This window comes from Emticicia fontis (assembly GCF_054779675.1).
In genome coordinates this window covers 292,476-350,146 of sequence record NZ_BAAGXU010000064.1, presented here as the reverse complement: position 1 = coordinate 350,146, position 57,671 = coordinate 292,476, and the positions used below count along the sequence as shown (strand labels likewise).

Annotated in this window: 57 protein-coding genes (2 of these 57 cut by a window edge); 30 read left to right on the top strand and 27 right to left on the bottom strand. The window is 37.8% G+C overall.

What is annotated here, in order from left to right; genetic code table 11:
- On the bottom strand, positions 1-137 hold the start of the coding sequence (locus ACYVFA_RS25300) for a LytR/AlgR family response regulator transcription factor (RefSeq protein WP_460474649.1). It extends 205 nt beyond the left edge of the window; 137 of the gene's 342 nt are visible here — the first part of the coding sequence; it begins with the start codon at positions 135-137; its stop codon lies off the left edge, out of view.
- A gap of 366 nt (positions 138-503) precedes the next feature.
- Here ACYVFA_RS25300 and ACYVFA_RS25295 point away from each other — a divergent pair, with 366 nt between their 5' ends.
- Both ACYVFA_RS25295 and ACYVFA_RS25290 read left to right on the top strand, forming a co-directional pair.
- Positions 504-803, top strand: a complete 300-nt coding sequence (locus ACYVFA_RS25295) for a GNAT family N-acetyltransferase (protein ID WP_460474648.1) — start codon at positions 504-506, stop codon at positions 801-803.
- 4 nt (positions 804-807) lie between these two features.
- Positions 808-1,374 (top strand): DinB family protein, encoded by a 567-nt coding sequence (locus ACYVFA_RS25290; RefSeq protein ID WP_460474647.1) that lies wholly within the window; start codon positions 808-810, stop codon positions 1,372-1,374.
- A gap of 92 nt (positions 1,375-1,466) precedes the next feature.
- Here the strand turns inward: ACYVFA_RS25290 and ACYVFA_RS25285 are convergent, their stop codons facing one another.
- Positions 1,467-2,930 (bottom strand): hypothetical protein, encoded by a 1,464-nt coding sequence (locus ACYVFA_RS25285; RefSeq protein WP_460474646.1) that lies wholly within the window; start codon positions 2,928-2,930, stop codon positions 1,467-1,469.
- Positions 2,931-3,241: 311 nt separating this feature from the next.
- Positions 3,242-4,321 (bottom strand): aldose epimerase family protein, encoded by a 1,080-nt coding sequence (locus ACYVFA_RS25280; protein WP_460474645.1) that lies wholly within the window; start codon positions 4,319-4,321, stop codon positions 3,242-3,244.
- Positions 4,322-4,592: 271 nt separating this feature from the next.
- Between ACYVFA_RS25280 and ACYVFA_RS25275 the strand changes: the two genes are divergently transcribed.
- A complete protein-coding gene (locus ACYVFA_RS25275; RefSeq protein ID WP_460474644.1) occupies positions 4,593-6,584 on the top strand; it encodes a M1 family metallopeptidase in 1,992 nt (663 codons plus the stop codon).
- A 14-nt stretch (positions 6,585-6,598) separates the two neighbouring features.
- Here ACYVFA_RS25275 and folB read toward each other — a convergent pair whose 3' ends face one another.
- The 3 genes from folB to ACYVFA_RS25260 all read right to left on the bottom strand — a co-directional run bounded on the left by folB (position 6,599) and on the right by ACYVFA_RS25260 (position 9,735).
- The gene (gene folB / locus ACYVFA_RS25270) at positions 6,599-6,979 is read right to left on the bottom strand and encodes a dihydroneopterin aldolase (protein WP_460474643.1); all 381 of its coding nucleotides are present in this window, start codon (positions 6,977-6,979) and stop codon (positions 6,599-6,601) included.
- Positions 6,980-7,032: 53 nt separating this feature from the next.
- The gene (locus tag ACYVFA_RS25265; RefSeq protein ID WP_460474642.1) at positions 7,033-8,640 is read right to left on the bottom strand and encodes a DivIVA domain-containing protein; all 1,608 of its coding nucleotides are present in this window, start codon (positions 8,638-8,640) and stop codon (positions 7,033-7,035) included.
- 189 nt (positions 8,641-8,829) lie between these two features.
- On the bottom strand, positions 8,830-9,735 hold the full coding sequence (locus tag ACYVFA_RS25260) for a WD40 repeat domain-containing protein (RefSeq protein ID WP_460474641.1): 906 nt from the start codon (positions 9,733-9,735) through the stop codon (positions 8,830-8,832).
- Between the two features lie 103 nt (positions 9,736-9,838).
- On the opposite strand from ACYVFA_RS25260, the gene ACYVFA_RS25255 reads away from it, so the two are divergent.
- The gene (locus tag ACYVFA_RS25255; RefSeq protein ID WP_460474640.1) at positions 9,839-10,348 is read left to right on the top strand and encodes a cupin domain-containing protein; all 510 of its coding nucleotides are present in this window, start codon (positions 9,839-9,841) and stop codon (positions 10,346-10,348) included.
- 100 nt (positions 10,349-10,448) lie between these two features.
- Here ACYVFA_RS25255 and ACYVFA_RS25250 read toward each other — a convergent pair whose 3' ends face one another.
- Entirely contained in the window at positions 10,449-11,639 is a 1,191-nt protein-coding gene (locus ACYVFA_RS25250; RefSeq protein WP_460474639.1) for a class I SAM-dependent rRNA methyltransferase, read from the bottom strand.
- A 145-nt stretch (positions 11,640-11,784) separates the two neighbouring features.
- Between ACYVFA_RS25250 and ACYVFA_RS25245 the strand changes: the two genes are divergently transcribed.
- On the top strand, positions 11,785-12,768 hold the full coding sequence (locus tag ACYVFA_RS25245; protein ID WP_460474638.1) for a sugar phosphate isomerase/epimerase family protein: 984 nt from the start codon (positions 11,785-11,787) through the stop codon (positions 12,766-12,768).
- Between the two features lie 70 nt (positions 12,769-12,838).
- Here the strand turns inward: ACYVFA_RS25245 and ACYVFA_RS25240 are convergent, their stop codons facing one another.
- The 3 genes from ACYVFA_RS25240 to ACYVFA_RS25230 form a co-directional block, all read right to left on the bottom strand.
- The gene (locus ACYVFA_RS25240; RefSeq protein WP_460474637.1) at positions 12,839-13,654 is read right to left on the bottom strand and encodes a purine-nucleoside phosphorylase; all 816 of its coding nucleotides are present in this window, start codon (positions 13,652-13,654) and stop codon (positions 12,839-12,841) included.
- A 202-nt stretch (positions 13,655-13,856) separates the two neighbouring features.
- A complete protein-coding gene (gene rpmB, locus ACYVFA_RS25235) occupies positions 13,857-14,096 on the bottom strand; it encodes a 50S ribosomal protein L28 (RefSeq protein WP_116985525.1) in 240 nt (79 codons plus the stop codon).
- Positions 14,097-14,186: 90 nt separating this feature from the next.
- A complete protein-coding gene (locus ACYVFA_RS25230; RefSeq protein ID WP_460474689.1) occupies positions 14,187-14,312 on the bottom strand; it encodes a DUF5522 domain-containing protein in 126 nt (41 codons plus the stop codon).
- A gap of 105 nt (positions 14,313-14,417) precedes the next feature.
- Between ACYVFA_RS25230 and ACYVFA_RS25225 the strand changes: the two genes are divergently transcribed.
- On the top strand, positions 14,418-14,858 hold the full coding sequence (locus tag ACYVFA_RS25225) for a GNAT family N-acetyltransferase (RefSeq protein WP_460474636.1): 441 nt from the start codon (positions 14,418-14,420) through the stop codon (positions 14,856-14,858).
- Here the strand turns inward: ACYVFA_RS25225 and ACYVFA_RS25220 are convergent.
- Both ACYVFA_RS25220 and ACYVFA_RS25215 read right to left on the bottom strand, forming a co-directional pair.
- A complete protein-coding gene (locus ACYVFA_RS25220; RefSeq protein WP_460474635.1) occupies positions 14,850-15,353 on the bottom strand; it encodes a hypothetical protein in 504 nt (167 codons plus the stop codon). The genes ACYVFA_RS25225 and ACYVFA_RS25220 overlap by 9 nt on opposite strands.
- A 32-nt stretch (positions 15,354-15,385) precedes the next feature.
- Complete coding sequence (locus ACYVFA_RS25215) at positions 15,386-15,961, bottom strand: RNA polymerase sigma factor (protein ID WP_460474634.1); 576 nt, start codon at positions 15,959-15,961, stop codon at positions 15,386-15,388.
- Between the two features lie 136 nt (positions 15,962-16,097).
- On the opposite strand from ACYVFA_RS25215, the gene ACYVFA_RS25210 reads away from it, so the two are divergent.
- Positions 16,098-16,448, top strand: coding sequence for a DUF6249 domain-containing protein (locus ACYVFA_RS25210; RefSeq protein ID WP_460474633.1), 351 nt, complete (start codon positions 16,098-16,100; stop codon positions 16,446-16,448).
- 13 nt (positions 16,449-16,461) lie between these two features.
- On the opposite strand, the gene ACYVFA_RS25205 is transcribed toward ACYVFA_RS25210, so the two are convergent.
- Positions 16,462-17,490: a WD40/YVTN/BNR-like repeat-containing protein gene (locus ACYVFA_RS25205; protein ID WP_460474632.1), complete on the bottom strand. Its 1,029-nt coding sequence runs from the start codon at positions 17,488-17,490 to the stop codon at positions 16,462-16,464.
- A 37-nt stretch (positions 17,491-17,527) separates the two neighbouring features.
- Here ACYVFA_RS25205 and ACYVFA_RS25200 point away from each other — a divergent pair, with 37 nt between their 5' ends.
- On the top strand, positions 17,528-18,880 hold the full coding sequence (locus ACYVFA_RS25200) for a BatD family protein (protein WP_460474631.1): 1,353 nt from the start codon (positions 17,528-17,530) through the stop codon (positions 18,878-18,880).
- Between the two features lie 2 nt (positions 18,881-18,882).
- Here ACYVFA_RS25200 and ACYVFA_RS25195 read toward each other — a convergent pair whose 3' ends face one another.
- From ACYVFA_RS25195 to ACYVFA_RS25155, 9 genes are all read right to left on the bottom strand, one after another.
- On the bottom strand, positions 18,883-20,535 hold the full coding sequence (locus ACYVFA_RS25195) for an amidase (protein WP_460474630.1): 1,653 nt from the start codon (positions 20,533-20,535) through the stop codon (positions 18,883-18,885).
- A gap of 196 nt (positions 20,536-20,731) precedes the next feature.
- A complete protein-coding gene (locus tag ACYVFA_RS25190) occupies positions 20,732-23,056 on the bottom strand; it encodes a ChbG/HpnK family deacetylase (RefSeq protein ID WP_460474629.1) in 2,325 nt (774 codons plus the stop codon).
- Between the two features lie 176 nt (positions 23,057-23,232).
- Positions 23,233-24,042, bottom strand: coding sequence for an alpha/beta fold hydrolase (locus tag ACYVFA_RS25185; protein WP_460474628.1), 810 nt, complete (start codon positions 24,040-24,042; stop codon positions 23,233-23,235).
- A gap of 91 nt (positions 24,043-24,133) precedes the next feature.
- Positions 24,134-24,715 (bottom strand): NAD(P)H-dependent oxidoreductase, encoded by a 582-nt coding sequence (locus ACYVFA_RS25180; RefSeq protein WP_460474627.1) that lies wholly within the window; start codon positions 24,713-24,715, stop codon positions 24,134-24,136.
- A 73-nt stretch (positions 24,716-24,788) separates the two neighbouring features.
- Positions 24,789-25,373, bottom strand: coding sequence for a Crp/Fnr family transcriptional regulator (locus ACYVFA_RS25175; protein ID WP_460474626.1), 585 nt, complete (start codon positions 25,371-25,373; stop codon positions 24,789-24,791).
- Between the two features lie 75 nt (positions 25,374-25,448).
- On the bottom strand, positions 25,449-26,090 hold the full coding sequence (locus tag ACYVFA_RS25170; RefSeq protein ID WP_460474625.1) for an alpha/beta fold hydrolase: 642 nt from the start codon (positions 26,088-26,090) through the stop codon (positions 25,449-25,451).
- Between the two features lie 57 nt (positions 26,091-26,147).
- Positions 26,148-27,437 (bottom strand): NAD(P)/FAD-dependent oxidoreductase, encoded by a 1,290-nt coding sequence (locus ACYVFA_RS25165; protein WP_460474624.1) that lies wholly within the window; start codon positions 27,435-27,437, stop codon positions 26,148-26,150.
- Positions 27,438-27,585: 148 nt separating this feature from the next.
- On the bottom strand, positions 27,586-28,113 hold the full coding sequence (locus tag ACYVFA_RS25160) for a DinB family protein (RefSeq protein ID WP_460474623.1): 528 nt from the start codon (positions 28,111-28,113) through the stop codon (positions 27,586-27,588).
- Positions 28,114-28,212: 99 nt separating this feature from the next.
- On the bottom strand, positions 28,213-28,776 hold the full coding sequence (locus ACYVFA_RS25155) for a YceI family protein (RefSeq protein WP_460474622.1): 564 nt from the start codon (positions 28,774-28,776) through the stop codon (positions 28,213-28,215).
- Positions 28,777-29,271: 495 nt separating this feature from the next.
- Here ACYVFA_RS25155 and iolB point away from each other — a divergent pair, with 495 nt between their 5' ends.
- From iolB to ACYVFA_RS25110, 9 genes are all read left to right on the top strand, one after another.
- Positions 29,272-30,156 carry a 5-deoxy-glucuronate isomerase gene (iolB, locus tag ACYVFA_RS25150; RefSeq protein ID WP_460474621.1) on the top strand — a complete coding sequence of 295 codons (885 nt, stop codon included), beginning with the start codon at positions 29,272-29,274 and terminating at the stop codon, positions 30,154-30,156.
- Between the two features lie 9 nt (positions 30,157-30,165).
- Positions 30,166-31,185: a 5-dehydro-2-deoxygluconokinase gene (gene iolC / locus ACYVFA_RS25145; RefSeq protein ID WP_460474620.1), complete on the top strand. Its 1,020-nt coding sequence runs from the start codon at positions 30,166-30,168 to the stop codon at positions 31,183-31,185.
- A 31-nt stretch (positions 31,186-31,216) separates the two neighbouring features.
- Complete coding sequence (locus ACYVFA_RS25140; protein ID WP_460474619.1) at positions 31,217-32,683, top strand: CoA-acylating methylmalonate-semialdehyde dehydrogenase; 1,467 nt, start codon at positions 31,217-31,219, stop codon at positions 32,681-32,683.
- Between the two features lie 56 nt (positions 32,684-32,739).
- Positions 32,740-33,771 (top strand): inositol 2-dehydrogenase, encoded by a 1,032-nt coding sequence (iolG, locus tag ACYVFA_RS25135; protein WP_460474618.1) that lies wholly within the window; start codon positions 32,740-32,742, stop codon positions 33,769-33,771.
- 54 nt (positions 33,772-33,825) lie between these two features.
- Positions 33,826-35,436, top strand: a complete 1,611-nt coding sequence (locus ACYVFA_RS25130) for a sodium/sugar symporter (RefSeq protein ID WP_460474617.1) — start codon at positions 33,826-33,828, stop codon at positions 35,434-35,436.
- A 77-nt stretch (positions 35,437-35,513) separates the two neighbouring features.
- On the top strand, positions 35,514-36,458 hold the full coding sequence (locus ACYVFA_RS25125; RefSeq protein WP_460474616.1) for a class II fructose-bisphosphate aldolase: 945 nt from the start codon (positions 35,514-35,516) through the stop codon (positions 36,456-36,458).
- A gap of 58 nt (positions 36,459-36,516) precedes the next feature.
- Positions 36,517-38,382, top strand: coding sequence for a 3D-(3,5/4)-trihydroxycyclohexane-1,2-dione acylhydrolase (decyclizing) (iolD, locus tag ACYVFA_RS25120; RefSeq protein WP_460474615.1), 1,866 nt, complete (start codon positions 36,517-36,519; stop codon positions 38,380-38,382).
- 48 nt (positions 38,383-38,430) lie between these two features.
- A complete protein-coding gene (gene iolE / locus ACYVFA_RS25115) occupies positions 38,431-39,330 on the top strand; it encodes an IolE/MocC family protein (protein ID WP_460474614.1) in 900 nt (299 codons plus the stop codon).
- Positions 39,327-40,370, top strand: coding sequence for a LacI family DNA-binding transcriptional regulator (locus tag ACYVFA_RS25110; protein WP_460474613.1), 1,044 nt, complete (start codon positions 39,327-39,329; stop codon positions 40,368-40,370). The genes iolE and ACYVFA_RS25110 overlap by 4 nt, the downstream gene beginning before the upstream one ends.
- An 8-nt stretch (positions 40,371-40,378) precedes the next feature.
- On the opposite strand, the gene ACYVFA_RS25105 is transcribed toward ACYVFA_RS25110, so the two are convergent.
- Complete coding sequence (locus ACYVFA_RS25105) at positions 40,379-41,239, bottom strand: dienelactone hydrolase family protein (protein WP_460474612.1); 861 nt, start codon at positions 41,237-41,239, stop codon at positions 40,379-40,381.
- An 864-nt stretch (positions 41,240-42,103) separates the two neighbouring features.
- On the opposite strand from ACYVFA_RS25105, the gene ACYVFA_RS25100 reads away from it, so the two are divergent.
- Both ACYVFA_RS25100 and ACYVFA_RS25095 read left to right on the top strand, forming a co-directional pair.
- A complete protein-coding gene (locus ACYVFA_RS25100) occupies positions 42,104-42,889 on the top strand; it encodes a sensor histidine kinase (RefSeq protein ID WP_460474611.1) in 786 nt (261 codons plus the stop codon).
- Entirely contained in the window at positions 42,889-43,632 is a 744-nt protein-coding gene (locus tag ACYVFA_RS25095; RefSeq protein WP_460474610.1) for a LytR/AlgR family response regulator transcription factor, read from the top strand. The genes ACYVFA_RS25100 and ACYVFA_RS25095 overlap by 1 nt, the downstream gene beginning before the upstream one ends.
- Here ACYVFA_RS25095 and ACYVFA_RS25090 read toward each other — a convergent pair.
- A complete protein-coding gene (locus ACYVFA_RS25090; RefSeq protein ID WP_460474609.1) occupies positions 43,629-44,567 on the bottom strand; it encodes a glycerophosphodiester phosphodiesterase in 939 nt (312 codons plus the stop codon). The genes ACYVFA_RS25095 and ACYVFA_RS25090 overlap by 4 nt on opposite strands.
- Before the next feature lie 11 nt (positions 44,568-44,578).
- Positions 44,579-45,094 carry a hypothetical protein gene (locus ACYVFA_RS25085; RefSeq protein WP_460474608.1) on the bottom strand — a complete coding sequence of 172 codons (516 nt, stop codon included), beginning with the start codon at positions 45,092-45,094 and terminating at the stop codon, positions 44,579-44,581.
- A gap of 211 nt (positions 45,095-45,305) precedes the next feature.
- Between ACYVFA_RS25085 and ACYVFA_RS25080 the strand changes: the two genes are divergently transcribed.
- From ACYVFA_RS25080 to ACYVFA_RS25060, 5 genes are all read left to right on the top strand, one after another.
- Positions 45,306-45,797, top strand: coding sequence for a hypothetical protein (locus tag ACYVFA_RS25080; protein ID WP_460474607.1), 492 nt, complete (start codon positions 45,306-45,308; stop codon positions 45,795-45,797).
- A gap of 170 nt (positions 45,798-45,967) precedes the next feature.
- Positions 45,968-46,615: a hypothetical protein gene (locus ACYVFA_RS25075; RefSeq protein ID WP_460474606.1), complete on the top strand. Its 648-nt coding sequence runs from the start codon at positions 45,968-45,970 to the stop codon at positions 46,613-46,615.
- A gap of 1,082 nt (positions 46,616-47,697) precedes the next feature.
- Positions 47,698-48,375 (top strand): response regulator transcription factor, encoded by a 678-nt coding sequence (locus ACYVFA_RS25070; protein ID WP_460474605.1) that lies wholly within the window; start codon positions 47,698-47,700, stop codon positions 48,373-48,375.
- Positions 48,376-48,383: 8 nt separating this feature from the next.
- Entirely contained in the window at positions 48,384-49,751 is a 1,368-nt protein-coding gene (locus tag ACYVFA_RS25065) for a sensor histidine kinase (protein WP_460474604.1), read from the top strand.
- A gap of 14 nt (positions 49,752-49,765) precedes the next feature.
- Positions 49,766-50,620, top strand: coding sequence for a sugar phosphate nucleotidyltransferase (locus tag ACYVFA_RS25060; protein ID WP_460474603.1), 855 nt, complete (start codon positions 49,766-49,768; stop codon positions 50,618-50,620).
- Here ACYVFA_RS25060 and ACYVFA_RS25055 read toward each other — a convergent pair.
- Positions 50,617-51,867, bottom strand: a complete 1,251-nt coding sequence (locus ACYVFA_RS25055; RefSeq protein ID WP_460474602.1) for an MFS transporter — start codon at positions 51,865-51,867, stop codon at positions 50,617-50,619. The two genes, ACYVFA_RS25060 and ACYVFA_RS25055, sit on opposite strands and share 4 nt — an antisense overlap.
- Positions 51,868-51,968: 101 nt before the next feature.
- Here ACYVFA_RS25055 and ACYVFA_RS25050 point away from each other — a divergent pair, with 101 nt between their 5' ends.
- The 6 genes from ACYVFA_RS25050 (at position 51,969) to ACYVFA_RS25025 (ending at position 57,534) form a co-directional block, all read left to right on the top strand.
- Positions 51,969-53,072: a cupredoxin domain-containing protein gene (locus ACYVFA_RS25050; protein WP_460474601.1), complete on the top strand. Its 1,104-nt coding sequence runs from the start codon at positions 51,969-51,971 to the stop codon at positions 53,070-53,072.
- Between the two features lies 1 nt (position 53,073).
- The gene (locus tag ACYVFA_RS25045; RefSeq protein WP_460474600.1) at positions 53,074-54,564 is read left to right on the top strand and encodes a DUF7133 domain-containing protein; all 1,491 of its coding nucleotides are present in this window, start codon (positions 53,074-53,076) and stop codon (positions 54,562-54,564) included.
- Between the two features lie 114 nt (positions 54,565-54,678).
- On the top strand, positions 54,679-55,977 hold the full coding sequence (locus ACYVFA_RS25040; RefSeq protein ID WP_460474599.1) for an acetyl-CoA hydrolase/transferase family protein: 1,299 nt from the start codon (positions 54,679-54,681) through the stop codon (positions 55,975-55,977).
- 78 nt (positions 55,978-56,055) lie between these two features.
- Positions 56,056-56,517 carry a RidA family protein gene (locus ACYVFA_RS25035; protein WP_460474598.1) on the top strand — a complete coding sequence of 154 codons (462 nt, stop codon included), beginning with the start codon at positions 56,056-56,058 and terminating at the stop codon, positions 56,515-56,517.
- A 163-nt stretch (positions 56,518-56,680) separates the two neighbouring features.
- Entirely contained in the window at positions 56,681-57,067 is a 387-nt protein-coding gene (locus ACYVFA_RS25030; protein WP_460474597.1) for a MoaF-related domain-containing protein, read from the top strand.
- 8 nt (positions 57,068-57,075) lie between these two features.
- Positions 57,076-57,534, top strand: coding sequence for a GNAT family N-acetyltransferase (locus ACYVFA_RS25025; protein WP_460474596.1), 459 nt, complete (start codon positions 57,076-57,078; stop codon positions 57,532-57,534).
- Between the two features lie 32 nt (positions 57,535-57,566).
- Here the strand turns inward: ACYVFA_RS25025 and ACYVFA_RS25020 are convergent, their stop codons facing one another.
- On the bottom strand, positions 57,567-57,671 hold the 3' end of the coding sequence (locus ACYVFA_RS25020) for an alkaline phosphatase family protein (RefSeq protein ID WP_460474595.1). The gene runs 1,131 nt beyond the window's last position; 105 of the gene's 1,236 nt are visible here — the last part of the coding sequence; the start codon falls outside the window, past its right edge; it ends in the stop codon at positions 57,567-57,569.

The following is a 57,671-nucleotide window of genomic DNA, read 5'->3' as shown; positions in this document are numbered from 1 at the left end:
GCGCTTAACAGGGTTCTTCCGTTAGTTAGATAAAGAATTGTATAGTTGATTTTGCTTTCGAGGAAGATAATTTCTTCGGGGCGAATAAACTTCGATTTGCCTCCACTCAAAAAACGTAAGGTAAATGTTGTATTCATTGGAAAGTGAGTTTTCATGGCGATCTTGAGAAATTCTACCTATTTCAAGTAAAATCTTTACCAAATTGATAAATAGTTATCCAATTTTTTTATTGAGTATAAAATTTTCATGCCATGATGAGTTATAGTTATTAATTTCAGTAAGATTAAAGTAGCGGAATTCTGACAGTAAACTTCACAAATGTTTTAAAAATTTCTAACCTCCCGTCAGTCAAATAATGATAAAAGTTTCGAAGACAGTTTAATGCTTGCCTATCTAAGGTTTCACCAAAATATATTCTTTGATTGCAAAAAACATTTTCTTTTCAGGAAAATCTGTAAATTTATAGCGTTTCAATTATTCAATTACTCTTATTAATTATATATATGGCAGATACCCCACAGGTTAAACATCAACCAGACGATAATCTATTTCTGATAAATATCGGTAATGATATGGCTTATCAGGAATACATTAAAAAGCAAGATGAGATAATTATTACTCATACTGAAGTACCCAGAGAATTAGAGGGAAAAGGTCTGGGAAGCCTACTAGCAAAAAATGCCTTACAATATGCAGAAGAAAATAACTTAAAGCTAAATCCGCTATGCCCGTTTATGGCAGCATATGTTCGTAAACATTACAACGATTACAAACATCTATTGTCATCTGATTTTAAAGTCTGAAACTATGAAAATATCACGTAAAAATGCTTTAAAATCATTGTTCGCCACATTGATAAGTTTGCCTGCTCTGGCAAAGGAAAAGAATAATGATAAAAAAGATTTATTAGGCTTTAAAGAAGAATTCAGCGCCGCCTGGAAAAGCTCTCAGGACTATACACTGAAAATCTTTAACCAGATGCCGGAAGAAAAATTCGAATATAAATATACGCCCGAGTCTTTTTCGTTCAGAACTCAGTTTGTGCATTGTATTACGTTCACCACAGCCCAAATCTGTGGAAGATTGAATCTCCCTAATCCTTATGATGAAAAAGAAAAACAAAAAGATTATTGGGCTAAATTATCCAAAACTGAATTAGAATCGGAATTGAAAGGTTTTTATAGCTGGGTTGAAAAAACAGTGTTAGAAGCCAAGCCTGATAGACTAGCACAGCTGGAAGGATATGCTGGAGATAAGATTCCAGTGTGGCGTTTACTTTATGCTTTGGAGAATCATATAATTCATCACCGTGGGCAAGCCATTTGCTATATACGCCTGAATGGTATTACGCCTATTGGCTATATCGGTTGGTAGGATTTATTCTATTAGTCACAAAATATAAGTTCAACAAAAAGCCTCTGCAAGTATCACTTACAGAGGCTTTATTATTTCTGGTAAACAAATTCTTATTTTTCTACGCAAGAACCTTCTTTGCCATCTTTGCAACAACGGTTATAAGATTTGCTAAGTTTTTTGTATTGGTTTTCATCAATGCTTACATATAGTTTGTTGTAATCACCAACCATTACATCTTGTTTAGTAAAGTTATAATTCAATGTTACAGGAATGTTTACGTTTTGATCAGGTAGTGGGTTGCCGTTAGCATCACACACTCTGAAGATTTTAGAAACATTGCTTAAACCTGACGTAACTACTTCGTAGCTTGATTTTACAGGTACTGCAAATGAACCTAAGCAAAGATATTTTTCTGGCATTTCACCTTTCGCCAATTTACCTGCTTTTTTGTAAACTCCAATTACGGTTACACTTGGGTTTGCACTTTTAATGCTACCATCCTGAATTTCAGTTTTACCTAAGAAGTTGATTTTCTGGTCAGCACATTTAGTACCACCTGCTGTTCCGATTGTTACATCAGAAGGGCTATCCGATAAAACTTTTTTCTCGATGGTCTGAGCAGCTGTGGTTGCGGCACTTGCAGTAACCGGGCAATCTTTGTATGCTTTACCTAGTGCTTTGAATTGTTTTTCGTCAACATTCAAATAGATTTTATCACCATCGCCAACCATCACCTCTGATTTTGTAATTTTGTAATCCAGGTTCAATGGCAGTGTTAAATTCATTGCTGAAGGAGCTGATGCACCTTTATCAACGCATACAGGAATTGTTTTTGAGTATGACATTTCACCTTTTACGTTGAAATCGTAAGTAGCACGAGAAGATACAGGGTATGAACCTAGGCAAAGACCTTTTGTGCCATTCACTGCAACGATTTCCATCGTTTTGCTTGCGTTCATTACATCACCACTTGAGATTTCTCCTTTAGCGCTGATACTGATTTGTTGTTCTGTACAAACTGTTTCAGGTAAAAGTGCAACTGGTTTAGAAACATAAGTAGGGATATAAAAGGCGTTACCGCATTTTTTCATTACATATATAAAACAATCGCCTGTTTTTGCTTTAATTCTGAAAGTCTCAAAATCACGACCTAAAATCGACCATACATATTTGTGACCTCTGGCATAAGCACCCATCCAACCAGTAGATCCTTTTGAAAGGATTTCAGGTGTGATGCTGGCTTGTGTAAAACCAGGGTCATTGAAGCCTGTATAACCTAGAGCTACCAATAGATCATCCATTTCTTTTTTGATACCTCTCTGGTTTTTTTGGTAAACTCTTTTCAAATACGTGTAAGCCGATTGAGCCGTATGTTTAGGAATTTCTCCAAATTGTGGGCTGGTGCCAAGTCTGTTCAAAACCACAGCTTTTTTGTCGCCATTACCTTGAAAAACTTTGTAAGGCAATGAATTACATGGCGAAGGCATCTGATCGGGCGTTGGGTTTTGTTGGGCATACCCCAGCAACGGTAATAATACCACAAGTGTGAGAATTCTAAATGAAGAAGCTTTCATTTTTTTAGATTTTTAAAGTGTCTGAATAAATTTCTAATCCAATCGGATACAAAAATAATTTATTTAAATTAAAGTGACAGAAACGGGTTCTTTATGAAAAAATTATTTCTATCTATTAGGTTTTGTGAGTTTTTAGGTCTCTTAAGGTGATTTAGAGAGTGATTGCGAGACTCTTTCCCGCAAAAATGGTAATTATTTAATTTAAAAACAAAAACTAATAGATAATGTTATGAGCTCTTGACGGTTTTCTTTAATTTTTTTCTGCATCGGACGATCTATACAGGCTTTTATTTAAAAAACAGGACAATATTTTATTTACCCGAAAATTTATATATCGTGGTAGTCTTATACGTTTCACCAGGACGCAACACTACGGTCGGGAATTTGGCTTGATTAGGAGAGTCAGGGAAGTGTTCTGTTTCGAAACAGAATCCATAACGCTTCTTATATACTACCCCATTTTTCCCGGTAATTGATCCGTCTAAAAAGTTTCCGGTATAAAACTGTACACCAGGCTCAGTAGTTTTTACTTCCATAAAACGACCTGTCGTTGGTTCATAAGCTGTTGCTGCCAGAATCAATGAATCTTTCTTTGGTTGATTCAATACCCAGCAGTGGTCATATCCACCACCTGCTTTTATCTGCGCATCAGTTGTATCGTTGATTCCTTTACCGATTGTTTTAGCTGTTGTAAAATCAAATACTGTACCTTTTACTGCTTTTAACTCGCCAGTAGGGATTAATGTTTTGTCAACTGGTAAAAAACGGTCTGCATTAATCATAATTTCATGTCCTAAGTGGTCAGTTTTACCACCGGTCAGGTTAAAATATGAGTGTTGAGTCAGGTTCAGTATAGTAGGTTTATCTGTTGTGGCCGTATAGTTTATTTCAAGGGCATTATCTTCTGTCAATACATAAGTAATCTCTACACTTAAGTTACCAGGATAACCTTCTTCCATATCTTTACTTACATAGTTCAGCTTCAGTCCGTTTCTACCATCTTTCAATTCTTCGGTTTTCCACATTACTTTATCGAAGCCGATTTTACCGCCATGTAGGTGATTAGGACCATTGTTTACAAGCAAATTATAGGTTTTGCCATCTAAAGTAAACTTCGCTTTAGCTATTCTGTTACCATATCTACCTACCAAAGCACCAAAGAATGGGCTGGCTTTTAAATAACCCGATAGTGAGTCATATCCCAATACAACATCTTCAAATTTACCATCTTTATCAGGTGCTGTTAAATGTGTAATCAACCCGCCGTAATCGCTTATTTTCACTTCCATACCCTTCGTATTTTTCAAGGTGTAAAGGCTGGCTTCCTGACCATCAGGTAATTTCCCCCAAGGTTGTTTGGTAATAGATGCTTCTGTTTTTGTTGTTTCCATTGTATTTTCGCTCTTTTTAGACTGGCAGGCGATACTTGTGTATACTAGTAAGGCTCCTGCCAAAAACAATTTGGACTGCGTTTTAAAATTATTCATAATTATTAAAGGGGGTTGATTTTGATTGCCAATATTACACAAAAACTGTTAAATAGAGACTTTGTTCGATAAACATTTCTGAATTTTAACCTCTCTGCTTAAACGAAAAGCCTATCTTTACCGTTAATTGAACATTATTTAACAATTTTAAACCAATATTATCTTCACTTATCACATGCAAATACGCAAGATAGTTATTGCTGGCCTATTAGCTGCAACACATATAACACAGGCACAAACACCTGCTGCGTCGAAATACGACCACAGAGATGCGTTTAATCCTTTGTTTAATTTTATGCCTGGTACTGCTTACCGCAGCGGTACAGGTGCACCAGGGCCGATGTATTGGCAGAACCGGGCAGATTATAAAATTAATGCTACGCTTGATGAAAATGCCAATACTTTGACAGGAGAAGTTGAAATTACCTATAAAAATAATAGTCCTGATAAACTGCCTTTTGTCTGGCTACAATTAGACCAGAATCAATTCAATGATAATTCTCGTGGAGGTAAAACTACTGCGATTGTAGGTGGTCGTTTTGGCAATACAGGATTTGATGGTGGTTATACAGTAAAATTTGTGAGTGCTGAGAAAAAAGTTACTGCCAATAAAAAGACTTCTACCCGCTCGGTATATGCAGAACATCTGATAGATGATACGCGTATGCAGATACGTTTATCTGAACCATTAACGACTGGCGAGGAGTTGAAGATAAAGGTGAGTTATTCGTTTAAAGTACCTCGTTATGGCTCTGATAGAATGGGTAAGCAGGATACACAAAACGGAACTATTTATGAAATGGCCCAATGGTATCCGCGTATGGCAGTATATGATGATGTTGAAGGCTGGAATACTTTACCCTATCTGGGTGCAGGAGAGTTTTACCTTGAGTATGGTGATTTTGAATATAATGTAACCGTTCCCTGGGATCATATTGTAGCAGGTTCTGGAGAATTAACCAATCCAGGTGAGGTAATGACTGCTGAGCAAATCAAGAGATTTAATGAGGCAAAAAATAGCGATAAGACAGTAATCATCAGAAGTGCTGATGAAGTAACAGATGCGAAATCAAGACCAAGAACCAGCGGTACATTGACCTGGAAATTTAAATGTAAACAAGCGCGTGACGTGGCGTGGGCTTCATCAAAAGGTTTTGTGTGGGATGCAGCAAAAATTAACCTGCCAAGTGGCAAAACTTCTATTGCACAATCGGTATATCCTGTTGAAAGTGCAACGAACGATAGCTGGAACCGCTCTACCGAATACGTAAAAGGTTGTATTGAATTTTACTCTAAATATATCTATGAGTATTCTTATCCATCAGCTACTAACGTTGCGGGAGTGGTAGCAGGTATGGAATATCCGGGCATTGTTTTTTGTAGTTACAGAGATAAAACCGAAAGCCTTTGGGGAGTTACCGATCATGAATTCGGTCATAACTGGTTTCCGATGATTGTGGGTAGTAATGAAAGAAAGTATGGATGGATGGATGAAGGTTTTAATACCTTTATTAATACACTTTCGACCAAAAACTTTAATAATGGAGAATATTATCAGCCTGAAAATGCCCGCCAGTATGCTCCCTATTTCTATGACCGTGACCCTATCATGAATATTCCTGATGTGGTTCAGGCAAACAACTTAGGACTAGCTGCTTACGTAAAACCAGGTTATGGACTTACTATGTTAAGAGAGTTGATTTTGGGTGAGAAACGTTTTGATTACGCTTTCAAGGAATATGTAAACCGCTGGGCTTTTAAACACCCAACACCGCTGGATTTCTTTAGAACGATGGAAGATGCCGCTGGTGAGGATTTGGGCTGGTTCTGGAAAGGTTGGTATGTGAATGACTGGAAAATAGACCAGAGTGTAAAAGATGTGAGTTATATTCAACAGGATGCTACTAAGGGTTCTGTAATTACTATAGAGAACCTGGAGAAGATGCCAATGCCTGTAGTTGTAGAAATAAAAGAAGCTAACGGTACTACCAAACGTGTTGATCTACCAGTTGAAATATGGCAACGAGGCAGTAGCTGGAGTTTCAAGTATCCATCTACTTCGGCTATTGAATCAGTGGTGATTGACCCGGATAATAAGCTTCCAGATGTAAATGCGAAGAATAATATCTGGAAACCTACCAGATATAGTTCACCACAAGCGAATTAATGATGCTGAATCTTTCAGCCTTCTTCTACCGGAGGAAGGCTGAAAGGGGTAGTAATAGATATTTTTGAGCGTTCACAAACCCCACCAATAGGCGGATTAAATTTGGAGACATTCACAGTAATCTGTTGAATTTCGGGGAATTGCTCTTTAACTGCTTCAATGATTTTATAAGCGATATGCTCTAGTAGCCGATGTTTGATTTTCATGACATCGGCTATTATTTTATAGACTACTTCATAATTGACTGTTAAACTTAATCTGTCTTCCTGTGCTGCACGATTCAAATCGGTTGTGATGGCAATATCAATCGAATATTTATTACCTATTTTCTGCTCTTCGTCGTAATAGCCGTGATAAGCAAAAAACTCCAAACCTTCAAGCGAGATTATTCCCATAAATTTTACTAATCAATTACTTTTTTATGTGATACTATATATTTTAAGACCTATCAGAAATTATCGAAGAACGAACCACCACCGTTATCGTTGCTTTTACCAATTACATCGTTCACTGTTGGTAATGGGCTACTATCTTTGGTTGGGCTATCTGCTTTTTCTACCATTGCCTTTCTGATGGCTGCTTTTACTTTATTTACTTTCTCGAGCATCTCTTCCGTAATAGATTCAATATTATTATCTACTACTGGCTTAGGTTCTTCAGCTTTAGGCGTTTCTACCTTATTGACAGGTACTTCTTGCTTTGATTCAGAAATTTCCTGTTTTGGTGCAGGTATCTCTTCCACTTCTTCCTCTGTCTCACCAATAGTATCAAAGAATCCTACATTACCGTCCAGTCCTTTTTCTTCTACATCTTCTACTACCCTACCGCCCACTAAACGGTCTTTCATTTCGTTTAATTCTACAAAACGCCCCTCTGCAGCTAATAAAGCTTGTTCTACCCATGTGCTTGGATCGTGCATGGCATAATGAGGGCCTGCATTCTCTAATATCTCACGGATTTTGAAAACTGGTGTAGTTGCTAAATCTTTGAAAGTAAATATGCCCGAATCATATAGTAGCATAGCTATTTTTGGCCCTATTCCCTCAATTATCTCTAATTCATCTGGCTTTCTTTGCTCAGGAGTTTTTTGGGCAACAGGTGCTTGCTCCACAGGGGCTCTCTCCACAAACGTTTGAGTTTCAGGCTCAATTTGAGTAAAGGGTTCTTCAACCTCCTCTGTTTCTTCTACTGGCCCTTCTTCTATAATGTCATTTGCTGAGGAGTGGACAGTGTTTTCCTCTGGCTCTGCTTCATGCTCATCCTGTTCTGCAAGAATGATAGGCGTAGCCTCTACCTCATTCTCCTGCTCCTCTTCTTCTTGCGTTTCTGGTTCTTGCTCTACCTCTGTTTCTTCAATTATTTCTTCTGTTTCAGGCGGAGCTATCTCTAGTAGAGGCGACTCTTCACTTTCCTCCAGCTCTTCAACAATTGCTTCAGTTTCAGGCACTTCAAGCTCCTCTTCTTCAAATACTGGCGTTTGTTCTGAATCTGAGAGAATATTGCTGGCTTCCTGTATTTTCTTATTGACGCCTTCTTTATCAAACTTTTCCTCAAAGCGTTGTACGTGCTCCAAAGTAGCATTGGATAGGCTACGCATCTGAACCAACAAATTGGTTTTATAATGATCCATTGCCTTGAAATCTCGTTCTAAAGATTTTACCTCCCCTAATACCTCATCTTTAATATACTTAGCTTTGGTATGGGCATCGCGCAAGATTTCTTCGGCTTTTGCACGTGCCTCTTCTACTATCTCGTCGCTTTTTTGTTTTGATTCCTGAATATGCTTATCAGCTTGCTGATTTGCTTGTTCAGTAATCATCGTACTTGTATCTTCTGCAGTTTTAAGTGTTTTAAATAAAGTCATTTCAATCTCCCGAAGCTTACTTGCTTCTTTTTCAGCCATTTCAAGTTGCATTCTCAGCATCTTGCTTTCGTTAAGTATGCGTTCCCATTCCTGCGAGAGATTTGCTAAAAAATTATCAACTTCTTCGATGTTGTAGCCTCTGAAAGTTTTTTCAAATTCATGTTGGCGTATTTCGAGGGGTGTAATTTTCATTTTGTCAATGTTTTATGGAAATATTAAGGCAAAATTAATAAAAAAAATATCGGCACTCCTTATTTAAGCTATTTTCTTCAATTTTGCAAGAAAGCAGGTAAATAAAACAGGTTTAATTTTAAAATATAATAACTCTTTTACTATAACTATTTTGTAAAGATTTTGATTATATTTTTTTATCGAAAGGCACTATTCAAGCAATTTCCAGACAGAAATCGTTCGATCATCGCTACATGAAACAATTTGTTGCTCATAATCTGACCATAAAACCTTATTGACAGAAGTGCCATGCCCGGCATGTCTGGCTCGGTCAATTACCTTTAACAATTTCATTTTTTCAGCATCCCAAACCTTGATGGACTTGTCCATACTACAGGTAATAAATCGCTGACCGTCAGGACTAAACGATAAGTGGTTGATGGCAAAAGTATGAGCAACAATTTCTTCTTCCATAGCATAATCGCGCTCTACATTCCAGATTTTTAAACGCGCATCTCTGCTCCCTGACAATAGTAAAGTAAAATCGGGCGAATATTTAATGGTAAAGACTGAGTTATTATGAGCATCGACTACCTTTTTTAGTTCAAAGGTTTTTAAATCAAATATTTTGATTGTATTATCGCTATACCCTGCAGCTAATTCGCGCTCTACCGGATTGATTGCCAGGCATCTTACGCTTACACTTGCCGCTTTGATATGCTTGCGGAAGCTCAGCGATTCAATATCAATTACTGATATAACGCCGTCACCGCCTGCTACAAACGCCTGGTTATCATATATCTGAATATCAAAATATAAGGCAGGGGCTAGTTTCAGCGAGCGGAGTTCCTGCTTGGTTTGGAGATCAATTACATGAATGCCTTCCTGATTCTGAGCTATCCATAGGTGATTTTGCTGTGGTATATATGCCAGCGCATACACCGAGTTTTTTACTTTGGCTATCAATTCGCCTACATCAGGTTTCTGCAAATTCCATCGCACGACATAGCCGTCTCCTGCTGCTGAAAAAAAACGGTGATTTTCTCCTGACTTTTCTAAGGCATATACACAATCGCGATGCCCTGTAAATGTATCTATTTTATCAACTTGTATCATGGCTTTACATGATTTTTTCAGTCATGTAGCTAAATGTTTTCTAACAATACTTAATTTTGCTTGCAAAACTAATTCTTAAATATATCCATTAATCTTTTATCTCATGAATTTTTCGGCAGATACAGAAAAAAACGTTGTTTTTAAAGACGTAGAAAAAGTAATTACCGATTTAGGCTTCACTATCGCCAATCAAGATCAGAGCCGTCCATGGGGTGGTTTCTTTGTATTGGATGAATCGCAAGCGCCAAAATTTATAGAAACATATTTTCCTCACTTGAGTATTAACGATTTTGGTGTTGGGCAAAAATTGAGTCCAAAAATTCTGGTAGTTGCTCCTAACAAACGTCTTTCATGGCAATATCATTTCCGCAGAGCCGAAATATGGAAAGTGGTTGGTGGCATTGCAGGCGTAGTAACCAGTGAGACAGACGAAGAAAATGAAGTTCAAACTTTAAGTTTAGGAACTATCATTAACCTGAAACAAGGCGAAAGACACCGTTTGATTGGCCTTGACCAATGGGGTATAATTGCTGAAATATGGCAACACACCGATGCTGAAAACCCTTCAAACGAAGATGATATTGTACGTGTACAAGACGATTTCGGTCGTTAAAATGTATTACGATTGAACGGTCCGTCGTTACGGAAATCGTTATTATCTTACGATAAGGTTTGCTCATGGATATATCTCTAAGCAAACCTTATTTTGAAATTTATTCTACATATAATACCAAGCCTTTCAGATAGTGTCCTTCCGGGTGAAAAAGATTCACCGGATGGTCTGCACCTTGTGAGAGGTGATGCAAGACCCGAACCTGTCTGCCCACTTCTAACGCTGCAGACACGATGGTATTATAGAAAAGCTCTCTATCTACTACCTGCGAGCAGGAAAATGTAAAAAGAATCCCTCCTTTCGCTAAGCGTTTGATGCCTTCCATATTTAGTCTTTTATATCCTTGCACGGCCTGATGGCGTTTGGCGATGCTTTTGGCATAAGCCGGGGGATCAAGCACGATTAAGTCGTAAATCTGGTCGTTTTGTTTTAAAAAGCCCATTACATCTTCAGCATAGGCTTTATGATTATCTACCTCACCAAAATTGGTTGCTACATTCTGATTTACCAATTCAATCGCTTTTTTCGATACATCTACCGAATGTACCCATGTAGCACCCGCCTGTAAAGCATAAATCGAGAAGCCGCCTGAGTAGCAGAAAGCGTTTAATACTTTTTTGTTTTTGGCGTATTTAGCTAACAAGGCACGATTATCTCTTTGATCGAGAAAGAATCCCGTTTTTTGCCCCGTTTCCCAATCAATCAGGAATTTGTTACCATTTTCTAGTACCGGATGCGGTAAAAGATGATTGGTTGTACCTTCTGAATATAAATAAGTATTGCTTACCGTCTTAGAGAATTCATCTGGCAATGTTTCGGCACTTTTGTCATAAATGGCTACCAAAGTATTTTCGTAAACCCTTTTAAGTGCATTCACTATTTTCTCTTTCTCACGCCACATACCAATCGTATGTGCCTGAAAAACAATCACATTCTGATAATAATCTAAAATCAATCCCGGAAACCCGTCCCCTTCACCATGTGTTAAACGATAGCAAGTGGTATTATCTCCCAATTGAATAACCTGTCTTAATTCAAAGGCTGTTTTTAGTTTTTTGTACCAGAATTCTTCATCTACTGTGACCTGTTCATGTGAGAAGATTTTTACGGTAATACTTCCTTTATAAAAATGACCAGTGGCCAGATAATTCCCTTTCTTATCGCAGACCTCTACAATATCTCCGTCGTTGGGTTGACCTTCCGTTCTGGCAATTGCACCTGAAAACACCCACGGATGTAGCCGCTTAACTACCTGTTCTTTGCCTGCCTGTAAAAATACTTTTGCGTACATATCTCCTATTTTAATCTCAATCTTAATACAAAATAAGAAAATATAGTGCTGAAAGAAAACGTTTTTACGATTTTATATTTACATTTACTTTCCCATAAATTACAGTAGACTTTGTTTCTAACCCCTTAACATCATTTAAAGCACTATGAAACTAGACCGTCGTAATTTTTTACGCAATACAGGCCTATTGGCAGCTGCTCCTTTGCTAGCAAATCAGTTATGGTCATGTACCCCCTCATCAAAAACAGAAGAAAAAAGCACAGATTCAACCGCAACTTCATCAATGGTTGCAGAACCATCAGTAAAAGAATTTGGAATTCAACTTTGGACAGTTAAAGAAGACCTTGCGAAAGACCCTAAAGGTGTATTGAAAGCGCTGGCAAGCTATGGATACAAACAAATCGAAAGTTTCCAGGGTGATAAAGGTGTTTTCTGGGGCATGACTGCCAAAGAATTTAAGACATTAATGGATGATATTGGAAGTAATCTGATAAGCACTCACTGCAGTCAGGAATATACCATGAAGAAAGAAAAAGAGGGTGAGTTCAGAAAATTGGTAGATGATGCAGCTAGTATAGGCATGAAATATCTGATCAACCCATTTTTAGGCGATTTAACAAAAGAAGATGAATGGAAAAGAGCAGCAGAAGGCTTGAATCGTCAGGGAGAAATAGCAAACAAAGCTGGATTACGTATGGCTTATCACAATCATAACTTTGAATTCAAAAAATTTGCGAACGGTACGATGCCTGAAACTATCTTGTTAGATGGCACTGACCCTAAACTAGTAGATTTTGAAGCTGATTTATACTGGTTGGTTGCTGCAGGCGAAAATCCGGAAGATTGGTTGACTAAATACAAAAATCGTTTCCGCTTAGTACATGTAAAAGATATGTTGGGCGATGCGAAAGTGAAAGAAATTACAGAGAAAGAAAAAGTTAAAGACCCTCTTTTCTCATTCTCAACTACCTTGGGAACAGGTAAAATTGATTTCCCTAGAATATTGAATATGGCTAAGCAAAACGGAGTTGAGTATTTCATTGTTGAGCAGGAACGCTTCGATGGCACTACTCCGCTAAAAGCAGCAGAAGCAGATGCAGGATATATGAAGAATTTGGTTTTTGCATAAAATTATAGTTTGTTATAAAAGAAAACAGAGCAATGGAACTTGCTCTGTTTTCTTTTATATCTGGTAGTAATTAAAAACTACCTATCAGCTCTTTCATAATGAAAGTCATAGTAGGCTCTGCTTTGTGGGCAGCTTCAAGAATCCGGCTCAATTCTGCTTTTTGTAATAGTTCAGGAATACCCATATCTGTAATGACAGAAATACCAAATACCGGAATTTCCATTTGTCTGGCTACTATTACTTCAGGTACTGTACTCATTCCTACGGCGTCGGCACCTAACATCCGTAATATTCTATATTCTGCTTTGGTTTCAAGACTTGGGCCTGCTACACTTACGTAAACACCTCTATGAATGCCTTCCAAGCCATTTTGTGTGGCAATTAATAAGGCTTTTTCAACCATTTCAATCTCATAAGGCTCACTCATGTCAGGAAAACGGTCGCCCATGATGTTTTCTCCTATTAATGGATTTTCTGGTAAGAACAAAGAAATATGGTCTTCGATAATCATCAAATCACTCTCTTTGTAGGTTGGATTCAATCCTCCGGCAGCATTAGAGACGAAGAGTCTTTCAATGCCTAATAGCTTCATTACCCTTACCGGAAACGTAACCTGTTGCATTGAATATCCTTCATAATAGTGGAATCTTCCTTGCATACACACTACTTTTTTACCGTTGAGTGTACCGAAGAGTAATTTTCCTTTATGAAATTCAACGGTTGCTATCGGAAAATTTGGTATGTCATTATAATTGAGAGTAAAGGCAACGTCTATTTCATCGGTCAGCTTTCCTAAACCTGTTCCTAAAATGATACCGAATTGTGGACGAAAACCACTTATCTGCGATTGTATATAAGCGGTAGATTCTTCTAATAATTTAAGCATACAGCTGATTAAAAATTGTTTGGGTAAACAAGGTACGAAGAAGTTGTTTAGGATTCTTCTTTTCATTTAAAAATGTGTTGTTTTGGCTCGCTCAAAACACCCTCATTTTAGAAAACTAAAGAAAATCATAAACAAATCAAATAAAACTAAAAAAGCATGACTCCTGGAGCCATGCTTTTTTATCTACGAACGAGAATATATCTTACAACGCCAACGTTCCTTTGCGAGCTGCATCAACTAAAGTAGCTTCTAAGCCTTTTTTGTTGATAGTACGAAGGGCTGAAGTCGAAACTTTCAATGAAACCCATACACCTTCTGATTCTAAGAAAAATTTCTTAGTCTTAAGATTTGGGAAAAACTTACGCTTTGTTTTATTGTTAGCGTGCGATACATTGTTACCGACTTGCGTTCTTTTACCAGTGATTTGACAAACCTTTGCCATTGCCTTATTTAATATTTTCTATGAAAAAAAGATAATTCCTTAAACGGGAGTGCAAAATTCGTAATTTTTTCGGAAATAAAAAAGCATGATTCACTTTTTTTTGAATCCATAGGCACAATGCCTACAGCCGTTTTTACAACAATAGCCTCTTTTTTTGTGATACGCCTCAGTAAAAACCATGAATTCTCCCTCTATATAATAGTCTTCCTCTGTCAATGGAGATAAAAAAGGTGCAATATTTTTATTTTTTACCTTTGCCAATTTTGATATAATCTTTTGTTCTATTAACTTTTGTTTTCAATTAAACGTTTCCTGAAACCCATGAATTTGACAATCCGATTAGCGACTATTGATGATGTACCCGCTATTTTAAAAATCTATGCTGCCGCGCTGGATAATAATGTACTTTCGATACAAGACGCTCAAAAGATTTTTATTCAACAAAGTAAATATCCCGACTATCATGTTTTTTTGGCTGAAATGGATAATGAAGCAGTTGGGACTTTTGCATTGTTGGTAATGGAAAATATGGCGCATATGGGCACACCATCGGCAGTAGTTGAAGATGTGGGTGTTGTACCCGGCCTACAGGGGAAAGGAATCGGAAAGAAAATGATGGAATATGCACTGCAATATGCCAAAGAAAAAGGTTGCTACAAGATGAGTCTTTCAAGCAACCTTCGTCGTGACCAGGCACATCAGTTTTATGAATCCTTAGGCTTTAAAAAACATGGATTTAGTTTTCTGATGGAATTAGCCTAATGTAATTCTACGCTGATTAAAATATGGGCGTAATATCTTTCTGTCAAATACTACCAACATCACTATCAGGTTTAATAAAATAGCAATCTGGATAAAATAGCTGGTCATAAAACCATTAAAAAGTCCAACCACCTGAGTAGGCAGCTTAATAGTTGTTTCAGAGGATGGCTGATAAATTATTGCAATAACTATAGTTGCAATTAATACGCCTAGCATGGTTCCAAAGAAGCCATACATAAATTTTGTACTCCATGTTTTCTTTTTTACCAGAACAAAAACAGGCTTTTCAGCGGGAAGCGCTGCTAATATATTGTTAGTAAAATTTGCTGACGGTTGCTCAAGTGGCATACCTGCCAAATCTGTATGGATAGCTTCCAGCCCCTTAAAATATTGCTGATAGACCATGGAAGTGGCCAAAAGATGCATATGCTGATGAAGGGTTCCTGCATCAGCACAACCATCCAGAATATCGAATATTTGTTCGTCTGTTAACATGACTCTTTTGTTTTTTATCTTTCAACACCTTCCTATATTAAACTTCTTACTTCTTCTTTCCAGTGCTTTTTCATTTCCTCGGCCAACCGTTTTCTTGCCCTATGAATTTTTACTTTAACTGTATCGGCATTAATTTTAGTAATGGCAGCAATTTCTTCTAATGATTGCTCTTGCAGATAAAACAAAGTTATTAATAAAACATCATCTGCCTGCAATTGTTGCATGGCAAGTTTAATTGCCTGCTGTCGTTCATTTTTTCTGATATCCTCACTGGAATCACTTTGATTACTTACCACAGCCGCTTGTGAAGATTCAGTTATATCTTCGGTAAAGATATGATTTTTACGTTTCTGCATCAAAGCCCCGTTAAAAACTATCCGATAAAACCAGGTTGTAAATTTAGCTTCAAAATTAAATGTATTGATACTTTTAAAAACCTGTAAAAAAGCGTCTTGCGCCACTTCTTCGGCATCTTCTCTGTTATTCAAAATACGATAGGCTACTGTGAAAGCATAAGCCTTGTGGCGATTGATTAGGTCTTTATAAGCTAATCGATCGCCTGCCTGTATTCGTTTCAGAAGGGTAATATCTTTTTGTTCGTCGTTCACTGAATCATTTGATGCAGCTTCTGAATAAATGTTACAGGTTAATTAAAAAAATATTTTTTCAATCAGGTTGTAACCTCCTCTTAGATACCTGCATCCTATCGCCAAAATATTATTTCACCATTAAATTTTATAAATTATGCCTCCAGCAGTAGCTATAGTTGTTCCAGTAACTGCAATCATATGTATTGTGGGACTGTTAGCACTTTTAAGAAAATTTGAAAATGACGAACGAATGGCCATGATTGAAAAAGGCCTTACTCCACTACAAAAAGAAGGTATGAGGGTAAATCCCGCTTCTGCTTTGCGTTGGGGTTGCTTATTTATGGGTGTAGGCTTTGGTATCTTTATTGCTAATATCATTGAAAGCCTAAGAGACGATAACTCTGAGGCACTCTATCCGGCTTTGATTCTGTTCTTTGGCGGTTTGGGTCTGCTTATCTCTTATTATATTCAATTAAAGTTAGACGAAAAGAATAAATTGCGGTAATACCTTAACCTGATTATTTTTTCCATTTCGCTAAATTTCCTTTTGCGCCAATAGTCCAACAGTCATTTTTATAGCATGATATTGCGTGGAAAGCCTCGGTATCGATGGCTTTCCATGTTTTACCCATATCTACCGAAATTCCAGTTCCCGAAGTTCCCACTACCAATAAACTCTTATCACGTAATACCCAACTCGATTCTTTCAATCCATCTGGTTTCGCCTGTTCAGCTAAAGCCCATGTTTTACCTCCATCGTGCGTAATGGCTACATTGTCAGATACTTTTTTATCATCTTTATAATCTCCTCCGGTTGCAATGCCATCTTTATCTGTATAAAAATGCAAACCAAAAATGCCTGAGGTCTCCCCTTGTTTAAATGGAGTTTCGGCAACCTGCCAGGTCTCCCCTTTATCTTTGGTATAAAAAACCCTGCTTTGTGTGTTAATCCAGGCTAATTTTTTGCTTCGTGTATTTACACAAGTACCGCTAGATGCAAAAGACGCTTCTTTGGGTCTGATAGCTGGCAATTTTTCTTTAGGTATTCTCTGCCAGTTTTCTCCATCTAAAGTTCGCAGGATAAAAGGTTTATCATCAATCGGATCACCTATCAGAATTCCCTCGTTTTCATTCCAGAAGTCGAAAGAATCAAAGAAAGCGCCTTTCTCCATTGTCTGATAAATTATTCTCCATGATTTTCCACCATCTGAAGTTTTATAAATTCTGGCAGCTCCTGCTTCGGCATCGCCTGCACTCATGGCATAAGCTACTTCTGCACTTACCCCATGTACATCTCTGAAATCTAAAGCCTCTGCTCCTTCTAGCTTTAATACCTGCCATTGTTGGCCTGCGTCAATAGTCTTCAATATTGTTCCTTTGGTTCCTCCTGCCCATACTACCTTGCTATTCACAGCACTAATAGAGCGGAAAGAAGCATCTGTTCCGGAGTTTTGTTTAATCCATTGGGCTTTTACAGTTGTTATTGATAAAATTAATAGGAGAGAAAAGCGTTTTTTCTTAAAAATAAAAGGAATCATATTAATCATTCAGAATAGTGTCTATTTTTGTACGATGAACCAACGAATGTACATATTTCTTTCTACTATTTTCTTCTTTTCTATCAGCTTTTTTGCTTCTGCGCAAGAAGAGGTTAGCATAGAGTTCGGAAAAAAAAACTTGCTGATTGACGAAAATTTAGTGATAAGCGTCGTGATTACAGGCAGTGACAAATCTAATGTCAGCACTTTCCCTGAATTGCAAGGCTTTACGAAAGCTGACAGGAAAATTACTCACGCCAAAGGTCCTACTCATACCATTACACAGTTTTATACACCCACTAAAGATGGTAATTATAGAATTCCCCCTTTTGAATTAACTGTTAATGGTAAAGCCTACGAATCTGAATTGACTACGATTGTTGTCACAACACCTAAAGACGAAGATGAAGATGAGAGCAATGAAGCAATCAATCTGGAAAACATTAAGAAAAATGCCTTTCTGGCAATGAATATCGATAAAAGTACAGTATATGTTGGCGAAGGGTTCAGGGTAACGCTAGCATTTTATATTGCTGAGACGAATACGATGCAGATGAGTTTTCCGGATAATCTGAATGCACAGGTAGATGCTATTGCTAAAAAAATCAAGTCTGCCGATTGCTTGGAAGAGCGCATCAATATTACAAATATTACAGAAGAACATAAGACTATTAACGGTAAGAAGTTTCTCGCTTATAAGTTCTTCGAAGCCATTTATTTTCCGCTTAATAATCAGCCAGTAAAAATTCCTGAGGTAGAACTACGCATGGATCAGAGCAAGAAAAATGATGGAGAAAAAGAGTCTATTAGTTTTATTAATAAGCCTTTTGCAGTAAAAGTATTGAGTTTGCCCGATCATCCGTTAAAAGATAAGGTTGTGGCTGGTAATTTTATCTTACAGGAACAAATTGAAACCAGAAAGATTAATACAGGTAAGAGTTTTAATTATAGTTTCAAAATACTTGGACAAGGTAATTTTTCAACAATTAATGTATCTTCTCCTATTAATGATAGTTTCTTTGATTTTTATCCGCCAGAGATAAGAGAGGTACACAATCATGATCTGACAGTTCGTGAAAAAGAATTCAGATATCGGATCGTTCCTAAAGATTCAGGACAACAAGCTTTGGATAAATATTTTTCGTGGGTGTATTTTAATACCAAGAGCAAAACCTACGATACACTCAAATCAAAATTAAAAATAAAGGTTTTGGGCAAAGCTATTTCAGGTAAAGAATCAGATACCTCTGAAGATATATTTGCTGGAATTGATAAGCTGGATACTTCGGTCATTCAGACAAATTATCAGGAAGTTGTCAAGAATATCTCTAACCTCCTGATAGTTTGTATGGTAATGGGTTGTATTTATCTCTTTAGCTGGAAACGAAAAGTAAAATAAATTTACAATACAGGATGTTTTTTATGAAAATCAGTCGCATCCTGATAGGCTTTAGCTACTTGTAATAATTTAGCTTCCCCAAACAATTTTCCCATAAAAGTAATACTGGTTGGGCGCCTTTCTGGTCTGAATCCATTCGGTAATACTACACAAGGGTGACCTGTCAGATTGGTTAATGTCAGGTTTCTGCCAAATGAGGGAGATAGGTATACATCTATTCCTTTTAAACGACGTTCCATTTCCTGAATCAATAAAGTACGATGGCGGTTGGCCTGAATATATTCTACCGCAGGAATAAATCTGGCAGACCGGAAAGCATTCGGCCAGGCATTTTTATTCTGACGAACCATTAAATCATCTTTACCTGACCGCGTCAATTCATCAAAAGCGGCAGCTGCCTCTACTCCAAGCAAGAAACTAATATCATTTGAAGGCAAATTAGGTAATTCCATAGGAATCAGTTCTGCTCCAAGTTTTTGTAAAACTGTTAAGCTCAATGAATCTTGTGGTTTCGTTGGATATTTACGTTCAAAATCGCTTTTCAGGTAGGCTATTTTTATTCCTTTTAAACTCTTATTAGTACCATCATAATTAAATGGGGCTTGCATACAGGTAAAATCCTGTCCATCAACTCCCTGAATGGCATTAAATACAATGGCACAATCTTCTACTGTCCGACAGATAGGCCCTAGTTTATCCATACTCCAGCTTAAGGTCATAGCTCCAGTACGAGGAACTCTGCCATAAGTTGGACGTAAGCCAGTCGTACCACATTCGGTAGAAGGAGAAACGATTGAACCAAGTGTTTCGCTGCCAATAGCAAAAGGCAATAATCCAGCTGAGACTGATGAGGCAGACCCTGCCGATGAACCGCTTGAACCACGATTCAAGTCCCAGGGATTCAGGGTTTTGCCGCCAAACCAGACATCACCCATTGCTAATTCGCCTAAAGTCAATTTAGCGCATAGGATAGCGCCTGCCTTTTCCAGTCTCTGAACTACTATGGCATCCTGATCAATTACCTGATCTTTATAAGGTACTGACCCCCAGGTTGTTTTATATCCTTTTACTGCTAATAAGTCTTTTGCTCCATAAGGAATACCATGTAATAATCCTTTATACTTTCCTGCCTTTATTTCATTATCAGCTTGAGTTGCCTGTTTCATAGCCAAATCTTCCGTGATAGTAATGGCATAATGCAATTTGCCGTCATATTTTTTCAGTCTTTCAATGAAAAACTTTGTAAGCTCAACAGATGAAATCTTTTTTGTTCGAATCAGTTCAGCCAATTCTCTGACTGAATAATAAGCTAAATCATCATGATTGGCTGGTAGATTGATTACGCCAATCTGAGACGCTTTAAAGGGCAAATATATTTTTTCAAACTCAAAACCAATCGGTAGTGGGTTGAAGTATAGGGCTGGGGCAATGCTATTGTCCAGAGGGATTTTTCTGATGCTTTCAAAATCTTTGCGATTATCGTTCAAATCGTTAATCATTGAATCGGCTTCGGCATCGGTAAAATCCAATCCTAAGATTTTCTCAGCCTGATTGATTACCTCAACCGTAATCGGAGGATTGTCGACCACTTTTGTAATAAATGCTCCTAAGCCTAATGAAGCCATACAGGCTATTGGCAGTATAAGTTTTTTCATGATTGAAAAGGTAGTATTGTTGAGTAAGTTTTGCGCTAACAAGATAGGGAATATTTGAGAAAGTTTTATAATACGATTAAGTGTCGTATATATAGGGTTCAAAATTTTGAACCCCTACGTCTCCTTTAAATACAAAAGCCAATTCTCAGCAGTAGAATTGGCTTTCATACATTCAATGTTTATAATAGAATTAAACTTATTGCTTCATCCCCTTGATCACATCTTTATAGCTTACCAACTGAATACCTTTCTGCTCTATGGCTTCCTTTACTTTATCGCTGGTAAAGATATTGGTTACGTCTTGGCGACCTTTGGCTACATCTTCATACCCGATATGATAAATGGCTCTTAGTTCATCATTATCAAGTCCCGGATGTTCTACGTAAACATAGGTTTTACCTTCTTCGAGTTTATCCAACATATTAATAAAGGCTTGTATACGTTCATTCGTCGTTTTGTTTCTGAAATCGAATCCAGTGTAATTAATCCCTGAATCTGTATCAATCATTGCCAGATTGTATTCTTTGGCTACTCTTTTGGTCATTTCTTTTACTTCAGGTGTAAAGGCAGTGCTGCCCATATGTCCTGAAATATGGCTCAATCGTGGAATATATTTCAGTGCCATTTCAATTTGTGCTCTTAGTTCTTTTTCTAAATCCACAATTTTCCATGTATTATCCATCACTGCCTGTTGAGGATAATTGTTATTATGGAAAAGCATTGGGTAGAAATAGCCATCTTTGTTTCTCAGACTTGGGGCATCTGTTAATGGGCGCCATTTAATATTATCCCATTCGGCGGTTATGGCAAAATGCAGACCTACATCAACTGTTTTGTTTTGTTCTAGTAATTTTACAGCCTCTGGAAACCATGGCGATGGCACAATTACCTCGATAGAAGTTTCGATACCTTCTTTATAGCATTTTATCAGGGCATCATTCCCTGAATGAGAAAAACCCATATCGTCACCTCTGACAATTAATTTAGGAGGATTAGCTAGGTTTTTTCTCAACACTCCGTTTTTGGTCGATTTGCTGAAAATATTTGCAAACTCTATAGCCACTTTATCTCCCTCAAAGGCAAATTTGATGGTTTCTGTATGAGGGCTTTCGATATATCGGAGTGTTAGTTCTAAGTTATTGTCATCTTTCCATGTATAACTTCCTGCTACTTTGAAAGGTGGCAAATTGCTACGGTTTGATTTTGCTCTGGCAACCAGATATGGGCCAAATTTAGTGGTTTCACTATACTCCCATTTGCCTGAACCAAAAGGTATGCGATGGGTTGTTGAATCAGTTTTCAGGCTTAGATAACAAACATTATTCTTAAAATCAAGACTCACACTTTCAAGTCCGCGTTCTTTAGAAATTACCCCAAAAGTTTTGCCTGAAATCTTGGCTTCTAAAGCAGAATTTTTATTTTTTTGAGGAATTTGTAAGGCTAATTGACCTATTCTTTCTTTCAAACTAGCTAATGCTTTCTGGTTAGCTGGTAGTTTTTTAGGTTTAAAAGCAGGAAGAATATATTTCCAAACCAAGTTAATTTCTGATTGCATATCTGGTGCTTCGGCTGTTAATAAGACAACCGCATCCTGATCTGGCATTACGATAATGAATTGTCCGTTGGCACCATCGCCTCTGTAGGCATTGTTGCGGCAACGCCACATCTGGTAGCAATAACCTTGTAGCCAATCACTTGAATCTTTTTTTGCTTGCGAGGCGCTAGGGTCTTGCATGATTTTCATGGTTGAGGCTTCTTCAACCCATAAAGCAGGTAAAATCTGTTTACCTTTCCACATGCCTTTTTGAAGAAATAGCTGACCGAATTTTGCCATGTCTTCAGTTTTTACTCTTAGTCCCCAACCACCTGTATTTATGCCTTGAGGGCTAACTTCCCAGTCGATACCTTCAATGCCTAGTGGGTCAAATAATCTTGGTTTCAGGTAATCAACTATTTTCTCTCCTGTTACTTTCGTTACAATGGCAGAAAGCATATAAGTTGCCACTGAGTTGTATAAGAATTTTGTACCAGGAGCATTCACAATCGGTGTACTGAGAAAGGTTTTTACCCAGTTATCGCTCATCGCTACCGGCCCTGTTGGGTCAGGGACTTGTCCGGCACTCATGCTTAATAAATCTTTTACTTTCAATTCTGCCAGATTAGGGCTAACTGTTGCAGGTAAATCTTCAGGGAAGAAAGAAATTACTTTATCATTGACTGTCAGTTTTTTCTCAGCTACGGCAAAACCAACAGCTGTAGCAGTAAAGCTTTTGCTGCAAGAGTACATGGTATGTTTTAAATCGGCACGATAAGGATTCCACCAACCCTCAGACACTACCTTTCCATGACGCACAATCATAAAACTATGGAACTCGTGTTTGCTTTTGGAGGCGGCTTCTAAAAATTGATTAATGCCTTCACTTGACACTCCTTCGGCTTCTGGGGTGCTTCTAGGCAGTGAGGTATTTTTCTGAGCAAATGCATAAATATTAAGAAGAAGTAGAAAGAGTATTTTTTTCATGAATATCGGTTGAATAAGTTAATAAGCGTATAGGTTGAAAAACTTTTGAAGTTATAGAATATCTGATAAAATTCATAATTTCTTCTAAAAAGACAATAATGGGGCTTTAATAATAAAAAACCGACCAATAGTTATATTATTAGTCGGTTTGATTGAACTTCTGTTTCCATTAAATATTACTTTCTGATTTTGAGCAACAAATCAGTAATTGATTGCGGTTGAGACAGGAATGGAGAGTGACTTGTATTTACCTGATAAACCGTTTTGATACCCGCTGCTGCAATCATTCGGTCTTGCAACAATGGGCTTACTACTACATCTTGTAAGGTTTTGATATATACTTTTTCTACTGCTCCAAAGTTTGCATCGGTTAAGACTGCCTTATTGGCTAAAGGTATAGCTGGTTCGGCTCTGTAATTCGCAATCACTTTCTCTTTGATAGCCTGTGTGCCATCGTTAATGAAGAGATAAGTAAGGCTATCGCTTTTTACATCAATGGTCAACTGGTCGGCTGATGGTACTAGCTGTGGACCTAGTTCTGAATTTGGGTCTGAAAAAGCCAGGTCAACTAAAGCTTGTCCGTTGGTTGGAAGAAAAGCTCCGATATATACTAGTTTGCTGATTTTTGTCGGTATTTTTTCAGCTACGGCCGATATTACCATGCCACCCATGCTATGCCCAACTAATATTACTTTTTCGTTTACTTTTGAAATGGTCTCAACCACTTTATCTCTATAAACATCTAAGCTTAGTAAATGTGGTGCGGTTTTGTCGGCTCCATGGCCGGGTAATTCTACTACTATTACTTTGTTACCTTGTTTAATCAGGTCGGTTTTTACAACGTCCCAAACATAGGGTGCCTGCCATGCGCCGTGTACCAGCACGTAGGTTTGTGGGTTGATTGGTGTGGCATCATCTTTAGTACATGATGCGAAAGCGAAAAGAGAGGAAACTCCTGATACGAACATTAAAATTAACTTTTTCATTGTATTATTATTTATTTGTTGATGCCTACTTTGTATAGCGGTGTTCGGCTATTCCGATTTTTTGATTTATTTAATTTGTTGATTTTTGCTTTTATTTTAATTGCATACCTAGCTGTTCGACCTCCTTGAGCCATTTGCTTCTCAGAGTTTCAGTAGATTTTCTGACAAAGCCAAAAGTTGAAAATCTGATGGGGTCAAAGCCGACGTAGCCGAAAATGATGTCTTTCAATATCTGGTATTGTGATGCGCGGTAGACGAGGTAGAACCACCATTTGGGGGTATCCATCGTTACCATTACCCGCATACTTTTTCCTGCCAGCAGTTTTTCTGGAAAGTTTTTGCCCGAATGATTTTTGAAAGCGAAGCCTGGAAGCAATACTCTATCAAAAAAGCCTTTGGTAATGGCAGGCATAAAGCCCCACCAGTTTGGATAAGCTAGCACTACGTGATCAGCCCATTTGATTAATTGTTGTGAAGCAAGCAAATCTTCTTCAAGTTGCATTGTATCACCTCTTTTATATCCATCTGCAAGATTTACATCAAATTTTAGTTGAGATATATAAAGTGTCTTGCAGGTTGCACCTGTGCTTTCTACGCCTTTTTGATAGGCATCAAGCAATGCTTTGCATAAAGAATTTTCTGAAGGATGTCCGAGTATGAGTAAGATGTTCATTGCCGTATCTGTTATTTTGATACTGCAAAGTTGGGCTATAAAAGGAAGGCGTACCTGACACAAATGTGTCAATCTATTTACCTGCCAATCTTTGTCTGATGCGGGTAAGCGATTGTCTTTCTATGCCCAGAAAGCTACAAAGATGTGAAAGAGATACTCTGTTGAATAGAGTTGGGTGGTATTTGATAAAATCGAGGTAGCGTTCTTCTGCTGTTTCAAAGATGAAACTTTCGATGCGAGCTTGTTGTCTTTTTAAAATTTCTTCGGCAATTAATCGTCCGTATCTATCAAAACCAGGGAGATTCTGGTAGACCCATTGCATATTTTCATAAGAAAGGCATATCATTGTAGTGGGTTCAAGACATTGAATAGAATATCTGACTGGTTTTTGTGAAATAAATGCCGGATAATGTGTTGCATAATCACCCTCAGCATAGAAGCCGACGGTTATTTCATTTCCTTCCGGATTCACAAAAAAAGACCGGACTAGCCCATTGGCAATAAATGCGATTTCTTTTTGAATTTTACCTGATTGGAGAAAAAAATCTTTTTTGTTTAATTCTTTCACCTTCAATTTTGAGGCAAACTGAGAAAGTTCATCATCTGCTATATTAGGGCAAAATGTCTTGACTGATTTAAGATAGGTATCTGTTTGCAAGGGGTTAATTGATTTTGGATAAAGGAAATTTAGGAATATTAATTGAATGCATCGGTATAAATTTCCGGGTTAATCTTATTTGAGATTATTATGAAGTATTCTATTGAGTTCTTTTGCCTTAGTAATTGTCATAAAATGTCCTCCACCTTTTATGACAAAATTAGGATTAACAAATTTCAATGGCAGAACACGGTCTTTATCTCCATGTATATGAATGGTATTTGAATAAATCGTTTGATTCTTCCACATTAAGATTTTGTCAATAGCCCATTTAAAAAAATCACTATCTAAATCATGAAGAATTTCGGCAAATAGTTTTCTGTGTTCTTTTGCTTTTATTCCAAAAAACCAATCGCTTATAAAGGTATGTTGTTTCAGCAATTTAACAGGTAATATCCTGTGTAGTTTTAAATAGCCTGCCCAGCGATAATAATAGGGAACTTCCAGGAAAGTTTTAGCAGAGGCAAGCAGAATTATCTTTTCTGCTTTTAAAAACTTTGTTATTTCCATTGCCATCATTCCACCGAAAGAGAGTCCAATTAAAATGGGATTTTCAGTTGAGGTTTGAGTAGTTAATCTTTTAGCATAATCTTCCATTCTTTCATTTGTTTCTGGCTTTATCCATTTAATGAAAGTTACCTCAAAATCTGTAAAATCCAGATATTTGAATACTCTTTCATCAACGCCTAAACCACTAAAAATGTAGATATGCTTCATGATTTTCTAAAAACAAAAATGGAGAGAACTATAATCCTCTCCATTCTTCATATTTACTTATGTATTATTTACTTTCGTCTTAGGTCTGATAATTAACCTCAATGATTGATCGTAGGTTATATAACTCCAAAGCCAGTTGATAAATACCATTACTTTGTTTTTGATACCTAAGATTGACATCAGGTGGACGAACATCCAGACATACCAGGCAAAAGCTCCCTGAAATTTCCAGAAAGGCAAATCTACTACAGCCAGGTTTCTACCGACTGTTGCCATTGAGCCTAAATCATTGTATTCAAACCCTATTGGAGCCTCACCTTTCATTATTTTGATGATATTCTTGGCCAGTAATTTTCCTTGCTGAATAGCTGGTTGTGCTACCTGAGGGTGTCCGTTCGGGAATTTTTCATCTCCACTCATTAGCGCAATATCCCCTACTGCAAAAACATTCGTAAAACCCTCTACCTGATTGAATTGATTTACTTTCATACGGGCACCTCTAGCATAAATCTCAGGAACGAAACCTTCAACGGTATTTCCTTTAATTCCTGCTGCCCATACAATATTGTTGGTGCGTATCTTTTCGTTGGTGTTGGTATATGCATACTTTCCATCAAAGTCCGTAATTCTTACGCCCGTTCTCACTATTACGCCTAAACGGTCAAGGTATTCTCTACCTTTTACAGAGGCTTCCTCAGACATTACTTCCAATACCTCTGGTGAAGATTCAAAAAGGTAGATTTTCATCATATTGAAGTCCATATCTGGGTAGTCTTTAGGCAAAATTATTTTTTTCATTTCAGCCAAAGTACCCGAAACCTCAACGCCGGTTGGCCCCCCTCCTACTACTACCATATTCATCAGGCCTTCACGTTCATCCGCGTCATCTGCGGTAATCGCATCTTCAAAGTTTTGTAGTACTCTATTACGTAAATAAATGGCCTCCGAAACAGATTTCATCGGGATAGCATTATCTATCATGTTTTTCATGCCGAAGAAGTTTGTTCCTGCTCCCATTGCCAATACCAGATAGTCATATTTTATCTCACCCAAATCGGTGTCTATGGTATTCTTTTCTGGGTTTACTTTATTCAGATTAGTGATACGGATGTGAACATTTTTCTTTCGCTGAAATATTTTACGTAGTGGAAAAGAAATCGAACTGGGTTCGAGACCCGCCATGGCCACCTGATAAAAAAGCGGCTGAAACTGGTGGTAATTATTTTTATCAATCAATACAATCTGGACATCTCGTTTGGCAAGTTTCTGTGCAAGTGCCAACCCTCCAAAACCCGCACCAACAATGACGATGCGCTTTTGGGAAGTATCAGGAATATTAGGTTCCATAGTATTTGTAGCCGAAGCAATTTTTGGATTTTTCTAATAATAGAACGCCAAAGTAAATACTTTTGTTCGACTTTTTTAAGATTTATTCAAGATATTTCCATAAATAAATAACCCGTTTGAAGAAGGCTTCAAACGGGTTATATTTTGCTTAGAATAACATTTCATTTGGTGGTTTTATACCCTTCATGCGGATATAAATTGTGGATTGTCCACGGTGGTGGGTCTGGTGTTCAAAAGCTTTGGCAAAAACCAGTTCTTTGTTCATTTCATTATTACCCATTTTCACCACTTCTTTCATTTGTGCTTCATTCATACCTTTTAAAGCATTAATCACAAAATCATAGCTGTCTAATACTGTTTTAGTAGTAGTTGCTTTCGACTTATCCGCAGATTTTTCAAGCGCCCCTCTTTCAACCGGACTTTTGATACCACTTGCCAGAGAAGCAAAGTTATAATTGGCATTAGCTAAGTGCATCATCTGATCGGCAAACGAACGAATATCTGCGTTTGGTTTGAAATCATAGCCATCGTCAGGCATTGTTTCTAAATACAATTTGGTGTAGGCTTTGGCACGCTCCCACTCTTTTATCATTTGCTCTTTATCAAGTGCGCTGGCACTTTTAAAGCTAAAGACAAAGAGTGTCAGTAGGGTTAATAGTAAAGATGTTTTTTTCATTGTAATAGATGTTTAAAGGTTATAAGAAACTGAAAGTAAATGTAATAAAAAAGAGACTTACTGCTAATAGTAAGTCTCTTTTTAACAATTTATTTAAAATTAGTTTGCTACGAATTCACCACTGGCTCTTAATTCAACTTCTTCGCTCACTACTGCTGCAGGCATAGCACCTACACCAAAAGCTGTACGGTTGATAGTACCAGATGCTTTGAAACCAACCAATTTTTTACCTTGACGATTTGTGCTTGTACCAACTAATGTAAGGTCAACAGTAACAGGTTTGGTTACTCCTTTGATTGTTAAATCACCAGTCAATTGGAATTTTTTAGGACCTACAGATTTAATCGCAGTACTTTTATAAGTGATAGTCGGATATTTTTCTGTATCAAACATATCAGCTCTGTTCAAGTGTGCATCTCTGTTTTCCTGATTGGTGTTTACACTTTTTGCATCGATAGTAAATTCAAAAACTGCATCAGAGAAATCTTCTTTAGATGAAGTAAGTTTGGCATCAAAACTTTTAAAGGTACCATCTACTTCTGATAACATTAAGTGCGTTACAGTAAAGTTTACTTTCGCGTGAGCTTTGTCAACTGACCAAGTTTGAGCAAATGCGCTAACTGACGCCAATAGGCTAAGTACCAAAACAACTGTTTTTTTCATTAGAATGAATAATTTTAATTAATAATAGTGAATTGATTAAGAGACAAATGTAGATACATATAATTTATCTACAAGTATTTTTCTGGGTTTAACAAAATATTAACTTATTTCAGTTCAACAAAGATTATAAAACGGGGCAGAATACCTCAATATGAGTCGACATATTCCTCAAATCACTCGGCATTCTTTAACATTAAGCAGATTTTATTTTTCAGTCAGAATAACTATTAATCCAGCCCAAATGTTTAGCCTTATTTCCCCACTCAACATTCATAGTTTTTATGGAAACAATTTAAAACGTTTGCACGACGATTTGAAACGTTTGCAAAAATAAATATTTTTATATTTAGTCTTTATATAATACTATTGCACCTGTTATTTGTCTTCCCGACAATTATTCTCTGTTTAAAGTTTGTCTGCACAAGCAAGATAAGCTAATTTTGCCTCAACTTGTATAGACAAGTTACAAACGAAAATAACCTAAAGCCTGCTTTTTTGGCTGTACCACTTTATATGAACAACCAGAATCTTTTAGTTAAACCACAACAAAACCCTGTTTATCAAAACTTTACTGCCGATGAAGTTGGTTGGAAATATCTGAATTTTGGCGCGAGATTGATGCAAAACGGTGAAACATGGGAGCATGACACTACAGCACATGAGATGGCCATCGTAATTTTAGGAGGAAATTTTAAAGTAGATTCAGATAAAGGCAGTTGGGAAACAACCAACGGACGCAAAGATGTTTTCAGTGGCATTGCTCATACGCTTTATTTACCCCGCCATACTAAATTCACACTTACCGCCACCAGCGAAACCCTTGATATTGCTTATTCATGGGTAGAAACAGATCAGGATTTTCAGCCGTATCTGAAACAGCCACAAGCATGTGCCATAGAATTAAGAGGAGGTGATAATGCCAATCGTCAGATAAATAGTCTGATTCAGCCGGGCTTTCCTTGTCATAAAATTGTTTGTGTGGAGGTTTACACGCCATCAGGCAACTGGAGTTCTTTTCCGGCACATAAACATGATGAAAGAAAAGTAGATGCCGAGGGCAAACTGGTTGAAGCTGAATTAGAAGAAATCTATTTTTATAAATTCCAGTCTCCGCAAGCATACGCTATTCAACAGGTGTATACCTATGATAGAAGTTTGGACGAAATCATTCGCGCTCATAACAATGAGGCCGTTTTGGTTCCTAAGGGCTATCATCCTGTTGCGGCTTGTCACGGATACCACGCCTATTATCTCAACTTTTTAGCCGGAAGTGATCAAGTTTTAACCGCTACTAACGACCCCGACCATGAATGGATTTATGGTACGTGGAAAACACAAGACGCCAGATTACCATTGGTAACGGCGGATATGAACGTATAAAAATCGAGTATGCAAGAAAATACAAAAAAATACGATATTCTGACAATGGGGCGCTCCTCTATTGACTTATATTCTAATGATATAGGCTCGCCTTTTGTCGATATTACCTCATTTGGGGCATTTGTGGGCGGCTCGCCTTTAAATATTGCCGTTGGCTGCAAGCGTTTAGGTTTGAATACCGCGTTTTTGACCGCCGTAGGCAATGACCAGGTTGGGAAGTTCATCCTTAACTTTCTAGATAAAGAAGGTATTAATACGGCTGCTATTCCAACTATTAATACTGCACGGAGTTCAGCAGTTATATTAGGTATTGAGCCCCCTGACAGATTTCCGTTAGTTTATTATCGTGATAATTGCGCCGATATTCAGATAAATCTTGATCATATCCGACAAGCTGATATTTCACAATATCGGTCGGTTATGTTTTCAGGTACTGCGTTTAGTAAAGACCCTAGCCGCACAGCCATGTTTTATGCCATTGAAGAAGCTAAAAAGCATGGAGCTGTAACGGCGCTTGACATCGACTTCCGTGCTGACCAATGGTTCGACCCACTGGCTTTTGGTGTAACCATCAGAGCCGCGCTTCCTTACATGGATTTTGTCTTAGGCACCGAAGAAGAAATTCTGGCGGCCTTTATGACAGACCCCAAACAATTAGAAATTAAGCATCAACAAATCTCTGCTCCTGAAATCAGAGGAAATATTGATAGTGCGATTCAGGAGATTTTGCGGAAAGGCGTGAAAACCCTGATTGTGAAACGAGGAGCAGAGGGTGCTTCCATTTTCAGACAAGGAGAGGAAGAAGTAAAAGTACCGGGCTTTCCGGTAGAGGTAGTTAACGTATTAGGTGCAGGCGATTCATTTGCGGCAGGTTTTATGTATGGCTACCTGCAAGGCTGGGATTTATACAAAGCTGTAAGAATGGCAAATGCTACGGGTGCTATTATGGTAACCAAACATGGTTGTGCCAATTTTATGGCAACGCTTGAAGAAGCGATGGCTTTTGCCAATAGCAAAGGAGGATTATAATTATTATTCAGAAAAATTCTATTAAAAATACATGGTAAAGTTAAATAACTATATAGACGGACATTGGGTAAGTAGCTATTCAGAAGCGATAGTAGAGGTAAAAAATCCTGCTAATCAGGAGGTAATAGCGAAAGTGCCACAAGGTTCGGTACAGGATGTACAAAAAGCTGCTGAAGCTGCTGCCAAAGCATTTCCTGAATGGAGAAATATTCCGGCTCACCGCAGAGTACAGTACTTGTTTAAGCTCAAAACTCTGTTAGAAGATAATATTGATGATATTTCAAGAACGATTGTATTAGAAAGTGGTAAAACTTTTGGTGAAGCAAAAGCCGAAATGCAACGTGCCATTGAAAACGTTGAAAATGCTTGTGGTATTCCAACAATGATGCAGGGTACTTTCTCGGAAGATATTGCCAGAGGAGTAGATGAATTTATGATTCGCCAGCCTGTGGGGGTATGTGCCTGTATTGCACCTTTCAACTTTCCGGGTATGATTCCTTTCTGGTTTTTGCCTTATGCCATTGCTTGTGGGAATACCTATATCATTAAACCATCGGAGAAAGTACCATTAACCATGACCAAGGTTGTGGAATTGATGGAAAAACTTGATTTACCAAACGGTGTGGTTAATCTGGTGCATGGTACTAAAGAAGTGGTTGATGGTATTCTGCAACATCCGGCTATTCGTGCCATCAGTTTTGTTGGTTCAAGTAATGTAGCTCGCTATGTGTATTCACAAGGAGCCCTGTATGGCAAAAGAGTTCAGGCACAAGGTGGCGCTAAAAATCCGGTATTGGTATTGCCTGATGCTGATATTGATATGACTACCCAGATTATTACTGATAGTGTATATGGTTGTGCCGGACAACGTTGTTTGGCAGCTTCAACTATCATTACTGTGGGAGATCATAAGCAAATTACTGAAAGCCTGGTAGAAGCAGCGAAAGGCCGTACAACGGGTTTTGGTTTAGATGAAACCAGTTTGATGGGACCTGTCATAACGGCTGAAAGCAAAAACAGAGTCGAACAATTGATTCAGCAGGGAGTAAAAGAAGGCGGAAGACTATTGGTTGATGGCAGTAATGCAAAAGTATCAGGTTATGAAAACGGTAACTTTATCCTGCCTACTATTATAGAAGATGTGCCTTTGAGTAGTCAAGTAGCACATACCGAAATTTTCGGGCCGGTTATGTCATTGATGCATCTGAATGATGTAGATGAAGCTATCGAATTTATCAATAGTGGAAAATATGGTAATGCGGCCTGCATCTTTACCAGCAGTGGCGCCAGTGCCAGAAAATTCAGACATGATGCGGATGCCGGAAATATTGGTATTAATATTGGAGTGGCCGCACCAATGGCGCAATTCCCATTCTCTGGCTGGAAAGATAGTTTCTTTGGAGATTTGCACGGTCAAGGTATGCACTCGGTTGAGTTTTTTACGCAAACCAAAGTGGTGATTGAACGCTGGTTGAAAGAATGGACACGTAAATTCTAAATAATCCACCAATAGAGTTAAGCTATTCGAACTATAATTTACCTATATAAATATTAATGAAAAATACTTTAAAAATCGGCATCGTCGGATTAGGTCGTATCGGACAAATCCACCTTTCCAATATAGCCACTAGAATAAAAAATGCCGAAGTAGTTGCTGCCGCAGACATCTCAGAAAACCTTCTGGATTTTGCCAGAAGACATGGGGTAGAAAATGTGTCTACCAGCCCTGAGTCTGTACTATCTCATCCGGATGTTGATGCAGTAGTAATTTGTACTCCTACTCCAACCCACGTGCCGTATACGATTCTTGCTGCACAGCATGGCAAACATATTTTCTGTGAAAAACCACTTGATTTGAGCATTGACCAGATTCTGGCAGCTAAAGAAGCGGTGGAATTAGCTAATGTACAATTGATGCTAGGCTTTAACCGTCGGTTTGATGCCAACTTTTTGAAAGTAAAAGAGATGGTTCATGGTGGATTGGTTGGTGAACCGCATATTCTGAAAATTACGAGCCGTGACCCAAATCCACCACAAATAGAATATGTAAAATCATCAGGTGGATTGTTTATGGATATGGCCATTCATGATTTTGATATGGCTCGTTATGTGATGAATAGCGAAGTGGTAGAAGTTTATGCCAAAGGCAAAGTATTAGTTGACTCACGTATTGGCGATGAAGGAGATATTGATACAGCTATCACAACTCTAACGTTTGCGAATGGAGCTATCGGAGTAATTGATAATAGCCGTAAAGCCGTTTATGGATACGACCAACGTATTGAGGTTTTTGGTTCAGGTGGTATGACACAAACCAAGAATAATACCCCAGATACACATGAATATTATAATGAAAATGGAGGACATTTGTCTTTACCGCTGAACTTCTTTTTAGAAAGATATGCAGAGTCTTATGTCAATGAAATAAACATTTTTGTTTCAAGTGTGCTGAAAGGTGAAAAAGTACCTGTTGATGCACATGATGGATTAATGGCTACTGCCATTGCTATTGCTGCAAAACAATCTTGTCAGGAAGAAAAACCCGTTAAAGTAGATGAAATACTGAATGCCTTGATGGCACAATAGTCTGAGAGTTCCCTAAAATAACCTAATTCAACCTATAACCTGAATATTATTCGAATGGAAACATCCGGTTTACACACCCTCGATTATGTAGTATTCTTTCTGTACTTTGTTGGCATACTTGGGTATGGTTACTGGGTATTTCGTAAAAAAAATGCTGATAATAATACGGCCAATGGGTATTTTCTGGCAGAGGGGTCTCTGACTTTCTGGGCGATTGGGGCTTCAATCATTGCCTCGAATATTTCGGCAGAACATTTTATAGGTATGTCGGGCTCAGGTTTTGCAATTGGCCTTGCGATTTCTTCTTATGAATGGATGGCAGCGGCATCGTTGCTTGTTGTAGCTGTATTTTTTCTACCGGTTTATCTCAAAAACAAGATTTATACCATGCCGCAGTTTTTAAGGCAGCGGTATAATCCGGTAGTAGCAACCACTATGGCTATCTTCTGGCTTTTGCTTTACGTTTTTGTGAACCTTACTTCTATTTTATATTTAGGGGCTTTGGCTTTGGAAGTAACTGCTGGGGTAGATTTTAACCTCTCAATTATTGGTCTTGCCATTTTTGCCATTATCATTACTATCGGCGGAATGAAAGTGATAGGTTATACCGATGTAATTCAGGTAGTGGTTTTGGTATTAGGTGGTTTGATTACTACTTATCTGGCAATGGATCTGGTGGCGAAGCACTTTGATAAACCCAATATTCTGAGTGCTTTTGGAACTTTGAAAGAGCAGACCGATGCGCATTTTCATATGATTTTGCCTAAGTCGAGTCCTTACTATAAAGACCTTCCGGGATTAACTGTAATTTTGGGTGCTATGTGGATTAATAATCTTAATTATTTTGGCTGTAATCAATATATTGTGCAACGTACTTTAGGGGCTGATTTAAAAACCGCGCGTCAGGGAATAGTATTCGCGGCTTTCCTGAAATTATTGATTCCGTTGATTGTAGTTATTCCGGGTATTGCGGCTTTTGTATTGTATCAGAATGGTGTATTTCAGAAAGAAATGGTAGACGCGGCTGGAGTTGTTAAACCTGACCATGCTTACCCAGTTCTTTTAAACTTATTACCATCAGGGTTGAAAGGAATTGCGTTTGCTGCTTTAACGGCCGCCATTGTCGCATCCTTGGCAGGAAAAGCCAATAGTATTTCTACGATTTTCTCTTTAGATATTTATAAGATTTATATTAAACCCGATGCTTCAGACAAACATCTGGTAAGAGTAGGTCGTATCGCTGTTTGGGTAGCCATGGGTATTGCGGCTTTGATTGCGCCACAATTACGCGTGCTTGACCAGGCTTATCAATTTGTGCAGGAATATTCAAGTTTTATTACGCCGGGGGTATTTGCCATTTTCTTTTTAGGTTTATTCTGGAAACGTACTACTGGTACTGCGGCTTTAGTTGCTGCATTATTAACTATTCCTCTGTCTTTGGGCGGTAAAGTCTGGTTTTCGGAAGTTCCGTTTTTAGACCGTATGGGTATTATCTTCCTGATTCTGGTAGCTATTATGGTAGCTCTTAGTTTGACATCTAAGAGTGCTGATAATTCTAAAGGATTGGATATTGGCGTACCTAAGCCTAATTTTACGACTGGATTTATTATTTACAGTACTATTATCTGTGGAATTTTAGTTGCTTTGTATACTGCGTTTTGGTGAGAATAGATTATTCTCACTACTATCAAATGTTTTATTAATAAATGCGAACCGGGAGGTTCGCGCCACAAGAATTAACAATGCTTTTAACGACCAAAGAAATATTCAAGAAGAGTTATGGCAAGTATGGTATTCCTGCCGTAAACGTATTTTTTATGGAAGAGGTACATGGCCTTTTTGCAGCTGCAGAAAAAGCCAATGCTCCTTTTATTGTACAGACTACACCATTTGCGCGTGATTATGCACACCCAAAGATGTTGCTTGCGATGATTGAGGCAGCCGCTAAGATTTATCCTAAAGTAGTGTATGCCGTACATGTTGACCACGGCGTAGAAGAGCACATTTATGATGCGATTGATAGTAGTGGCTATAGCTCGGTGATGATTGATGCTTCGCATGATGATTTTGATACCAATGTAGCGCGCACCAAAGCAGTAGTTGACAGAGCGCATGCCAAAGGCATCAGCGTAGAAGCTGAATTAGGTGTATTGGCAGGGATTGAAGATGATATAGTGATTGAAGCCGGAAAATCGTCTTATACAAATCCGAAAGATGTAGAAAGATTTGTGAAAGCGACTGATTGTGATTGTCTGGCAATTGCCGTTGGAACAAGCCACGGGGCCTATAAATTCAAAGGAAAGCAAGGCATTCAATTTCATATTCTGGAAGAAATTCAGCAGCGTTTACCTGAGTTTCCTTTGGTATTACATGGTGGTTCGTCTGTGAATCCAGAGGAAATTCGTCGGATTAATAATGCAGGCGGTGCTTTGAAAGAAGATGCACAGGGGGTATCGATGGCAGAAATCCAGAAAGCTATCAGTCTAGGCGTATGTAAAATTAATATTGCTACTGATACCCGATTACTATGGACAAGAGTAACCCGTGAATTTTTTAGAGATACACCTGAACAATTTGCCCCAACGACACCGGGTAAAGTTCTGATGGAAGAATACGTAAAATTCATGCTCAATAAATTTGACGATTTCGGCACTACAGGTAAAGGAATAGATTTCGGAATTAGCTAAATAATAATCACTAATTCGCCGCTACGGCGGACCGTTCAATCACTAATTCACCATTGAAATGACTATCAAGCTAACCGTTGCACAGGCAACTATAAAATTCTTAAAAAACCAGTTCATCGAAAGAGATGGTGTTGAACAGCCTTATTTTGGTGGTTGCTTCGGTATTTTCGGTCATGGTAATGTGGCTGGTTTGGGGCAAGCATTACAACAAAACCCTGATTTCAGATATTACCAATGCCGTAACGAGCAATCGATGGTACATACTGCCGTTGCTTATGCCAAGGTGAAAAACCGCTTAGGGGCTATGGTTTGTACTAGTTCTATTGGGCCTGGTGCTACTAACATGATTACCGGAGCTGCTTTGGCTACGATTAATCGCCTGCCTGTGCTGCTATTACCCGGTGATATTTTTGCCACACGTGAGCCGAACCCTGTTTTACAACAATTAGAAAGTAGTGTTACACAAGATATATCGGTGAATGATTGTTTCAAACCGGTATCCAAATACTGGGATAGAATCAGCAGACCTGAGCAATTGATTTACTCTTTGCCGGAAGTGATGCGCGTGTTAACCTCGCAGGCGGAAATGGGTACTGTTACCCTATCTATGCCGCAGGATGTGCAGACATTCGCTTACGATTATCCTGAAGAATTATTTAAGAAAAGAGTATGGAACGTGGCTCGCCCTCGGCCGGATGTGGTTGCTTTGAAAAAGGCGGCTGAATTGATTCGTCATTCAAAATCTCCTGTAATTGTGGCAGGTGGTGGGGCTACTTATAGCGATGCCAACGTAGTACTACATCAATTTGCCACTAAAACGGGTATTCCTGTGGGCGAAACCTTTGCAGGCAAAGGAGCAGTTCGTTACGATGCACCTTACGCTATCGGCGGATTGGGTGCTACGGGTACTAAGTATGCCATTGAAATTGCCAATGAGGCTGATGTGGTGATTGGCATTGGTACACGTTATAGTGACTTTACTACGGCTTCGAAATCTATTTTCCAGAATCCTGACGTGAAGTTTGTCAATATAAATATCTCAGACTTCGATGCGTTTAAGCATGCGGCTTTACCATTGGTGGGTGATGCGAAAGCGACTTTGGAAGAACTAGCTGAGTTATTAGGTGATTTTGAAGTTTCGGCTGATTATAGAACCAGAGTTCAACAAATGAATAAAGCATGGGATGATGAAGTAACCCAGATTTATGCAGAAGGTAATGGAACTGTCCCTCCTATTGATCAGGCTATTGTTATTGGTACTTTGAATAGTTTCATGGACGACCGTGATATTATGATTAATGCTTCCGGTTCTGCTCCGGGGGATTTGCATAAACTCTGGCGTGCTACCGATCCTAAGAATTTCCATTTAGAATATGGATTCTCTACTATGGGTTATGAGATTGCCGCAGGTTTAGGTGCTAAAATGGCTGATACATCGCGTGAAGTTTATGTGATTTGTGGCGATGGTGGTTATCTGATGAATAATCATGAGATTGTTACGGCTATTCAAGAGGGTTACCGATTTACTATTTTATTGCTTAATAATAATGGTTTTGCCAGTATCGGTGGATTATCACAAAGTATTGGTGGTGAGCGTTTCGGGACTAGATATGTGTATCGTGATGAAAATACCGGGCAGTTGTCAGGAGACTTCTTGCCAGTTGATCTGGCTAAAAATGCTGAAAGCTTAGGCGCGGTGGTTATCAAAGCTACTGATAGGGAATCTTTAGAAAATGCGCTGGCAGAATCTAAAAATCAAGACAGAACGACAGTTATTTACATAGAAACCAGTTTGTATCGTACAGTAAAAGGCTATAATGCCTGGTGGGAGGTTCCTATTGCTGAGGTTTCAGAATCAGAGGGCGTGCAAAAAGCCTATGAGACTTATAAGGAGAATAAAAAGACACAGAAGATTTATTTATAATATTTAATTATCTATTCAGGACATACAACGTACTAACGTATTATTCATATGAGTGCTCAAAATATTAAATTAGGTGTAGCGCCTATCAACTGGACAAATGACGATTTACCAGAATTAGGTGCCGAAAATACTTTCGAACAATGTATCAGCGAAATGGCTCTTGCAGGTTTTGAAGGCTGCGAGGTGGGTAACAAATATCCGCGTGATACGGAGGTTTTGAAAAAAGCTTTAAATCTTCGTAATCTGCAAATTGCCAATCAATGGTTCAGCTATGAGTTGACAACCAAATCATTGCAAGAAAATATCGTAGAATTCAATAAATTACTCGACTTTCTCGGAGCAATGGGTTGTACCATTGTAGGTGGAGGAGAAACCGGTAATAGCTGCCAGGGCAAACCAGTTCCGGTTTTTGAAGGAAAGGGCATGCTACATTCAGCCGCTGACTGGAAAAAGTATGGTGAGAATATGAATGAATTGGGTAAGATAGCCTCAGACAGAGGTTTTAAATTGTCTTTCCATCACCATATGGGTACTATTGTCCAGACAATGGAAGAGACTGACAGGTTTTTAGAAAATACGAACTCAGATTATGTATTTTTGAACTATGATTGTGGGCATTTCTATTTTGCAGGTGAAGACCCGGTTACCGCATTAAAAAAATATGTTAGCCGTGTAGGACATGTGCATTTGAAAGATATTCGCCCGAAAATGTTACAAAAAGTGCATGATGAAAAATGGAGCTTTTTGACTGCCGTTAAAAATGGTACGTTTACAGTTCCGGGAGATGTTGAGGGATGTATTAATTTTCCGGCAATATTTTCTATCTTGCAGGAGAATCATTATAAAGGCTGGGCGATAGTAGAGGCCGAACAAGATCCTGCGAAGGCCAATCCTTTAGAATATGCCTTAATAGCAAGAAATTATATAAAAAAGAACCTCGGTATATGAGTGGACAGTCTCAAATTACCATTAAAGATATTGCCAGAAAATTCAAATGTTCGCCCTCGACAGTGTCGAGGGCATTGAATGACCACGATGCTATCAATATTGATACCCGTAAAACCATTCAGGAATACGCTAAAAAAATGAATTACCAACGAAATCAGGTTTCGTTGAGCTTATTAAATAAAAAGACCTATTCGCTAGGCGTTGTTGTCCCCTCCCTTAAATATAGTAACCTTGAAGCCTCGGTGATTGAAGGCTTGCAATCTGTTTTACAACCTTTAGGTTATACCATCAGCATCTTTATTTCGCAGGAGAGTCATGAGATTGAAGCACAAAATGTTGAGCAATTGTTAGCCAGCCGCGTGGATGCTATTTTCTTATCGGTGAGCCAAGAGACTTATAATCTGGGTTTCTACGGGCATTTTGATAGAATTATCAATGCTAATAAAAGCCTTATCTTTATTGACCGCGATTACGAGGGCTTTAAATCAAGCCGTGTAGTAGTGGACGATTATCAGGGAGCTTATATTGCGGTAGAACATCTCATAAAAATGGGCTGTAAAAGAATTGCCCATCTGAAAGGACCGAGTGGTACTTCTGTATCAGAAAAGCGTTTAGAGGGCTATATAGATGCCCTTAAAAATAACAATATCCCAATTGATGAAGCCTTGATTCAGACTGCAGGTTTTCTTGCGGATAGAGCAATTTTCCCTACTAAAACTTTATTGGATAATCCGAATCGACCGGATGGGCTATTTGCGGTGAATGACCGTGTTGCCATTGGGGCTATTTCAGTGATTCGTTCGGAGGGATTAAGTGTACCAGGAGATATAGCGGTAGTTGGTTTTGATAATGACCCTTCATCGGCTTATACTATGCCTTCGTTGACTACCATTTCGCAGCCAAGTTTTGAAATTGGCAGAGAGGCTGCTCAGCTTTTTCTTAATTCGCAAAATGTAGAAAAAGAAGGAGAAGCAAAATTTGAAAAAATTATACTTCCCCCTGAGTTATTGATTCGTGAATCTTCTCTGAAGATCCTATAATATTCTTCTTAAGACAAAGTCTCTTTAAATAACTTTAAAGTACGTTCCCATGCCAGTTTTGCAGCTTCCGGACTATAGCGTGTTGGTGCCGTATCATTATTGAAAGCGTGGTTTGCACCTTCGTAAATATATATTTCATACTTGGTTCCGGCGGCTTTTAGTGCTGCTTCATAAGCGGGGATACCTGCATTCACTCTTTCATCCAGTCCACCATAGTGTAGCTGCAGTCTCGCCTTTATTTTAGGCACATCAAACGCATCAGCCTGTCGGCCATAGTAAGCTACTGCTGCATTTAAATCCGGTGAATTCACGGCTAACTGGTTAGCTAATCCCCCACCCCAACAAAAACCTACACAACCTGTTTTTCCGTTGCTTTCAGGTCTTGACTTTACATAGTCTAACCCTTTCAGGAAATTGTTTATATTTTTTTGTGCATCCAGTTTGGCAAATAAACCTCTTGCATCATCTTCGTTGGCGGGAGTGCCACCAAAGGGTGATAGTGCATCAACCGCTAAAGCTAAATAACCAGCTTTGGCAACACGACGCGCAACGTCTTTTATATGAGGATTCAAGCCTCTGTTCTCGTGTATTACAATCACTGAACCTAGTTTTCCTTTTGCATCTTTCGGTTTAGTCAGATAGCCTCGCATGGTTGTATCGTCTCCCGGGTAAGTAATGCTTTCTATCATTAAATCATCGTCTTCTTCGCTTACAGTTGCTGCATGTGCATAATTAACTTCTAAAAGAGGGAGAAGAGCCAAAGCCGCAGCGGTGCCTCCGGCAAGTTTGGCTAAGCGTTTCATAAATTCGTCACGGCTCAAAGGCTTGTGCGTGTACTCGTCAAACAAATTAATAATTTCTTGATTCATAAACTTATGCTTTAAATTTTTGAAATATTATACTTGTACTTAGAGATTATGTTGAGGCTTTTCAAAATTCAGCAGTCTTCACAGAAAAGTTCTATTTTTAATCACAACATTTATATTGCCAAAATTACAAAAAAGAAGCTTGTCGCAAAGCAACAAGCCTTTTTATTAACCTAATTTTATATTTAAAATCTTTATCGCCTCTTTTATTGACAAGAGAAAGATGATGTATCAGATCAAGAATCTATAAAACTCTGAATAATCTTATTTGGAGTTTTTTTTATTATAGACGAATATGATTAGGTTTAGGTTTCATCACTTATTTCATTTTAATAACTATTTAATAGACATTAAATCAATAAATATCCATTCCAACCTAAACTTTGTTCAAATCAACTAACAAAAAATATATGTTCAAACATCTATTATACCATCTGGCATATTTTCTCGACAAGTAAGCATAATTATCATAAAACAGTCGAGTTTTTTCGACAATAAGTCGGGAAAACACCCTAAACAGTATAAAAGCTTCCTCTTAGATTAATCATATAATTTGTTTATTAGAGAATAAGTACGTATTTCGTTATCATTTTTTCATTAGGCATGGTTATCCAATCTTTTCTTCAGCGATATCGAAACTTGATCGTTCATCTGGCATTCTGGTGTGCTTATTTTTCTTTTTTCTTTTATCAGATTGGCTTTCAGCATAGCGATGAAAAAAATCTTGCCCGCCTTCTGGCAGATGCAGTTGCTCATGTATCAGTTATCGCGGTTGCGAGCTATATGAATTACTTTTACTTTTTACCTCGATTCCTTAAACATAAAAATTTCTGGCGCTATCTTTTAGAATTTCTAATTCCCTTTTTTTTGTTGCATGTTTTTTTGATTTATGTAAAAAGACAGATATATGTTGATAGTGGCGATATTAACCGGATTAGGGTTGTCTATAGTACCAGTTTCTATATCAGAAGCTTTATAAGTGCCATTTTCATTGTCATTTTTGTGGGTATGCTTAAATTTGTTGAAGACTGGTTTGAGTTAGAAGCCAAAAAGAAAGAAATAGAAAACGAAAAACTGACTGCTGAATTAAGATTTCTGAAAGCACAGATTAACCCTCATTTTTTATTTAATACCCTTAATAATCTTTACTCATTGGCTTTTACTCATTCGCCCAATACAACAGAAGTGATAGCCAAACTTTCGAAGATGATGCGTTATATGCTCTATGATTCTAATCATCCGAAAGTACCCTTAGAGAAAGAGATAGAATATATTGAAAATTATATAAGTCTCGAAAAATTAAGACTGAATCATTCAATACCCATAGATTTTGAAGTAAAAGGTAAAACCAATCAGGTATTGATAGTACCTTTGGTGTTGATAGCATTTCTTGAAAATGCGTTTAAACATGGTGTTAATGGTAATGACCCAAATTCTTGGGTAAAAGTATTGCTGTATATTGATGGCAAGACTTGTATCTATAATGTAGAGAACAGTACTTTTATTTCTACCAACGGAAGAATTAAAGAAAGTTCGGGTATTGGCTTACAAAACTTAAAAAGACGACTGGAATTAAGCTATCCGAATGGTCATGAATTAAAGGTAGAGAAGAAAGACAACAAGCATAGTATACAATTAAAGATTGATTTGTGATGAAAATGAGGTGTATTATTGTTGAGGATGAACCCTTGGCGCGCAACTTACTAGAACAATATATACAAAAGCTGCCCTATCTGGAATTAGTAAAGTCATTTTCTAATCCTTTAGAGGCTTTAGATTTTTTGCAAACGAATACTGTTGACATACTTATTTCGGATATTCAGATGCCTGAATTGACTGGTATAAGTTTATTAAAGATTCTCCCTATTAAACCTCTCATTATTTTGACTACTGCATATCCTGAATATGCATTGGAAGGTTATGAATTAGATGTAATGGATTACTTATTGAAACCTATTACATTCGAAAGATTCTTACAGGCCATTGAAAAAGCCAAAGGTCGGTTACAGGTTATCAAGCAAGTAAAGGCTCAGGAAGTAAGCCCGGCAAAGCCCTTTATCTTTGTAAAAGATCGTACTAAACTGGTGAAACTTAAACTGGAAGACATAATATATGTAGAGGGGCTAAAAGATTATATTATTATTTATACCAAAGACAGGCGAATTGTTCCTCTACAAACCCTTAAATCTTTTGAGAATCAATTACCAGCTGATCAGTTTATCCGTATTCATAATTCTTATATTGTTTCCTTTGAAGCTATTGAGGCCATTGACAAGGAAAAAGTACAGATTATACCAATTACCTATCAGACTGGCACTCCGGCGAAAACCTTTCTTCCGATTAGTGATACTTATAGAAAGGCATTTAAAGAATTTATCGAGAAAAAAAGTGATTAATTTGAAGGTAATGTAAGATTTAGCTGACTGGTAGAATCAGGGAGATTTCTTCGGCTGCGCAATGAATCTAGTTTGGCGGCATTTTTTGCCTTGGTTTCTTCAAGAGTAGCACTTAGTAAGCCAACCAGATACTTTACATCATCGGTCTGGATAAAATCCGGGTTTTTCTGCACGGCTTCATAATTTTCCTGGTCACTATGTGTGTCCCAAACCGCTATTCTTAGTCCCTGGTTATGAGCTATTTCAATTTGCTCTGCCGAAATCAGATGAGTGGATATCGTGATCCCGTATATACCTAACTCTTTTGCTGTCGTTAATCCCTCCTCGAAACTTTCAGGATAAATAAATAGTCGATATTTATCCCGTTTACTTTGTAAAATCTTCAGAAATTCTTTGTCGTTTGATTCTATACAGATTTTTCTTTGCAAATCATATTTTTCGGCAATAACAATAATGGCATCTGCAAATTGATTAAGATACGCTGAATCATCTGTTGTTTCTCTATATAATTTACAATCGAAAGTAAAACGATATGCTCCTACGTTTGCTATGTTTGAAAATAGTTGCTCTAAAGATATAACTGCATAAGTCATATAGGGAGAGTCATTGTAACGTGCCCCCTTAATTTGCTCCCAGGTTAAAGAATTCACTACACCTTTCAAATCAGTCTTGGTCGATAAATCGCCATCATGAAAAGCTACCAATACCCCATCTTTGGTCATTTGTACATCCATTTCGGTGCCGTCTGTTCCCAAATTAATACAATTAGCAATAGATTCGAACGAATTCATTGGGTAAGTAGAAGCGATACCCATACCCCCATGCCCTAGAACTGTAATCAGATTACGATTAAGGTTATCAATCTCGAATATAATTTCTTCTTTCTCGCAGGAAGTAACACTTAATAAAAACAGAAGCAGGAGGATTTTATTCATAAACATTAACATTAAAAAGAGTAACCTATTGATAAGCCATACCAATGCCTGAACGATTCGTTCAATGAAATGATCGGGCTATAATTCACCCTTAATAGCATCCCCTGACTATTCTTCTGGTAGCGATAACCAATGTTAAGGTTAGAACTCAGCGTATTTTGTCTGGCAACTTTAAAATCAGAGGTACTGGCTCCAACGATACTTGTAAAAGTTTGTCCGATACCCACTTCTACATGATGGGTTTTACCATAATAAGCATTTAATGAGAAAGGGACTGTTATATCGGGATTGAGATTCGTTTCAAAATCACGAAGTCGATAAGTACCTACTCCTATCCTGCCTCCTATATGTAATTTCTTTTTCTGATAGAGCAATCGTTCGTAGTTGACAGAACCATATCCCCCCATCCCTAGTGCTTCTATGTAAACAGAATTTAAAGCCAGTGGTTTAGGTAAGACCTGTGCAAGCGCAGTTTCATAGAGAAAACAAAGTGGGCATACTACAAAAAAGATTAGTTTAGCATTCATAGAATACACTTATGTTGTTAGAATGACAGTTTTTTCATATAACAAGCATAATAGGTATAGTATACGAAGAAGACGTGTGTCAGAATAATTTGGTTGCAACAATAAATTATTCTACTGAAAGTTATAGAAACACTAACAATCACAAAATGGATAGCCATAGATTGAGATTCATCAAAAAAGTTTAATTTTGTATCAACAAAACATTATACCTATGCTTAACTCTAAGAAAATATTGACGTTCGCCTTAAGCCTGATATGCTTTTTCTTATTATCTATTTTATATACACAAGCACAGTATTATCCTGGTTATGGCCGGGGATATGGTGGCGGTTATGGTAGTGGAATGAATAGATATGGTAGTGATTTTGGTAATCCTAAACCAAAAGGTCCTTTAGACCCTGATGAAGTAGCAAAAGAAGAAACCAAGTGGATGGTAAAAAAGCTAAAACTGACCGATGAGCAGGAGATTCTGGTATCGTCATTAAATGAAGATTATGCTTATCAGCGTAAGGATATGTATGATAGAATCAAAAAAGATTTTGGTACTGAGCGCCCTACTCCTCAACAAATAAGTGATGCTAAAGATAAAATGGCTGCTCTTGAAGAAAAGCAAAATAAAGAATTAGAAAAAATACTGACTCCCGAACAATTTAAGATATATACGGATAAGAAAGCTGACGCCAAGAAAAAAAATAAACAATAAGATAGGTATCTCGTTATTAATTAGATACTGATAATTTTATTATTTATGGTTGCCCGATGCTCATTAAGTCTTTTATTAAAAGAATCTCTACTGTCTGTTGTTGCTTTGGTGCTACAATAATTTTTATATTTTTTTTCCAGTCTGTTTCTCGGGCACAAAGTACACATTTGTTGTCTGATTCTGTTTTGTTAAAACCACCGGATGAGCCTAAAAGAGGCCTGGGTTTTGTACTTAACTGGGATGCACGTAGTTCTTTTATCAAGAATAAACGCGTGAATATCTGGGGAGTGAATACCGGTATTGTTTTTGGAAAAAAAAGAAATCAGATGACTGTTGGTTATTATTGGCTAAACTTCAATTCTTACCAAAAACTGATTGATTTCAGAAGAAAAAACTCTAAACTGGTTAATCTGGACTCTTATACCAAAACAGATTTATATTTCTTTAGCCTGATGTACTGGAAAAACTTTATTGAAACCAGACGCTGGCGTTTGAGTATGCCTGTAGAGGTTGGCATTGGTGCCACCAAAAATCAAGGAACTGATTTATTAACAGATATTCAGATATGGAAGAGAAAGGATTTCTTTCTTCCGGTTCAGTCTGGATTATATGCGAAATGGAAAGCTACCCGATGGGTTGGTTTATCTGTACAAGGTGGATATAGATATGGATTAATATCGCAAAGTATTCATCAGAACTACGATGGCTTCTATTATAGTTTTGGGGCAGAGCTTCAGCCAGAATTATTCAAGGATGTTTCCAGATGGCTTTTCAAGAAGAAGAAGAAAAAGGAAGTCTCTATTTCAGCCAAGCCATAACTTCTGAATCAGGTTTGTTAGGTACACAATAAAATGAACAATTCAGAGTTTATAATATCCGGGAAGTTACTTATCAATAAAAATTTAATGATTAGATGATTTTATTTCATTAAATTTATATTGATTTCAAATAAGGGCCAGAATCAAGATTTAAGGCGAATAAATGGCTTAAAATTGAAGAAAAAATTTGGTAGCTATATTTTTCCCGTTCGTCTATAAATTCTTTGAAATATAAATTTTGCAGTATATAAAATTTGTATTAAATTTGACTTATCAAACAAAGAGACAGGGTCGGTAACGAATAAGTTTTAAGAAAATTATAAAATTTCTTGTTTTTTTACCAGAGTTTTTTTTAAATTTGTCCTATCAAAAATAAATAATTAAAAAAATACTTGTTTAGTTATTAATTTCGTTTTTATATTTGAATCTGAAATCATTACGAAAGAATTTGAGGAAAAGGTAAGATTTCAGGCGAATGCTTAAATTTTTTAAGCAATATTTTCATCAGAATAAAAATATTAAAGATAAAAGTTGTGTGGATTTAGTAGCGGGAAAGGCTGGAGTCATTTACTCCAGTCCTTTTTTTTTATACATCTACCTGTATTTTAATCCCTTTTTAACCTGCTATTAATAACAATTTTAATACCTTCTTCTAATTTTGTATCAAATAAGACGAACAGATAATTGATCTATCGCTTGTAAAAATTTTCAATTTGATATTATTATTAACGTAATATAGTTTTTTCATAAAAGTTGTGTGGATTCAATAGGACAAAGGCTGGGCAAGTTGACCCAGCTTTTTTTTTAAACCCTATCTTTATTTAAAGCCCCGCAAAGAGCGTTTTTTAAAGAGTTTATTTCATCGATAGTAAGATAATTTGTCAAACTGAGCGAAATGCTTTTAATCCGTTTTTAATTTCATATTAAAGCTATCTTCATGTGGCATTTTCAATTTTGTTACCATAATACTAAGTGGCACAACAGGCAATAGTATTACCAAATTTTAAATAAAATTTTTTCTGGATTTTATTTTATCAGATTTATTAATTAACTTAAAATTCAATATAACTATGCCGAACGATATGAGAGTTTTAGTAGTCGAAGATGAGCCTAAACTAGCTGAATTTGTAAAAAAAGGATTAGAAGAAAATGCATGCAATGTAGATATTGCTTATGACGGACAAATCGGTAAAAATATGGCGTTGAGTAATCCATACGATGTTTTAGTACTCGATGTAAATTTGCCTAAAATAAATGGTTTCGATTTAGCTCAACAACTCCGACAAGAGCAATTAGGTACGCCTATTCTGATGCTAACTGCGATGGGAAGTATCAATGATAAATTGGTAGGGTTTGGCGCCGGTGCAGATGATTATTTAGTAAAGCCTTTTGAATTCAGAGAATTATTGGTACGCCTGAGAGCCTTGCAACGCCGCTCAAGTGATATGTTGCCTCAGCAAAATATCCTGAAAGTAGCTGACCTTGAGTTGGATCTGAACGAAAAAGTTGCCAGACGCGGCCAAAATACCATTGATTTAACTGCCCGTGAGTTTGCTTTATTAGAATACCTGATGCGTAACAGAGGGCGTGTAGTATCACGTGTAGATATTGCTGAAAAGGTATGGGATATCCATTTTGACACAGGTACTAATACCATTGATGTATATATTAATTTCTTACGTAAAAAAATCGATAAAGATTTCACAACCAAGCTTATTCATACAGTAGTTGGTATGGGTTATATTCTGAAAGAAGATTAAGGATCCGGATGAAAATTGTAGATAGACAACCTTTGCGTGCTTCCCTGATCGTTTCCGTATTATTCGGGGCATTCTCTATTGTGATCTATAATTTTTATGCCGATTTCCGGCAGAAGGAATTCCTTAAAATTCTGAAACAGAATGCCATTTCACGTGAACGTTTATTAGCCGATAGTACTTCGCTTACACCTGAGATTCTCAAACGGATTGAGACTAACTCTGAGTTCAGAATGACTGGAGAAGCTACGGGTATTTATAACATCAACGGAACTGCTATTTATGTATCTTCAGCTGAAAAACAATTATCCCCTGCTTTGCTCAAACGAGTTCTAAAAAAAAGAGAGGTATCTATTGATAGTTTCGATGTCGACCGCATTTTGTTTCTCTACGAAATTCCTGAAACGCATAAAAAAGTAATTCTATCAGCCGCTGCCATTGACGATTTTGGTTATGCAAAGCAGGAAAGGCTGAGAGATTTATTGATTATCGGTACATTCATAGCCATTATTGTCATCATTCTGATGATGCGTTTTTTTGTGAAGCGTGATGTGAAGCCCATCGGGCAGATTGCTGATCGCATGGAGCAAATTACAGCACACGATTCCAATAAACGCTTACCGGAAGCTAATTTGCAGGATGAAGTAGGCCAAATGGCCCGAACATTTAATGATTTACTCGATCGCCTGGAATTTGCCTATACCCAGCAAAGGAATTTTGTATCGTATGTAACGCATGAACTGCGCACACCTCTCACAATTATGCAAGGGCAGGCAGAAGTAGCACTCATGAAAGACCGTACAAACGATGAATACCAACAGGCGCTGGAATCAGTGAAGGCTGAGGTGCAGGATATGATTAAGCTGGTTAATGAGTTACTTGAACTGGTAAGAGCCAATGCCGATGCACATCTGGTAGATTTAAGGCAAGTGCGGGTGGATGATTTATTATGGCAGGCACGTGGCCAATTGATGCAGAAAAAACCTCATTATGAAATAAATGTAGGTTTTGAGGAAGTGCCGGATTCGGAAGATGTAACGGTTATGGGCAATGGAGCGCTCCTAAAAATGGCCTTCATGAATATCATGGAAAATGCCTGTAAATATAGTTCTGAGCCGGTTTGTCAGGTATTGATTCACACCCGAAGAAAAGAGGTTGAGGTGAGATTTGTAGACCAGGGGTCTGGTATTTCGGAAGAAGATTTACAACATATATTCGAGCCTTTCTATCGTTCTGTGAATACGCATGAAGTATCCGGGCATGGAATTGGGCTTCCACTTACCAAAAGAATCATCGAAATTCATCGGGGAAAAATATCAATTGAATCAGAAGTTGGGAATGGTTCCACAATTATTATTATATTGCCGACAATTGATTAGCAATATAATTCTTCATGAAACTTCTTATTTTGGCTGGCGGGATGTCGTCCCGCATGAAAAAGGCATTGGATTCAGATTCCTCTCTTGACCCTCGGCTTATAGAACAGGCGAATACATTACCTAAATGTATGATTGGTGTAGGCAAAAATGGCCGGCCTTTCATGGATTATGTCCTGTATAATGCTTCAAAAGCGGGCATCAAAGAAGTAATATTGATCTTAAATCCGAAAGATACTGTTACACAGCCTCACTATGAAAACCTGACAGCAAATGGAAATAACTGGGGACTTACAATACGATTTGCCCGGCAATATATTCCTGATGGCCGTGAAAAACCATTAGGCACCAGCGATGCCATTGAACAGGCATTAGCCCAATTTCCATCCTGGCAGAATAGCCGCTTCATTGCTTGTAACGGAGACAATCTTTATCCGATAAAGGCTTTTCAATTATTATTAGCAGATACGCATCCGAATGCTATGCTCGATTGGGATACAGAAGGCTATACTATAGATCGTGTGCGCAATTGCGCTATTATCAAAAAAGATGAAGCAGGTTTCTTAATTGATTTGTTAGAAAAACCAAACGATGCCGAATGGGAGGAAATAGTCAATACTATGCCCCGAATTGGTATCAGCTGGAATATCTTTGCGTTTACGGCTAAAGAATTAATTCCTTTTCTGGAAAAAACGCCTTTACATCCTGTCCGAAATGAAAAAGAAATACCCGTAACCGTAAGGCTTTGGGCAAAAGAAGTTTCGAAAAGTATTTATACTATACCAATCTCAGATGTTTTACCGGATTTAACCAGTAAAAACGATATTGCTGAGATTCAGGGGATTTTAGAGAAAGAATACGGTGATTTTTAAGCTTCTTTTTCTACTACCAGATTTTTGGTCGGGTCAATCACAAACCATAACATAGATGCTACTATAAGGCAACCAGCTATCAGAAATAGTGGGTAATTGAAGTTACCTGTTTGGTTCACGATGATACCGAAAATTATAGTAATGAAAAAGCCGCCCAATTGTCCGGCAAAGTTCATAGCGCCTGCTACCGTTCCAGAATATTGCTTGCCAATATCAACGCAAACTGCAAAAGCTACTGGTAAGGTAAAGTCTTTTAATAAAACACAAAGGGCGAGTAAATAACCAGCTAATTGATTATCAGTTGTTAGGCCCGACGCCAGAAAACAGATACTAGAACTGCCTAAACCTAAAACTCCGACAACTCTTCTACCCAGTTTTAATCCATATTTCTTGGTCAGGAAATCACTGGCAAAGCCGCCTACCAGACAGCCGATTGCTCCTAAAAAATAAGATAGGGAAACGAATTTTTTGGCCTGATCTTCAGTCATGTGTCGGCCTTCCTGAAAATAGGTTGAAGACCAGTTGGTAAAGAAGTAAGACGCATAAAAGAATAAATGGCACATTAACATCAAGGCCCAAACGTTCGGATTCTTAATCACAATTTTCCAGTCCACATGATGGTCAGATGCTGTTTTTTTTCTGTTCGTCTCTATTTCCAGAACTTCTTCCTTAGTAATATCAGCCATTTCAGCAGGTGTGTCGCGAAACCAGAAGTACCAGGCAATTGCCCATAAAGCGCCAACAGCACCCAATATAAAAAAAGCCATACGCCAGCCTGCCGCATGAACTAATGGAATTACCAACAGTGGTGTCAGAGCTCCGCCTAATCGCCCTGCTGCCCAGATAACGGATTGCGCTCTACCAACCTCAACTGATGGAAACCAACGGGAAATAACAATAGAAGCATTAGGGAAAGCCCCTGCTTCGCCAGCGCCAAATAGAAAGCGAACAACTAATAAATAGATATAACTAAATGCGGTACCTGTAAGTGCCGTAAAACCCGACCACCACAATACTACTCTTGTCAATACTTTACGAGGGCCAATTTTATCACCTAAAATCCCGGTTGGTAATTCAAAAAGGGCATAAGATAGTGAGAATGCCCCTAAGATATAACCAAAAGATTCGTTATCTAAACCTAAATCTGACTTGACATACTTACTCACCACATTCATACAAACTCTGTCAAGATAGGTAATGATAGAAAGAAGGAATAAACCAAAAAGAACCTGGTAACGGATTTTCATAGAAATTTGGTAAGAATAGTATAATTTTAAGACAGGTAAATATAAGAAAAATTAATGATTAGTCTTTATTTTTGAATACTCATTCACCCTAACAAATTACCATGTTGAAACCTGTTTTATTGACTAAGCGCTGGCTCATTTGCTTAGTACTATTATTCTGTTCTGCCTACTATCCCCTATCCGCCCAGCAAGATACTACGATTATCATCAAAGTTTTAGGAGGATTGCAATTTGATTTGCCACGTTTCGCTGTCAAACCAAATACAAGGGTAACCATTACCTTAGACAACCATGACGACATGGCTCATAATCTGGTAGTGACACAACCTAACTCACGTGTTAAAGTAGTTGACGAAGCGCTAAAATTAGCGGAAAAAGGCGCTAAAATGGATTATGTACCCAATTCACCCTTAGTAATTGCCCACACCAAAATTCTGGAGCCCGGGAAGATGGAAAGTATTACTTTTCTTGTAGATAAAGAGGGTACATACCCTTATGTATGTACGTATCCGGGGCATGGCTATGTGATGTATGGAGCCATGTATGTAACAAACCAGCCGTTGCCGCCCATTGAAAAAGATTTAAATGTACCTGAGGCACTCCGACAAAAAAATGGTGCTATGACAAGCCATGCGGGCCATCAGATGGCAGCTCCCTCACCCCATCCTTATCCGCTAAAATACCCACTGCATTATCGCACCTTTATGCCCGATTGTAGTCCGGCAGCTATTGCAGTAGCTATGACCGAAACTGAATCATATTGTTTTGATGCCGGGAAATGTTATTTAAGATATGCCTGGTCGGGTGGCTTTGTAGATAATAGTGAACAATGGAAAGGCAATGGCAGTAAATTGACGAAAGTAGTAGGAGAGATTTATTGGAGGGATAATACAGGATTCCCCTTTAGAATAGGTACTACGGAAAACACTCCAGAAGTCCATTTCAAAGGCTACCATTTTACGAATCGATTACCAACATTCAGGTATTTATTAAATGATATTGAAGTAAAGGAAACCATTACACTGTTGCCAGATGGTGCCGGATTGAGCCGAACTTTTACCTTCAAAAATAATAAGCAGCCGCTTTTCTTTGTTACCAAAGCTGATGATGGCATTACCTACAAAAGTTCAACAGGTAAATTTAACGATGGCGTTTTGAAGATTCCTGCAGGAACACAGAAGATAACCCTAACCATGAAGAAATAAAATGAGAAAGATAAGATATATAATAGCATTAATGATTGGTTTGCTATTCGCTGAGAATAGTTTTGCCAGATACTTTGCTCCTAAAGATTCAGCCGCAGATTATTATACTGTTGAAAATATACCCTTACCTGAAGGATTGATTGCCGAAACCGGAGCCATTGGTTTCATGCCAGATGGCCGTTTCATCGCCTGTTTTCATAGAGGCGAGATTATGACTTATAATCTGAAAACCAAAAAATGGAAACTCTTTGCAGAGGGAATGCACGACCCATTGGGTATTTTAGTAGTCAATGACAGAGAAATTTTGATTATGCAACGCCCTGAGTTGACTCGTATCAGAGACACAGATGGTGATGGTGTAGCGGATGATTATGAAACGGTAACTGATGACTTTGGTTTATCGGGCAATTATCATGAATTTGCTTTCGGGCCTGTGGCTGACAAACAAGGAAATCTGTTTATCGCTTTAAATTTAGCTTCCAATGGTGCTGGAATCCGGAAAGAAATCAGAGGAAAATATGATTCTCTTTCTCGTCCGGGTCGTATGTATTCTTGTGTGCCTTATAGAGGCTGGATTATGAAATTGACTAAAGATGGTAAGCTTCATCCTTATGCAGTGGGTTTTCGTTCGCCCAATAGTTTAGGATTTGATGCCCAAGGTCGTTTGTTTGTTTCAGATAATCAAGGCGATTGGCTAGGAACAAGTAAGCTATTTCATGTAGAAGAAGGAAAATTCTACGGGCATCCTGCCGGTTTAATATGGAAAAAAGATTTCCCACGAGTTGTTCCGATTACTTTACCAGTGCCCAAACTGGATAGTATGCGAACCAAAGAATCGATTCAGTTTCCACATGGATACTTTGCCAACTCTCCTACCCAGCCCATCTGGGATAATACCAAAGGAAAATTCGGTCCTTTTGCCGGACAAACGATGGTAGGCGATATGGATCATAAATATGTGATGCGAGTCCTTTTAGAAGAAGTTGGTGGCGCTTTGCAGGGGGCATGTATTCCAATGAATTTTGGTTCGAAAATGCGTATTGGCAATAATCGTCTGGTTTTTGCGCCAGATGGCAGCCTTTGGGTTGGACAAAACGACCATGGCTGGGCAGGTTCGAGGGGTATTCAACATATCAGTTGGAAAGGAAAAACCCATCTGGATATTATGTCTATGAATCTGACCAAAACCGGATTTGATTTGAGCTTTACCCTACCATTGAATGAGGAAGCAGCGAAAGATTTAGCCAATTATAAATTCAAACGTTTTTATTATGAGTATCATCAGGCGTATGGTTCTAAGCAATTTGATGTACAGGATATTGCAGTAAAATCAGTGAAACTATCAGCTGACCGCAAGAAAGTTTCAATTGAATTGGCCGACATGAAAGCTGGGTATGTATATGAACTGCGCACTGGTGATATAAAAACCAACGACGACAAATACTTATTTAATAACCTTATCTGTTATACATTAAACAAACTGCGGGAATAGATTTTTAGACATAAAAGCAGAATACGATTGAAAACAGTTTCATAACTGACAAATATCATATTCATTTGTGCTTTTATAGAAGAATTTTGTGCCACGAACCATTTTGACTTTAAGATGCCAATTGTTTCAGCAGAAGAAGCCCTGAGAGTAATTAAATCGGGCGATAAAATTTATGTTCATAGCGTAGCGGCTGCTCCGCAATACCTATTAGAAAATTTAGTAAAGCGCTCAGGTGAACTAAAGAATGTAGAATTATATCATTTACATACAGAGGGAGATGCGCCCTACACACGCGAGGAGTATGAGGGTATTTTTCATACCAATGCCTTCTTTATAGGCAAGAATGTGAGAAAAGCCATTGAGGAAGGAAGAGGAAGTTATATTCCGGTATTTTTATCTGAAATCCCGCGGCTTTTCAAGCAAAAGATTATCAAACTTAACGTTGCCTTAATTTCTGTTTCACCACCGGATAAAAATGGTTTCTGTTCCTTAGGCACCTCTGTTGATGCTACCTTGGCAGCACTCGAATCGGCTGATATTGTGATTGCCCAAGTGAATAAATTTGTGCCCCGAACCTTAGGCGATAGTCAGATACACAGCAGCAAAATCAATTACCTTGTGCCATTTGATGCACCTTTGCATGAGGTTTCATGGGGAAAACCCACTGAAATTGAGCAGAAAATTGGCGATCATGTGGCCTCTTTGGTTGAAGATGGGGCGACCTTACAGATGGGTATCGGTAATATTCCAAACGCTGTTTTGTCTGTCTTGGGTAATCATAAAGATTTAGGTATTCACACTGAAATGTTTTCTGATGGAGTGATTCCATTGGTTGAAAAAGGAGTTATCACCGGAAAATTCAAGAAAAAACATAAAGGCAAGATTGTCTCTACCTTTCTTTATGGAAGCAAAGAATTGTATGATTTTGTGGATGATAACCCGCTAATCACTATGCTTCCGGTTGATTATGTGAATGATACCTCAATCATCAGGCAAAACCCAAAAGTTACTGCTATTAACAGTGCTATTGAAATTGATATTACCGGGCAGGTTTGTGCCGATAGTATTGGTTACAAGATGTATTCAGGTGTTGGCGGTCAGATGGATTTTATCAGAGGGGCGGCTTTATCAGAAGGTGGTAAAGCTATTATCGCATTGCCTGCGGCTACCAAGTATGGAGAATCTAAAATTGCAACCCATCTGAAAGAGGGTGCCGGGGTTGTAACCACCCGTGCGCATGTACATTATGTTGTAACCGAATATGGCATTGCGTATTTGTATGGTAAGAATCTGGTAGAACGTGCCAAAGAATTAATCAAAGTGGCTCATCCCGACCATCAGGAAAGATTAGAAAAAGAGGCGTTTGAGCGATTCAAGCATCAATATTCTCAGGGTGTTTATACATATTTGTAATTTATTCATAAAGGTCATTAATTTCAGCGAAAAGAATGCATTTGTTGTTAATTTTGGGTTATCTAAAATTAACAACAAATGAAATTATTGCTCTTACTATTATTCTCTCTCATAACCTTTACAAACTTCGCACAAAGTCCTTTACAGTTAATCAATCCAAGCGCTGTTGCTACGCCCAAAGGTTATTCTCAGGTTGCTAAAGTTGATTTGGGAAATGTTACGATGTTACTCATTTCAGGGCAAGTTCCATTAGATAAGCAAGGAAACCTTGTTGGGAAAGATGATTTTGCCAAACAAACGGAACAAGTCTTTATCAATATTAAAAACATCATAGAAGAAGCGGGGGGAAACATGGACCATCTGGCCAAGTTGAGCTATTTTATCCGGGATGTAAGTAAAATACAACAAGTAAGGGAGGTGCGGGATAAGTACGTAAATACTAAAACGCCACCAGCCAGTACTTTGGTTGAAGTAAGTAAATTATATCGGGATGATGTGCTGATAGAAATAGAGGCCACTGCCATAATCCCTAAGAAATAAACTTTATGGATACGCAATTTTTAGCTACTTTCGGGAATTAATCTAAGCCACCTGTTTATCAGCCAAGTACAGTTGCTAATTGAATCAATCAGTAAAGCCCGAGCTGAGTATTTATCAGAAGTAAATAGTCTTATAGAACCACAAATACCTCTATTTTATGAACATGAATAAAATTTTACTATTGTTTTTCTCTTTTTCCTGTCTGGCCTCTTGTATTGGCAAGGGTGAAGAAATTCCGCTTATCAAAACGGGTAAATTAGAAGTTGGTCAGACCTATGTCTATGATTATGGAGATGCCCGTTATGAAGTGAAATGTTTATCAGATACCACATTACGATGGGAATGTGTTTTTGGTGAAGAAAAAGGGAGATACGAGACCGATAGATATTATCAGAAAGAATTAGAGGGCAACAGTGTATTTGTAACCTGGGCAGAAGCAGATGGGATTGGTGTAAGTCAGGTAATTGATTTTAATAAAAACAAAGTACAATCTTATTTATTAATAGATAAAAAAATTGAACTGGCTGAAGCCAAGATAAGCAAGAAATAGCCATTAAAATGATATTCAGAACAGCTACTAAAGCCGACGTTCCATTTATTGTTGAAATGCTTGCTAACGATAAACTCGGGAAATTGAGAGAAGATTATCGTGAGCCATTACCTGAAAAATATTACTCAGCTTTTGAAAATATCAATGCTGACCCCAATCAGGAATTGATTGTGGTAGAAAAAGAGGGAGAGGTTATCGGTACTCTGCAATTAAGTTTTATTCAATATCTTACCTATCAGGGAGGTATCCGGGCACAGATAGAGGCTGTAAGAATAAGAGAAGATTTAAGAGGCGGGGGAATCGGACAACAAATGTTTGAATGGGCAATTGAACGTGCCAAAGAAAGAAAGGCACATATCTTACAACTCACAACAGATAAGAGTCGCCCTGAAGCATTGCATTTCTATGAAAAACTGGGCTTCAAGGCGACTCATGAGGGTTTGAAATTACATTTTGAGATAGCTTAATTTCAAGAATTCCTATTTCAATTTGTTTATGCTTATTTTTTATCCAGAACAATCCAACGATTCAGGGTATTATGTGGCATCTCTATTACAACTTTATAGAAAGAAGAAGTATAAGGGGTTACATCAATGGTAGCTTT

Coding starts and splice junctions, on each gene's coding strand:
- ACYVFA_RS25085 (WP_460474608.1), bottom strand. CDS start 45,094: ATGAATGCTAAACTAATCTTTTTTGTAGTATGCCCACTTTGTTTTCTC.
- ACYVFA_RS25200 (WP_460474631.1), top strand. CDS start 17,528: ATGTACATATTTCTTTCTACTATTTTCTTCTTTTCTATCAGCTTTTTT.
- ACYVFA_RS25160 (WP_460474623.1), bottom strand. CDS start 28,113: ATGAAAAAAACATCTTTACTATTAACCCTACTGACACTCTTTGTCTTT.
- ACYVFA_RS25070 (WP_460474605.1), top strand. CDS start 47,698: ATGAGAGTTTTAGTAGTCGAAGATGAGCCTAAACTAGCTGAATTTGTA.
- ACYVFA_RS25190 (WP_460474629.1), bottom strand. CDS start 23,056: ATGAAAAAAATACTCTTTCTACTTCTTCTTAATATTTATGCATTTGCT.
- ACYVFA_RS25290 (WP_460474647.1), top strand. CDS start 808: ATGAAAATATCACGTAAAAATGCTTTAAAATCATTGTTCGCCACATTG.
- ACYVFA_RS25210 (WP_460474633.1), top strand. CDS start 16,098: ATGCCTCCAGCAGTAGCTATAGTTGTTCCAGTAACTGCAATCATATGT.
- ACYVFA_RS25220 (WP_460474635.1), bottom strand. CDS start 15,353: ATGTTAACAGACGAACAAATATTCGATATTCTGGATGGTTGTGCTGAT.
- ACYVFA_RS25295 (WP_460474648.1), top strand. CDS start 504: ATGGCAGATACCCCACAGGTTAAACATCAACCAGACGATAATCTATTT.
- ACYVFA_RS25225 (WP_460474636.1), top strand. CDS start 14,418: ATGAATTTGACAATCCGATTAGCGACTATTGATGATGTACCCGCTATT.
- ACYVFA_RS25030 (WP_460474597.1), top strand. CDS start 56,681: ATGAATAAAATTTTACTATTGTTTTTCTCTTTTTCCTGTCTGGCCTCT.
- ACYVFA_RS25280 (WP_460474645.1), bottom strand. CDS start 4,321: ATGGAAACAACAAAAACAGAAGCATCTATTACCAAACAACCTTGGGGG.
- ACYVFA_RS25275 (WP_460474644.1), top strand. CDS start 4,593: ATGCAAATACGCAAGATAGTTATTGCTGGCCTATTAGCTGCAACACAT.
- rpmB (WP_116985525.1), bottom strand. CDS start 14,096: ATGGCAAAGGTTTGTCAAATCACTGGTAAAAGAACGCAAGTCGGTAAC.
- ACYVFA_RS25130 (WP_460474617.1), top strand. CDS start 33,826: ATGGAAACATCCGGTTTACACACCCTCGATTATGTAGTATTCTTTCTG.
- ACYVFA_RS25260 (WP_460474641.1), bottom strand. CDS start 9,735: ATGATACAAGTTGATAAAATAGATACATTTACAGGGCATCGCGATTGT.
- iolC (WP_460474620.1), top strand. CDS start 30,166: ATGCAAGAAAATACAAAAAAATACGATATTCTGACAATGGGGCGCTCC.
- ACYVFA_RS25105 (WP_460474612.1), bottom strand. CDS start 41,239: ATGAATCAAGAAATTATTAATTTGTTTGACGAGTACACGCACAAGCCT.
- ACYVFA_RS25040 (WP_460474599.1), top strand. CDS start 54,679: ATGCCAATTGTTTCAGCAGAAGAAGCCCTGAGAGTAATTAAATCGGGC.
- ACYVFA_RS25170 (WP_460474625.1), bottom strand. CDS start 26,090: ATGAAGCATATCTACATTTTTAGTGGTTTAGGCGTTGATGAAAGAGTA.
- ACYVFA_RS25080 (WP_460474607.1), top strand. CDS start 45,306: ATGCTTAACTCTAAGAAAATATTGACGTTCGCCTTAAGCCTGATATGC.
- ACYVFA_RS25240 (WP_460474637.1), bottom strand. CDS start 13,654: ATGCTTAAATTATTAGAAGAATCTACCGCTTATATACAATCGCAGATA.
- ACYVFA_RS25090 (WP_460474609.1), bottom strand. CDS start 44,567: ATGAATAAAATCCTCCTGCTTCTGTTTTTATTAAGTGTTACTTCCTGC.
- ACYVFA_RS25095 (WP_460474610.1), top strand. CDS start 42,889: ATGAAAATGAGGTGTATTATTGTTGAGGATGAACCCTTGGCGCGCAAC.
- ACYVFA_RS25255 (WP_460474640.1), top strand. CDS start 9,839: ATGAATTTTTCGGCAGATACAGAAAAAAACGTTGTTTTTAAAGACGTA.
- ACYVFA_RS25185 (WP_460474628.1), bottom strand. CDS start 24,042: ATGAAAAAGTTAATTTTAATGTTCGTATCAGGAGTTTCCTCTCTTTTC.
- ACYVFA_RS25055 (WP_460474602.1), bottom strand. CDS start 51,867: ATGAAAATCCGTTACCAGGTTCTTTTTGGTTTATTCCTTCTTTCTATC.
- ACYVFA_RS25195 (WP_460474630.1), bottom strand. CDS start 20,535: ATGAAAAAACTTATACTGCCAATAGCCTGTATGGCTTCATTAGGCTTA.
- ACYVFA_RS25065 (WP_460474604.1), top strand. CDS start 48,384: ATGAAAATTGTAGATAGACAACCTTTGCGTGCTTCCCTGATCGTTTCC.
- ACYVFA_RS25265 (WP_460474642.1), bottom strand. CDS start 8,640: ATGAAAATTACACCCCTCGAAATACGCCAACATGAATTTGAAAAAACT.
- ACYVFA_RS25050 (WP_460474601.1), top strand. CDS start 51,969: ATGTTGAAACCTGTTTTATTGACTAAGCGCTGGCTCATTTGCTTAGTA.
- ACYVFA_RS25180 (WP_460474627.1), bottom strand. CDS start 24,715: ATGAACATCTTACTCATACTCGGACATCCTTCAGAAAATTCTTTATGC.
- iolG (WP_460474618.1), top strand. CDS start 32,740: ATGAAAAATACTTTAAAAATCGGCATCGTCGGATTAGGTCGTATCGGA.
- ACYVFA_RS25125 (WP_460474616.1), top strand. CDS start 35,514: ATGCTTTTAACGACCAAAGAAATATTCAAGAAGAGTTATGGCAAGTAT.
- ACYVFA_RS25025 (WP_460474596.1), top strand. CDS start 57,076: ATGATATTCAGAACAGCTACTAAAGCCGACGTTCCATTTATTGTTGAA.
- ACYVFA_RS25155 (WP_460474622.1), bottom strand. CDS start 28,776: ATGAAAAAAACAGTTGTTTTGGTACTTAGCCTATTGGCGTCAGTTAGC.
- folB (WP_460474643.1), bottom strand. CDS start 6,979: ATGGGAATAATCTCGCTTGAAGGTTTGGAGTTTTTTGCTTATCACGGC.
- ACYVFA_RS25165 (WP_460474624.1), bottom strand. CDS start 27,437: ATGGAACCTAATATTCCTGATACTTCCCAAAAGCGCATCGTCATTGTT.
- iolE (WP_460474614.1), top strand. CDS start 38,431: ATGAGTGCTCAAAATATTAAATTAGGTGTAGCGCCTATCAACTGGACA.
- ACYVFA_RS25285 (WP_460474646.1), bottom strand. CDS start 2,930: ATGAAAGCTTCTTCATTTAGAATTCTCACACTTGTGGTATTATTACCG.
- ACYVFA_RS25110 (WP_460474613.1), top strand. CDS start 39,327: ATGAGTGGACAGTCTCAAATTACCATTAAAGATATTGCCAGAAAATTC.
- ACYVFA_RS25245 (WP_460474638.1), top strand. CDS start 11,785: ATGAAACTAGACCGTCGTAATTTTTTACGCAATACAGGCCTATTGGCA.
- ACYVFA_RS25060 (WP_460474603.1), top strand. CDS start 49,766: ATGAAACTTCTTATTTTGGCTGGCGGGATGTCGTCCCGCATGAAAAAG.
- ACYVFA_RS25035 (WP_460474598.1), top strand. CDS start 56,056: ATGAAATTATTGCTCTTACTATTATTCTCTCTCATAACCTTTACAAAC.
- ACYVFA_RS25205 (WP_460474632.1), bottom strand. CDS start 17,490: ATGATTAATATGATTCCTTTTATTTTTAAGAAAAAACGCTTTTCTCTC.
- ACYVFA_RS25250 (WP_460474639.1), bottom strand. CDS start 11,639: ATGTACGCAAAAGTATTTTTACAGGCAGGCAAAGAACAGGTAGTTAAG.
- iolD (WP_460474615.1), top strand. CDS start 36,517: ATGACTATCAAGCTAACCGTTGCACAGGCAACTATAAAATTCTTAAAA.
- ACYVFA_RS25045 (WP_460474600.1), top strand. CDS start 53,074: ATGAGAAAGATAAGATATATAATAGCATTAATGATTGGTTTGCTATTC.
- ACYVFA_RS25140 (WP_460474619.1), top strand. CDS start 31,217: ATGGTAAAGTTAAATAACTATATAGACGGACATTGGGTAAGTAGCTAT.